This window comes from Chitinophaga caseinilytica (assembly GCF_038396765.1).
GTDB classification, from domain to species: domain Bacteria; phylum Bacteroidota; class Bacteroidia; order Chitinophagales; family Chitinophagaceae; genus Chitinophaga; species Chitinophaga caseinilytica.
Window position 1 is genome coordinate 5,009,163 of the sequence record NZ_CP150096.1, and the last position, 57,671, is coordinate 5,066,833.

43 protein-coding genes and 2 pseudogenes (2 of these 45 cut by a window edge) are annotated in these 57,671 nt (G+C 55.5%); 20 read left to right on the forward strand and 25 right to left on the reverse strand.

Annotated elements, in window-relative coordinates; translation table 11 throughout:
• Both dapF and WJU22_RS20650 read left to right on the forward strand, forming a co-directional pair.
• On the forward strand, positions 1-212 hold the 3' portion of the coding sequence (gene dapF / locus WJU22_RS20645; protein WP_341840064.1) for a diaminopimelate epimerase. It extends 568 nt beyond the left edge of the window; 212 of the gene's 780 nt are visible here — the last part of the coding sequence; its start codon lies beyond the left edge, outside the window; it ends in the stop codon at positions 210-212.
• A gap of 80 nt (positions 213-292) precedes the next feature.
• On the forward strand, positions 293-1,195 hold the full coding sequence (locus WJU22_RS20650) for a magnesium transporter CorA family protein (RefSeq protein WP_341840065.1): 903 nt from the start codon (positions 293-295) through the stop codon (positions 1,193-1,195).
• On the opposite strand, the gene WJU22_RS20655 is transcribed toward WJU22_RS20650, so the two are convergent.
• The 3 genes from WJU22_RS20655 to WJU22_RS20665 are packed head-to-tail and all read right to left on the reverse strand — an operon-like array spanning position 1,192 to position 2,697.
• Positions 1,192-1,641 (reverse strand): NUDIX domain-containing protein, encoded by a 450-nt coding sequence (locus WJU22_RS20655; protein ID WP_341840066.1) that lies wholly within the window; start codon positions 1,639-1,641, stop codon positions 1,192-1,194. The genes WJU22_RS20650 and WJU22_RS20655 overlap by 4 nt on opposite strands.
• 10 nt (positions 1,642-1,651) lie before the next feature.
• A complete protein-coding gene (locus tag WJU22_RS20660) occupies positions 1,652-2,446 on the reverse strand; it encodes a queuosine precursor transporter (protein ID WP_341840067.1) in 795 nt (264 codons plus the stop codon).
• Positions 2,443-2,697 (reverse strand): hypothetical protein, encoded by a 255-nt coding sequence (locus tag WJU22_RS20665; RefSeq protein ID WP_341840068.1) that lies wholly within the window; start codon positions 2,695-2,697, stop codon positions 2,443-2,445. The genes WJU22_RS20660 and WJU22_RS20665 overlap by 4 nt, the downstream gene beginning before the upstream one ends.
• Positions 2,698-2,787: 90 nt before the next feature.
• Here WJU22_RS20665 and WJU22_RS20670 point away from each other — a divergent pair, with 90 nt between their 5' ends.
• On the forward strand, positions 2,788-5,298 hold the full coding sequence (locus WJU22_RS20670) for a YfhO family protein (RefSeq protein WP_341840069.1): 2,511 nt from the start codon (positions 2,788-2,790) through the stop codon (positions 5,296-5,298).
• A 72-nt stretch (positions 5,299-5,370) separates the two neighbouring features.
• On the opposite strand, the gene WJU22_RS20675 is transcribed toward WJU22_RS20670, so the two are convergent.
• The 6 genes and pseudogenes from WJU22_RS20675 to WJU22_RS20695 all read right to left on the reverse strand — a co-directional run bounded on the left by WJU22_RS20675 (position 5,371) and on the right by WJU22_RS20695 (position 11,826).
• Entirely contained in the window at positions 5,371-6,024 is a 654-nt protein-coding gene (locus WJU22_RS20675) for a glycosyltransferase family 2 protein (RefSeq protein WP_425165373.1), read from the reverse strand.
• A 92-nt stretch (positions 6,025-6,116) separates the two neighbouring features.
• Positions 6,117-6,383: pseudogene (locus WJU22_RS27305) on the reverse strand (glycosyltransferase family 2 protein); the annotation flags it as partial.
• The gene (locus WJU22_RS20680) at positions 6,283-7,443 is read right to left on the reverse strand and encodes a glycosyltransferase family 4 protein (protein ID WP_341840070.1); all 1,161 of its coding nucleotides are present in this window, start codon (positions 7,441-7,443) and stop codon (positions 6,283-6,285) included. The pseudogene WJU22_RS27305 and the gene WJU22_RS20680, both read right to left, overlap by 101 nt.
• Positions 7,436-8,257: a glycosyltransferase gene (locus WJU22_RS20685; RefSeq protein WP_341840071.1), complete on the reverse strand. Its 822-nt coding sequence runs from the start codon at positions 8,255-8,257 to the stop codon at positions 7,436-7,438. Before WJU22_RS20685 ends, WJU22_RS20680 begins: the two co-directional genes overlap by 8 nt.
• A gap of 5 nt (positions 8,258-8,262) precedes the next feature.
• On the reverse strand, positions 8,263-9,099 hold the full coding sequence (locus WJU22_RS20690) for an alpha-1,2-fucosyltransferase (protein WP_341840072.1): 837 nt from the start codon (positions 9,097-9,099) through the stop codon (positions 8,263-8,265).
• Positions 9,100-9,147: 48 nt separating this feature from the next.
• Positions 9,148-11,826, reverse strand: a complete 2,679-nt coding sequence (locus WJU22_RS20695; protein WP_341840073.1) for a CshA/CshB family fibrillar adhesin-related protein — start codon at positions 11,824-11,826, stop codon at positions 9,148-9,150.
• Between the two features lie 118 nt (positions 11,827-11,944).
• Here WJU22_RS20695 and WJU22_RS20700 point away from each other — a divergent pair, with 118 nt between their 5' ends.
• The gene (locus tag WJU22_RS20700; protein WP_341840074.1) at positions 11,945-13,429 is read left to right on the forward strand and encodes a lipopolysaccharide biosynthesis protein; all 1,485 of its coding nucleotides are present in this window, start codon (positions 11,945-11,947) and stop codon (positions 13,427-13,429) included.
• Here WJU22_RS20700 and WJU22_RS20705 read toward each other — a convergent pair.
• Together WJU22_RS20705 and WJU22_RS20710 are read right to left on the reverse strand one after the other, a co-directional pair.
• Positions 13,418-14,095: a hypothetical protein gene (locus WJU22_RS20705; protein WP_341840075.1), complete on the reverse strand. Its 678-nt coding sequence runs from the start codon at positions 14,093-14,095 to the stop codon at positions 13,418-13,420. The genes WJU22_RS20700 and WJU22_RS20705 overlap by 12 nt on opposite strands.
• A complete protein-coding gene (locus WJU22_RS20710) occupies positions 14,092-14,301 on the reverse strand; it encodes a glycosyltransferase family A protein (RefSeq protein WP_341840076.1) in 210 nt (69 codons plus the stop codon). The genes WJU22_RS20705 and WJU22_RS20710 overlap by 4 nt, the downstream gene beginning before the upstream one ends.
• A gap of 65 nt (positions 14,302-14,366) precedes the next feature.
• On the opposite strand from WJU22_RS20710, the gene WJU22_RS20715 reads away from it, so the two are divergent.
• Positions 14,367-15,239 carry an FkbM family methyltransferase gene (locus WJU22_RS20715; RefSeq protein WP_341840077.1) on the forward strand — a complete coding sequence of 291 codons (873 nt, stop codon included), beginning with the start codon at positions 14,367-14,369 and terminating at the stop codon, positions 15,237-15,239.
• On the opposite strand, the gene WJU22_RS20720 is transcribed toward WJU22_RS20715, so the two are convergent.
• Positions 15,232-15,906, reverse strand: coding sequence for a C40 family peptidase (locus WJU22_RS20720; RefSeq protein ID WP_341840078.1), 675 nt, complete (start codon positions 15,904-15,906; stop codon positions 15,232-15,234). The two genes, WJU22_RS20715 and WJU22_RS20720, sit on opposite strands and share 8 nt — an antisense overlap.
• 96 nt (positions 15,907-16,002) lie before the next feature.
• Here WJU22_RS20720 and dnaE point away from each other — a divergent pair, with 96 nt between their 5' ends.
• Entirely contained in the window at positions 16,003-19,641 is a 3,639-nt protein-coding gene (gene dnaE / locus WJU22_RS20725; protein WP_341840079.1) for a DNA polymerase III subunit alpha, read from the forward strand.
• Between the two features lie 114 nt (positions 19,642-19,755).
• The gene (gene trxA / locus WJU22_RS20730) at positions 19,756-20,073 is read left to right on the forward strand and encodes a thioredoxin (protein ID WP_126246403.1); all 318 of its coding nucleotides are present in this window, start codon (positions 19,756-19,758) and stop codon (positions 20,071-20,073) included.
• A 100-nt stretch (positions 20,074-20,173) separates the two neighbouring features.
• Here the strand turns inward: trxA and WJU22_RS20735 are convergent, their stop codons facing one another.
• Positions 20,174-22,801: a gliding motility-associated C-terminal domain-containing protein gene (locus WJU22_RS20735; RefSeq protein ID WP_341840080.1), complete on the reverse strand. Its 2,628-nt coding sequence runs from the start codon at positions 22,799-22,801 to the stop codon at positions 20,174-20,176.
• A 210-nt stretch (positions 22,802-23,011) separates the two neighbouring features.
• On the opposite strand from WJU22_RS20735, the gene WJU22_RS20740 reads away from it, so the two are divergent.
• The 4 genes from WJU22_RS20740 (at position 23,012) to WJU22_RS20755 (ending at position 28,720) form a co-directional block, all read left to right on the forward strand.
• Positions 23,012-24,646 (forward strand): NupC/NupG family nucleoside CNT transporter, encoded by a 1,635-nt coding sequence (locus tag WJU22_RS20740; RefSeq protein WP_341840081.1) that lies wholly within the window; start codon positions 23,012-23,014, stop codon positions 24,644-24,646.
• A gap of 144 nt (positions 24,647-24,790) precedes the next feature.
• Entirely contained in the window at positions 24,791-26,908 is a 2,118-nt protein-coding gene (locus WJU22_RS20745) for a M43 family zinc metalloprotease (protein ID WP_341840082.1), read from the forward strand.
• Entirely contained in the window at positions 26,905-28,086 is a 1,182-nt protein-coding gene (gene mqnE, locus WJU22_RS20750; RefSeq protein WP_341840083.1) for an aminofutalosine synthase MqnE, read from the forward strand. The genes WJU22_RS20745 and mqnE overlap by 4 nt, the downstream gene beginning before the upstream one ends.
• Before the next feature lie 88 nt (positions 28,087-28,174).
• A complete protein-coding gene (locus WJU22_RS20755) occupies positions 28,175-28,720 on the forward strand; it encodes a DUF192 domain-containing protein (RefSeq protein ID WP_341840084.1) in 546 nt (181 codons plus the stop codon).
• Between the two features lie 2 nt (positions 28,721-28,722).
• Here WJU22_RS20755 and WJU22_RS20760 read toward each other — a convergent pair whose 3' ends face one another.
• Complete coding sequence (locus WJU22_RS20760) at positions 28,723-29,358, reverse strand: response regulator transcription factor (protein ID WP_341840085.1); 636 nt, start codon at positions 29,356-29,358, stop codon at positions 28,723-28,725.
• A 188-nt stretch (positions 29,359-29,546) separates the two neighbouring features.
• On the opposite strand from WJU22_RS20760, the gene WJU22_RS20765 reads away from it, so the two are divergent.
• Entirely contained in the window at positions 29,547-30,218 is a 672-nt protein-coding gene (locus WJU22_RS20765; RefSeq protein WP_341840086.1) for an SDR family NAD(P)-dependent oxidoreductase, read from the forward strand.
• A 6-nt stretch (positions 30,219-30,224) separates the two neighbouring features.
• On the opposite strand, the gene WJU22_RS20770 is transcribed toward WJU22_RS20765, so the two are convergent.
• From WJU22_RS20770 to smc, 4 genes are all read right to left on the reverse strand, one after another.
• Positions 30,225-32,516, reverse strand: coding sequence for a DUF7133 domain-containing protein (locus WJU22_RS20770; RefSeq protein WP_341840087.1), 2,292 nt, complete (start codon positions 32,514-32,516; stop codon positions 30,225-30,227).
• A 125-nt stretch (positions 32,517-32,641) separates the two neighbouring features.
• Positions 32,642-33,067 (reverse strand): hypothetical protein, encoded by a 426-nt coding sequence (locus WJU22_RS20775; protein WP_341840088.1) that lies wholly within the window; start codon positions 33,065-33,067, stop codon positions 32,642-32,644.
• A 40-nt stretch (positions 33,068-33,107) separates the two neighbouring features.
• Positions 33,108-34,571: an MFS transporter gene (locus WJU22_RS20780; protein ID WP_341840089.1), complete on the reverse strand. Its 1,464-nt coding sequence runs from the start codon at positions 34,569-34,571 to the stop codon at positions 33,108-33,110.
• Between the two features lie 130 nt (positions 34,572-34,701).
• Positions 34,702-38,232: a chromosome segregation protein SMC gene (gene smc, locus WJU22_RS20785; protein ID WP_341840090.1), complete on the reverse strand. Its 3,531-nt coding sequence runs from the start codon at positions 38,230-38,232 to the stop codon at positions 34,702-34,704.
• Here smc and WJU22_RS20790 point away from each other — a divergent pair.
• Positions 38,207-38,449, forward strand: a complete 243-nt coding sequence (locus tag WJU22_RS20790) for a hypothetical protein (RefSeq protein WP_341840091.1) — start codon at positions 38,207-38,209, stop codon at positions 38,447-38,449. The two genes, smc and WJU22_RS20790, sit on opposite strands and share 26 nt — an antisense overlap.
• A 158-nt stretch (positions 38,450-38,607) precedes the next feature.
• The gene (locus tag WJU22_RS20795; protein ID WP_341840092.1) at positions 38,608-40,839 is read left to right on the forward strand and encodes an FUSC family protein; all 2,232 of its coding nucleotides are present in this window, start codon (positions 38,608-38,610) and stop codon (positions 40,837-40,839) included.
• 11 nt (positions 40,840-40,850) lie between these two features.
• On the opposite strand, the gene bshC is transcribed toward WJU22_RS20795, so the two are convergent.
• Complete coding sequence (gene bshC, locus WJU22_RS20800; RefSeq protein ID WP_341840093.1) at positions 40,851-42,464, reverse strand: bacillithiol biosynthesis cysteine-adding enzyme BshC; 1,614 nt, start codon at positions 42,462-42,464, stop codon at positions 40,851-40,853.
• A gap of 277 nt (positions 42,465-42,741) precedes the next feature.
• Here bshC and WJU22_RS20805 point away from each other — a divergent pair, with 277 nt between their 5' ends.
• The gene (locus WJU22_RS20805; RefSeq protein WP_341840094.1) at positions 42,742-44,937 is read left to right on the forward strand and encodes a glycosyltransferase family 4 protein; all 2,196 of its coding nucleotides are present in this window, start codon (positions 42,742-42,744) and stop codon (positions 44,935-44,937) included.
• Positions 44,938-44,943: 6 nt separating this feature from the next.
• The gene (locus WJU22_RS20810; protein WP_341840095.1) at positions 44,944-46,002 is read left to right on the forward strand and encodes a glycosyltransferase family 4 protein; all 1,059 of its coding nucleotides are present in this window, start codon (positions 44,944-44,946) and stop codon (positions 46,000-46,002) included.
• On the opposite strand, the gene WJU22_RS20815 is transcribed toward WJU22_RS20810, so the two are convergent.
• From WJU22_RS20815 to WJU22_RS20825, 3 genes are read right to left on the reverse strand one after another with little or no spacing between them, the layout of a single operon-like run.
• Complete coding sequence (locus tag WJU22_RS20815; RefSeq protein ID WP_341840096.1) at positions 45,999-47,462, reverse strand: glycoside hydrolase family 130 protein; 1,464 nt, start codon at positions 47,460-47,462, stop codon at positions 45,999-46,001. The genes WJU22_RS20810 and WJU22_RS20815 overlap by 4 nt on opposite strands.
• A 35-nt stretch (positions 47,463-47,497) precedes the next feature.
• Entirely contained in the window at positions 47,498-48,769 is a 1,272-nt protein-coding gene (locus WJU22_RS20820; RefSeq protein WP_341840097.1) for a glucose-1-phosphate adenylyltransferase, read from the reverse strand.
• A 15-nt stretch (positions 48,770-48,784) separates the two neighbouring features.
• Positions 48,785-50,206 (reverse strand): glycogen synthase, encoded by a 1,422-nt coding sequence (locus WJU22_RS20825; RefSeq protein ID WP_341840098.1) that lies wholly within the window; start codon positions 50,204-50,206, stop codon positions 48,785-48,787.
• A 351-nt stretch (positions 50,207-50,557) separates the two neighbouring features.
• Between WJU22_RS20825 and WJU22_RS20830 the strand changes: the two genes are divergently transcribed.
• Positions 50,558-51,070 carry a DinB family protein gene (locus WJU22_RS20830; protein ID WP_341840099.1) on the forward strand — a complete coding sequence of 171 codons (513 nt, stop codon included), beginning with the start codon at positions 50,558-50,560 and terminating at the stop codon, positions 51,068-51,070.
• Between the two features lie 50 nt (positions 51,071-51,120).
• Here the strand turns inward: WJU22_RS20830 and WJU22_RS20835 are convergent, their stop codons facing one another.
• Entirely contained in the window at positions 51,121-51,669 is a 549-nt protein-coding gene (locus WJU22_RS20835) for an HAD domain-containing protein (RefSeq protein ID WP_341840100.1), read from the reverse strand.
• Between the two features lie 161 nt (positions 51,670-51,830).
• Between WJU22_RS20835 and WJU22_RS20840 the strand changes: the two genes are divergently transcribed.
• Positions 51,831-52,736 (forward strand): DUF72 domain-containing protein, encoded by a 906-nt coding sequence (locus tag WJU22_RS20840; protein ID WP_341840101.1) that lies wholly within the window; start codon positions 51,831-51,833, stop codon positions 52,734-52,736.
• Between the two features lie 253 nt (positions 52,737-52,989).
• Entirely contained in the window at positions 52,990-55,911 is a 2,922-nt protein-coding gene (locus WJU22_RS20845) for an FAD-binding and (Fe-S)-binding domain-containing protein (protein ID WP_341840102.1), read from the forward strand.
• 144 nt (positions 55,912-56,055) lie between these two features.
• On the opposite strand, the pseudogene WJU22_RS20850 reads toward WJU22_RS20845, so the two are convergent.
• Positions 56,056-56,907 (reverse strand): annotated as a pseudogene (locus WJU22_RS20850) (KilA-N domain-containing protein).
• 167 nt (positions 56,908-57,074) lie between these two features.
• Positions 57,075-57,494 (reverse strand): hypothetical protein, encoded by a 420-nt coding sequence (locus WJU22_RS20855; RefSeq protein ID WP_341840103.1) that lies wholly within the window; start codon positions 57,492-57,494, stop codon positions 57,075-57,077.
• 111 nt (positions 57,495-57,605) lie between these two features.
• On the opposite strand from WJU22_RS20855, the gene WJU22_RS20860 reads away from it, so the two are divergent.
• Positions 57,606-57,671, forward strand: the start of a protein-coding gene (locus WJU22_RS20860; RefSeq protein WP_341840104.1) for a TolC family protein. The gene runs 1,392 nt beyond the window's last position; only the first 66 of its 1,458 coding nucleotides appear in the window; its start codon is at positions 57,606-57,608; the stop codon falls past the right edge of the window.

Below are 57,671 nucleotides of genomic sequence, written 5' to 3' on the forward strand. Positions count from 1 at the left end.
GCGTGGAAGACGAGACCTTCTCCTGCGGCACCGGCGTTACCGCCGCCGCCCTCACCGCTGCGCCCGGCGAAGCCGGACAATACGCCATCCCCGTGGAAACCCTCGGCGGCCACCTGGAAGTCAGGTACCTGCGGACGGGCGAGCGCAGCTTCGAGGACATCTGGCTCTGCGGCCCCGCCACGCCTGTATTTGAAGGAAATATTAAAATTTAGGCGGCCCGCTTTTGGTAAATTAATTCCGTTACCTTTGCGCCCGGATGATCCAGTACTTCATAAATATCGATGCCCGAACAGTGGAAATCAAGGAACCGGACAACGGCGCCTGGGTGAATATTACCCCGCCGTTGAAACAATCCGAGTTCGAACAACTGTCGGAAGAGCTGGACATCCCGCTGGACTTTTTGACCGACTCGCTGGATATCGACGAAAAAAGCCGTTTCGAGCTGGAAGACAATGTGAAGCTCATCGTTCTCAAGACCCCCACGGAAAATAACTCCATCAACGAAAGCGACAGCTACTACATCACGATCCCCATCGTGATCATCCTCACCCACAACCAGATCGTCACCGTCAATTCATTCGACAACGCCGCCATCAAGAAATTCCTCAACACCTTCCACAACCGCCATCCCGAGAAGCGGAACATGATGGTGCTGAAGATTTTCGAGAAAGTGGTCATGAACTTCCTCGATTACCTCAAGGAAATCAACCAGCGCCGCAATCTGCTCGAACAGAAACTCTACGACTCCAACCGGAACGAGGAACTGCTGTACCTGATGCGCATCCAGAAATCCCTCGTATACTTCGTCACCGCCCTGCGCAGCAACGAACTGCTGCTCATGAAGCTGGAACGCACCAACTTCCTCGGCCTCAACGAAGATGAAAAGGAATTCCTGCACGATCTGATCGTAGACACTTCCCAGGCATTGGAAATGGCCAATATCTACACCAACATCCTTTCCTCTACCATGGACGCGTTCGCGAGCATCATCTCCAACAACCTCAACTTCGTGATGAAACGCCTCACGTCCATCACGATCGTGCTCACGCTGCCCGTACTCGTAGCCAGCATTTACGGAATGAACGTGGAAATCCCCTACGCCCATTCCAAATACAGCTTCTACATCCCCGTAACGATCGCCATTATCACGGCCATCGTCATGAGCTGGTACTTCATGAAGAAAAAGTGGTTCTAGTATTTTGATTTGACGATATCGGCCAGCACCTTGTCGATCGGCAGGGTTACTGCCTGTGCCGAAAAATCGGCCCAATCCACCCATCTCACGCCCTCCACCTGGTCTGCACCCTCCGGTATCTCAAACCCGAAAGGCTCCTCCAGCAAAGGCGCCACGAACGGCGACACCGGCTTCACGAGATAGTAAATGGAAATGATCTGGTTGGTATTGTCGAACGCGGAAATCTGGAAAAAATCGGTGGTATAGATATGTTCCACCACTTCCACATCCTGGCTCAGCTCTTCCTGCCATTCCCGCACCATGCATTCCAGCGTTCCTTCGCCGAACTCGAGCCCGCCGCCGGGGAATTTGGTATAATAACCGCCGCGGATGTACTCGTCGCTCACGAGCACCTGTTTCTTTTCATTGATCATGATGCCGTATACACGGACCGTAAACTGAGGCATGTTGAAATATTTATCGGTTCATGGCCGCACGTTTCATCTCCCCCGCCAGCTCGTGGCCCAGGTATCTTTCGATGATGCCGTGGACCCAATAGATGACCGGTGTGAGCACGATGGCGACCGTGAATTTATAGATGTAATTGATGATGCAGACGCTGATCACCAGCCCCAGCGGCCACACCTGTCCTTTTTGACCGGCGATGAGCGGGAAGAGGTAGAACGCGCAAAACAGCACTACGAACGAGTCGATGAGTTGCGAAACAAGCGTGGACCCGGTAGAACGGAGCCAGATTTTGCCCTCCCCGGTCACTTTCTTGATCTTGTGGAACGTGAACACGTCTACCAGCTGCCCCAGCAAAAAAGCCGTGAGCGACGCGATGATGATCATGGAGCCCTGGCCGAGTATCTGACCATACGCCTTGTCCATATCCGGAACGCCGGCCTCCACCTTGCTGGTCACGAAGAAAGCGGCGGGATCGAGGCGGATGGCGATGTAAAAGACGATGAACGCGAAGGCGATGAGCGCGGCGGTGAGGTACGACAGGAAACGGACGCCCTTCACACCGTAATATTCATTGATGATATCGGTCATGATAAAAACGACGGGCCAGAGCAGTACGCCGGCGGTCATATTGAAACTGTACGCGTCCCCGAAGATCATGATGTTCACGGGGCTCATGCCGAAGGTGGCTTCCAGCGAAAAGATCTTGACGCCGATGATCTCGGCGATGAGGGCGTTGGCCACGAAAATGCCGGCGAGGATGATGAAGACCCGGGTGGGCTTGTCTTTCAATATATTGGTAATCATATGGGGGATACGAGTTGGAAAAGCAAAGTAATGACATTCAGCACAAAAACGTATGGATGAATGGCGGCAAAACGTACCTTTTTCAACAGCAGCATAACGATGGTGAGGAGAATGGTGACGATATTGAGGGGCGCGGCCACGAGCCAGCCGAGGATGGTGACGTGCTTGACGAGGAAGTCCCACGCTTCGGGATCTCCCATCATCCGGATGACAAAACCTAGCCAGTAGCAGATATTACAGATAAAGCTCAATTTTATAAGAAAGCGGACGAGCCTCATATTGAAATTTCGGATAAAATACAGTTATTTTGGATTCTTTTACAACTAAACCGGAAATACCCGATGCAACAAACTTGGCAAAAAGGCCTCCTGAAACATGTGTATGCCGTCCTGATCTTCCTGGGGCTCGCGTTCCTGTTCTGCTCGCCCGTGTTGAACGACATGGAATTGCGGCAGACCGATAACGTGTCGTGGAAGGGCATGTCCCAGGAAGCGCGTGCATATCACGACAGCACAGGCATCAATCCTGTGTGGACCAACGCCATGTTTGGCGGGATGCCTACGTACCAGATCTATATGGCGCAGGACAACTTTACGTATTACCTGCACGAGATCTTTACGCTGGGTTTGCCGAAGCCGGTGAACTTTTATTTCCTGGCGATGATCGGTTTTTATTTCCTGCTGTCTGTCATGAATTTCAGGTGGTGGATCGCGGTGATGGGGGCCATCGCCTTCGGGTTCGGTTCGTACAACGCGATGATCATCGCGGCGGGGCACGATACGAAGATGTTTACCATCGCGTACATGGCGCCCCTGCTCGCAGGCATCCTCCTCGCCTATCGCGGCAAATATTTCATCGGCGGGATCATTACCTGTATCACGCTGTGCCTCATGATCACTTCCGGCCACTATCAGATGGTTTATTATATGCTGCTGGTGTGCCTTTGCATAGGGATCGGCTATCTCGTTCATGCCGTTAAAACCAAACAGGTGCCCCAATTCCTGAAAGCCACGGGAACACTGGTGGTTTTCGGCGCATTGTCGGTCCTCCCCAGCACGGTTACCATCTGGACGACCACCGAATTCGGCAAATACACTATGCGCGGCGGCCATAGCGAACTGACGCCCGCCGCCGGAACGGAAAGCGACAAAACGAAAGGCGGCCTCGACAAAAGCTACGCTTTCAACTGGAGCGAAGGTATTTTCGAAACCCTCACCGTAGTGGCGCCCAACCTCTACGGCGGCCCCTCCTCCGGCCCGCTGCCCGACAACGGTGAAATGCACAAGCAACTGACCACCATGGGCGTTCCCGAAGCGCAGGCCAACGAATTCGTGAAGAACATGCCACGCTACTGGGGCTCGCAGCCGATGACCGACGGCGGCGTGTACTGGGGCGCCATCATCCTGTTCTTCTTCGTGCTGGCGCTGTTCATCGTGAAAGACTTCAACAAATGGTGGATCGTGGCGGCCTGCATCGTGGGCGTGGTGCTCGCCTGGGGCAGCAATCTTTCCTTTATCAACTATTTCCTGTTCGACCATCTCCCGCTGTACAATAAATTCCGCGCGCCGGCGCAGGCTTTGGTGATTCCGCAGGTGCTGGTGCCCTTTTTCGCATGCTGGGGCCTGAACCAGCTGATGACCGACGCGCAGGATAAAACGCTGGCGTTGAAAGACCTGAAGAAAGCGCTGTACGTGACCGGCGGCCTCGCGCTGCTGCTCGTGGTTTGCTCTTTCGGGGTGCTGTCTTTCACCCACAGCCAGGATTTTGCGCTGCAATATTTCAGCCAGTTCGTGGGTGGCGATCAGAATATGCTCGGCCAGATCATCACCGCGTTGAAGGCAGACCGTGCCTCCCTGCTGCGGATCGACGCGCTGAGGAGCCTCTTCTTCATCGTAGCCGCATTCGCCCTTTGCTGGGCCTGGCTGAAAGGCAAGCTGGCCGCAACGCCCGCGCTCGCCATCCTCGCCGGCCTCGTAGCCGTAGACCAGATGTGGATTTCCAACCGCTACCTCGGGAAAGAGAATTACGTAACCCCGTCTGACTACAGCGCCATTTTTGCGCCGTCTCCCGTAGATATCGAGATCAAGAAAGATCCTGATCCGTATTACCGCGTTTTCAATACGGCCCGTTTCGAAGACGCCATCAGTTCGTACCACCACAAGAGCGTGGGCGGTTATAGCCCCGTGAAGCTCGCCCGTTACCAGGACCTGATCGAGCATCAGCTGTCTAAAGGCACACCGGGCGTGGTGAACATGCTCAACACCAAATACATCATCTTCCAGACCCCGCAGGGCCAGCTTTCCTACCAGCGCAACCCCGAAGCACTCGGCAACGCCTGGTTCGTAGACAGCCTCGTATGGGCGAAGAACGCCGATGCAGAAATGAAAACGCTCGACAGCCTGCCCACCGCGCATGCCGCCGTGGTCGACGAGCGGTTCCGCCCTTCGTTGAACGGCCTCGTTCCCGCAAAAGATTCCGCCAGCCACATCCGCCTCACCAAATACGGCCTCAACGAGCTGCATTACCGCAGCTCCAACAGCAAGGCCGGCCTCGCGGTGTTCTCGGAGATTTATTATCCCGCAGGATGGAAACTGTTCATCGACGGTAAGGAAGAAGAAATCCTCCGCGCGAACTACCTGCTGCGCGCCGCCAAAATCCCCGCGGGCGATCACGATATCGTCATGAAATTCGAGCCGCGCAGCTATTACCTGGGCAACAAGATCACGGCGTTTTCGTCTATCGCCATGCTGATCCTGCTCGCCCTGGCCATCGCTTTCGAGATTATCCGGCAGCGGAAAGCCAATGCCGGCAAGGAAGTAGCGCCCGAAGGCAGCAAGTCCGTCAAAAAGTAATGGAACGATAAAGGCAACGGCCCGGTGATCCTATAATCGCCGGGCCGTTGTGCTTTTATTAATTTCTTGGGATCAATACCACAAACGCGCCTCCGTTCCCCGGAGATACGCGCGGGCAGCGGCTCCCAACGGCGTCCGCTTCTCGTTTCCCGGGATGCTGAAGACCGATTTCCAGCCTTCCCCCCATCCTTTCCAGTCCCACTTCGTTTTCTTCAAATATTCAAGCGACCACATGATGGCGGTGGTATAGAAACACGATTTCGGGAGATAGCGGAACGCCACTTTCGCCTTATTCACCCACAACATCCGCATTTTATCGGCATGCGGTGTGCGGCCCAGGGGCGATTCGTTGTGCATCACCACGATATCCGACAGGTAAGCGATCGTAAATCCTTTCTCGATGACGCGGTAAGCGAGGTCGTATTCCTCCATGCCGTAGAAGAAATCTTCGGGGTACAGGCCTGCCTTGTCGTACGCTTCCTTCAGAATGGCGTGCCCCGCGCCGATGAAGTAAGGCGCCAGGAACCGGGGCTTGTTTTTATACTTTTCGAATTGTTTCTGCGGAAAGGCGTTCACCTGCATCTGTCCCGTGCTGGCATACAGCACTTTGAAGCAGAGGATCCCCGCATGGTTCTCCCGCAGGTACGGCCCTTCGAAGGCGTCGGCGATGAGCTGCAGCGCGGTATCGTCGCGGAACCAGGCGTCATCGTCGATCGTAACGAGCACGGGCGATTTGGCGAGCGAAATACCGAGATTGCGCCCCTGGCCACGCCCAGGTTTTCGGAGGACTCGATGTAGCGGAAAAAGGGAAGCCCGGCCATGAAGGCTTTTACTTCGCTGTAATCGGCGGTAGACGCGTTATTGACGATGATCACTTCTTCCAGCAACGCATCCGCATTTTTTTGGGCAGCAAGGTTGCGGACCAGCATCAGGAGATCGTCTGGCCGGTTATAAGTGATGATGATGACAGTTAATGGCTTCATATCAATTCGACAAAAGGCTGCGATAAGCGGCAGCGAACGCTTCGAGACTGAAATGTTCCTTTGCGTAGGCGATGTTCCTTTCCCGCATGGCGGCCAGCGCATCCGGCCCCGCTTCGCGCAGCAGCCGCGCCCCTTCCGCCACGATCTCCGCTTCCGGCTGCCGGTGCGAAATCAGCCAACCGTTCGCGCCATGCTGCACATGATACGGAATATCGCCCACGTCGGTCGATAAAACGGCCAGCCCGCGCGCCATCGCTTCCATGATCACCATGGGAAAACCTTCGGTGGATGATGTGATGGCGATGATCCGGTGCTCCCGGTAAATGCGGTCTATCACCTCTGCGCCCGACTGCTCCCCATAAAACACGCAACTTCCCTGCAAATCGGCCGGGATGGCGGTTTCCAGCGGCCCCAGCATACCGGCCTTCTCCCCCGCCGCCTGCGCGATGGCCGCTACCAGCCAGGGGCGTTTCTCCGAAGTTCCGCGACCGGCATACAGCAACCGCGCCGCTTCGGGAAGCGGCGCTACGTCCGCCGGAATGGGAATCCCGTTCATGATGAGGCGGATGCGCTCGCCGAACGCCGCAGGGACGTTGAACTTGCGGTACAGCTCCAGGTGCTTGCGGATACTGTCTCTGCTGATCATGACCGACGTTTCGTAAAACGGGATAAACGGGATGCGGATATACGAAAAACTGCAGAACGAATGGATCAGTTCCACCTGGCGGACGCCCTTCGGCACATGCGGCGATAATTTATACGCGAAATTGCATTGCCCGTTGAACACGAGGGGCTGCACCCGCTGCCGGCGGATGTATTCCGCCGCAATGCCGCGCCAGATAAGGTTATTCCAGTACATGAACTTATTGTCCGTATACCGGGAAACATCGCGCACGGTGATATTCGGGGCTTTGAACTGGCTAAGCAGCGCATCTCCCTGCGATTTTTTCGTGAAGAAAATGATGATCTTTTTATCGGGAAACAACTGTGCGATCTGCGCATGCACCTTTTCCGCGCCGCCAACGTGGTAAAACGGGAAGAACAGGAAAAGATCAAACTCCCCTTCCAGCGGCCGCAAACGGGCGATCAGTCTGCCCAGCAGGGCAAACGGGAAGATCGCCAGGGCTTCGAGGCGCCGTTTGAGAAGGAACAGTTTATACATGGGCATTGCGTTGTTTGAAGGATTTCACCATGGCAACGACCGCATCGCGGCACATACCGGCCAGCACCCGGCAATCGAACCCGTTCCACTTCCCCTGCGCCAGGCGTAGCGCCAGGTACCGGCGCTTGCAATGGAAATGCCGCAGGAAAATATTGTTTTTCTTGATGACCGAAACCGTCACCGAGCCAGAATGCACACGATACAGCAACAGCGGCTCCGGCACCTTTTCCATCACTTTACCGTCGCCCTGCAGGCGAAGCCAGAGGTCGTAATCTTCGATGTGTTTTTGTTCCTTCCGGTAAGGATATTCGCGGAACACTTCCGCCCTGGCCATCACGCCGGGATGGGCGATGCAGTTGAATTTGGGAAGCGCCCTGCGGATCTGCCCGTTCGTGACGCAGGCCCTGTCTTCCGGCCAGATGCCCGTTTCCCGGCCGTTTTCGTCGATGAAAGTGATAAAACACCCTACCACCGCCGTTTCCGGGTGAGCAGCCAGCCAGGCCGCCTGCCGTTCGAAGCGTTCGGGCAAACAAACATCGTCTGCATCGATCCGCGCGATGTATTGCCCCCGTGCCGCCGCGATGCCGCGGTTCAGGCTGAAAATGAAGCCCTGGTTCGGCTGCGGGAAATAATGGATGCGGGGATCGTTAAAAGAGAGGATGGTAGCCTCGCTGTCGTCGGTAGACCCATCATTGATGACGATCAGTTCAAAATCTTCCAAAGTCTGCGCCAGCAATGCTTCCAGCGTTTGCCGCAGGAATGGGCCGCCGTTGTAAACGGGTAATATGACGGATATGAGCGGTGCTTTTTCCATGTGTGCTAAATTCTGTCCCATGCCGCCGGGACCAGGTCGTGATCATGCAATCCCTCCGCCAGAAACCACCGCTTCGGCGCAGTGATCCTTTTGCCGGGAAACCGGTTCAGCCAGGCCGCCCACCAGCTGTAACTGCTGTTGGCGATGATCTGGTGCCTGCATTGGCTCATAAGGAAAAGGTCTTCGTATTGCGTGCTGCTCAACGATCCGCTGAGGATTTCGTAGGGAATGCCCGCGGGAAGATTGTCTTTCACCCATGCCGGATCGTTGGTAAATATATAAAATGTAGCGCCGGGATACCGTGCCGCCGCCCGCTCGTAATATTCGGGTTCGCAAATGCCGTGGTACACCGCCGCCGATGTGCTCGTATAATCGCCCCGGCGGAAGTGCATGGCCACGCTGTCGCTGTTGCGCAATATTTCCGCTTTGGCCAGTATTTCCGGTGAAAAATCGATGTTGAACGCGAAATCTTCCCGGATGACATCGGCTACGGGCGCGAAGTATTTCCAGCTTTGCCAGTAGCCTTTCAGGTACACGGGCGGTTTAACGGCTTCGAACGCGGGGTCGTAGTGGAAATGCGCTTCGCGGAGGATGCTCCGCATGGATGCGGGGGCCAGGCGGTTGAACACCTTTCCCAGCGGCCCGGGGTGCGGGATCATGTTTTCGGAGGCCGCGGCGGCGTGGATCTTCAGTCCGTCGAGCCCGTACATCGCGGCCTGGCGGGGCTCGTAACTCCCCTTGTCGAGGTACAGCGGAACATCATAACGCAAAGCCAGCGCGCGGCCGGCAGCGTATTGGAACATCTGGTTGCCCAGCCCGCCTTTTAATTGAACAAGGATCAAATGGGTTCGTTTTGGCGCAAAATTATCCTTTTTCGGCCATTAATCCGATCAGCGCAGCAGCGTAACCGTTCCTTTCCGTTCCACCGGCCCGCATTCGGAAGCGATCCGCAACACATACACAAAGGTGCCGACGTCCAGTGGAACGTTTTTGTAAGTGCCGTCCCAGCAATCGTTGGCCTTGCTCGTCCTGAAAACGATCTTCCCCCACCGGTCGAACACCGACAGCTCGAAGCGGGTCACCGGCCCGGTGGATCTGATCCCGAAGCAATCGTTGACCCCATCACGGTTGGGCGTAAACGCGTTGGGCAGCTGGAAGTGCGGCCGCTGGCCGGTGTAGGAAACGGCGACCGTCACCGAATCGAGGGCGGAACAGCCGTAAATATCTTTGGACGACAGGTAATATTTGTGCGATGTTACCGGTGAAACGGACTGGACGTGCATCGCGGGATCGGAAATCCCCGGCCCCGCGCTCCACCGGTATTCCAGCGCGCCCGCAGCCGTCAGCGTTGCAGCGCCATGCATACAGTCGATATCGTTGCTTTTGAAAATGGTCACATCCGGCGGCTGGCGCATGCTAACCGGCAGCGTCACCCGTTGTTCCTGTCCGCACACCCGGTCGCGGAGCGTAACGTGGTACACGGTGCTCGAAGTGACGGGGGCCGTCGTCAACCGGTCGCCCGTTCCGATCACGGTAAAATCTTCCCTTTCCCAAACCGCTTCATCCGCTCCGCGCGCCGTGAACTGCACCTGCTCCCCTTTACAGGCGAAGCCTTGCAGTGGCGAAACGCCCATATCCGTAGGTTTCCGCACCGTAACCGGCAATACGAAAGTTTCGTCTATCCCGCAAACGGCATGCTGGACCCGCACCGCGTAATTGGCGCTGTTCGCTGGTTGCACCTGTAGCTGCCCTGCAGTGCCGATGATGTTTTGCTGCGCGTCTGTCCAGGTAAAGGAGCCACCGGTTGCGGTAAACGTGACCGCGCTGCCCTCGCAGATGGTGGCGTTCAGGGGCGTTACGCTGACTACGGGGCGGGGCGTTACCATCACGGGGAGCGTGATCGTAGCCCGCTGTCCGCAAAGGTTTTCAGACAGTACCGCAGTATAAGGCCCGGAAATCTGCGGCGCCACGGTGAGCGTATTACCCGTTCCCACGCCGGCGCCCGTGTAATCGCTCCAGGTTACGTTATCCGCCCCTGTGGCCGTAAACGTGATACTTGTGCCCTGGCAAACGGCGTAGTTCCCCGGCGTCACGTTCAGCACCGGAAGCGGATGTACCCGCACTGTCACCGTATCGCGGCTATGGCAGCCGTTGGCGTGTTCGCCGTATAAAAAGTAAGCGGTGGTAGCAGGAGGATTGGCCGATGGATTGGGGATGTTGACCGCTGTGAGCGAAGGATCGGGCTGCCATTGGTAACGGTCTGCCCCTGAAGCCTGGAGCCGCGCGTTCCGGCCTTCGCAGATGGCCACGTCCCTGCCTGCATCCACTTTCGTGATGTTGCAGGTTTGCGGTATGGATTCCATGTAGTCCTCCACTTCCCCGTCCGCAGCGAAGCCTTCCGGCGATTCGACGGCCGCGCGGGTAGACGCGATGCGGAACCGGAAGGCGCACCGGGCCGAGGGGCCGTCTGCCAGCGAATAAGGGAGGCCCGTCCAGCTAAAAACCGCGCTGGTAGCGCCGGGCGGTATGGTCAGCACGATGGTTTCGTTGGCACTGAAGACCCCGTCGCGGTCCCAGTCCATCCACCCGCCGGCGTAAGCCGTTGCCCCCGTCTGGTTCGTGACGGCAACGTTGAGCGCGTACGTACCGGTGCTGCCGTTGTATGCAGGAAAAACGGATACCGCTTCTTCGTCGGCCCCCAGCAGGTTATCGTCTGCGCCCTGTACATCGTCCGGATCGGCCATAACGTTGCCCAGGAACAGGCGCGACTCCGGGATCAGCGAGGGCCCCGGCGGCGCGAAGGAGCAGCCGTTGACGGCGCGCCAGTTGATGGCATGCTGCGCGGAGGGGTACGGACCGGGAAGGTCTCCCCAGTCTATGGGCGCCAGAATCCCGAAAGTAACCGCCATCCCGCCGATAGCGCCGCTCTGGCGTTCCAGGGTGGTTTTGACGACCAGGGGCGCCACCCCGTCAGACCAGGTGGCCATCATCATGTTCTCGCCCGTTCCGGAACTGCCGCCGTAGGTATTGGCGATCTGGATGGTTTGCGTATTGCATCCCGTGAGGGGATTGAGCATCGTGAGCACGTTCTTGAAATAATCGACCGCCTGCCAGGCGCCGCCGGAAGTGGTAAAATGCGTCACTTCGGTGGAAACGGAAGCTTCCGCATCGGCGGCCACGAGCGTAAACGGGATGGAGACGCCGTTCCGCCGGGCAGTGATTTCCATATCGAACATGACCGTTGCCGCGGTTTGCCGGCTGTGGAGCGAGGGGCGCATGCGCGTGTCGGAAAACTCGTACAGGTTATGCAACACCGCGCCGTACCAGGTGTTCATGACATCCGGCTCCAGGGTACCCGATACGTTGCTGAACCGGATGGTGACCCGGATTCCGTCGGCCGTCGTAAACATGCGCGTGGCGCCGTCGGCGACGGTAAAACCGTTCCAGTCGAAAAACCAGATGTAAGGCTTCAGCTTTCCGGTGCCGCGGTCTGCATATTGGGCCCGTACGGTGGTACCCGCGATGAGGAAGAAGATGAAAAGGAGTGTTTTGACGGCAAGCCTCGGCATAAGGAAAACGGAATGAGCGTAACACGGGATGGATCAGCACGGGGACCAGTCGTTAAAGTTAATAATTCCCGGAGCAAACCAAAATCATTATATATTCGCCGTTAAGTTTGAAAGTATAATGGGCATCATCCGCAGTCAAAGTATTCGTACCTCCATCATCACGTTCGTAGGATTCGGCATCGGCGGCATCACTACCATCCTGGCGGCTAAGTTCGTGGACCCGGAAGTGGTGGGTTTGACGCGGTTTTTCATCAGCATCGCCCTCATCGTGGCGGCCCTGTCTAACCTGGGCTCCATTTCCATGCTGAACAAATTCTATCCCTGGTACCGCGATCTGCTGCCGGCCAACCGGCGCGATATTTTCGGGATCGTGCTGATCCTCTGCGGGATCGGGTTCCTCCTTTGCACGGCGGGTTTCTTCGTATTCGAAGACCTCATCATCCGGAAGTTCGGCACCAAAAGCGCCTATGTGGTGGATTATTACTTCTACCTCATCCCCTTTTCCCTGTTTTACCTGCTGTTCTTCATCTTCGAAAACTTTTCCTACAACCAGTATAAAAGCGTTTACCCTATCCTGCTGAAAGAAGTAGGCCTGCGGGTGGAACAGCTTGTGCTGTACGTTTTGTTCTTCTTCGGGGCGCTGGCCCTGCCGCATTTCGTGCTATCGTATTCCCTCGTGTACCTGGTGATTTTCGGGTTCCTGTTCGTTTATCTGTACCGCCAGGGCGACCTTGTTTTTTCCTTTTCTATCAGTAATGTGACGCGCCGGCTCGCCAGGCGCATGATCACTTTCAATGCCACGCTGTACATCGGCGCGGTGATCGCCGTGGTGTCCCAAAACATCGACAACCTGTCCATTTCCAGCAGAGACGGCCTGAGCCTGGGCTTCGTCTTCGAATTCGCGACCTATATCAGCACGCTCATCCTGCTGCCGCAGCGCAATATCGTGGCCATCGCCATCCCCGTGCTGTCTGCCAACTGGAAAAACCGCGATGTATCGGCCATCGGCAACATCTACCGCCGCTCCAGCAACTCCATGCTTACTTATGCCGTACTGCTTTTCGGGCTGATCTGGCTGAATGTGGACAATGCATTTGATATCCTGCAACTCGACGATATCTTCGACGCCGGCAAGCCGGTGATCTTTTTCATGGGCCTGAAATCTGTGATGGACATGAGTTTTGGCGTATCCAGCCAGATCACGGGCACCTCCAACCACTGGCGTTTCGAGTTCTATTCGAACCTCCTGGCGGGCGCCATCGCCATTCCGTTCAACATCTGGTTCAACAAGCTTTTCGGCATCCAGGGCAACGCCATCGCGAATTTGCTGTCTGCCTTCATCTTCGGACTGGTGCGATTCTCCTTCCTGTATTTCCGTTTCAAGCTGCAACCGTTTTCCCTTCGCACGTTATACATCGTGCTGCTCGGCCTCGCCTGTTACTGGGTGGCGCAACTGATCGGGATCGCCAATCCCTGGCTGAGCCTCATTTTGCGCACAGCGGTGTTCGGCGGCCTTTTCGGCGGCGCGGTGATCGCTTTCCGGCTGTCTGACGACGTGTCGGAAGCGTTTGATAAATTCATTAAAAGCAGGTTAAAGCCATAGGCTGCGGACCCACGCGGCCGACATGAGCGCCTTGGAAGCGGGGCCTGCGCGCAACAAAGCGGCGGGCACCCGGCACTGCGCCCGTACGATCTGCCGGAACACCGCGGGAACGGGGTTTCCGGCGCAATACCTTACCAGCTCGTCCTGACTGCGGATCCCGAAATTCCGGAACATGCGCCAGAGCAAATCATACATCTTCCAACCCTGTTTCACGTATCGCGGATTTTTGCCCAGCACATGCGCCCATTCGGGCAGTACCACGGCGGGATCGTGCTGCACGGCATTGGTGACCTGCATTTCGTGGAGGCCGATGTTGACGAGCGGCTCGGGGATATACACGGCGGGGCCATGCTTGAGCGCTTCCAGGTAAAAATCGATGTCTACCAGCCATTTCAGTTGCGGATCGAAACGGAGGCCGGGAAACTTCCGGAAAGTGACACCGCTCGGCGCACCCACGAAATTCCCCAGCAGCAGGGATTCCGGGCGGCGATTGAGCTGATCGAGCTGTGCGGGCGTGGTTTGATGAACGACTTCCGCGTTATTTGGATATACGTCTACCGTAGCGGAATACGCCATCGACGCGCTGGGGTTGCGGTCGAGCTGATCTGCGATAGTGGCCAGAGCGTTGGGCGAGCGGAGCCAGTCGTCGTGATGGAGGATTTTCACATATTCGCCTTTCGCGAGGGCGAGGGCGGCGTTCCAATTTTCGGGGGAACCGAGGGCGGAGGGATTTTTTCATACCGTATGGGAAACCCGGCCCGGAAATCGCGCACGAGATCGGCCACGGAATCGTCCGGCGAATCGTCGGTCACGATCACCTCGAAATCGGCATGTTCCTGCAAACGCAGGCTGTGCAAGCATCTTTCGAGCAATATCGGCTGTTTGTAAGCCGGTATACAAACGGAAATCCGTGGATTATTCATGTAAATGGTATATTTTGCAAAGATATATTTATCGATCATATTACATGGCCAACTCCTCGAACAGCGCGCAGTCCCGTTCCATGCTGGGGCAAATCCTCGGCGGCGTCCGTAAAAAGCTCATGCCGAAGCGAACCGACGGCGACCGTCTTTCCTTCTGGATGGTCAAGTACCTCAAGCACTTGCCCCAGGGCCCCTTACAGCATATCAACTGGAAAGGCGGGAAGATTTGGTTCACCAAATCCTGGGAGCTCATGCATTCGTTCGACGAGATCATCACCCAGGAAATATATCGGTTCAAATCTTCGACAGACGCGCCTTTGATCCTCGATTGCGGCGCCAACATCGGCCTCAGCGCGCTCTATTTCCAGCGCCTCTATCCCAAAGCACGCATCATGGCCTTTGAGCCGGATACACATAACTTCGAACTCCTGACAAAAAACGTGCAGGACAATCAGCTGACCGGCACCGAGCCCATCCGGGAAGCGGTATGGACCCACACCGGCAGCATCACCTTTACCTCCACCGGCGGCCAGGGCAGCCACATCCAGGAGGGCGGGACCAACACCATCAGCGTTCCCTGCCGCAGGCTGGCCGATCTGTTGCAGCAACCCGTCGATTTTCTGAAGATCGATATCGAAGGCGCGGAATACCCGGTGATCCTCGATTGTGCGCCATATCTCCACAATGTGCGCTGCCTTTTCCTCGAATACCACGGCCAGATCGGCAAAAGCCATGAACTGACGCATATGCTCGACATCCTGAAACAAAGCGGTTTCGAGTATTACATCAAGGAAGCGGCAGACAATGTGGCCCATCCCTTCGTTCCCGGCGAATGCGGCAGCGAATACGAACAGCAGTTGAATATTTTTGCGAGAAGGATCAGTTGATCCTGCCGGCGCCGGCGTAATACCTTACCCAGTAAGGCTCGCGGAGGTCACTGATCATGACGCCGTTGCTGGAAGAGGCATGCACGAAACGGTCGTTATCGAGATACACGCCCACGTGGGAAATCCGCTTTTTGCGGTTGATGGCGAAGAATACGAGATCACCGTATTGAAGGTCTGCCCGTTTGGCCAGGCGGTTCACCTGGTGGAACAACTGGCCGGAATTGCCGCTCAGGCTGATCTGGAAAACGGCTGACATAAAGGTATTCACGAAATTGGAGCAGTCGATCCCGTCTTTCGAGCTGCCGCCCATGCGGTAAGGCACGCCATACCATTCTTCGATGAAATTGAACAATTTCTCGTTCACCACATTTTCTACGGGCAGATCGAGCAGCTGGGCGTATTTGAACTGCCACCAGCGGGCTTCTTCTATGCCGGCTACCCGGCCGGGCGATTCCCGGAGGGAGGTGCCGCGGTTTTTATGGCTATGGTCGCTGGTTTTGGGATCGCGAGAGATGGCGATGCCATCGATGAATTCCATCTGGCGCGGCTCCGCGGGCTTTTCTGCGGCGGTTTGCTGCGGCTGTTTCTTCAACATGGCGCAGCTTCCCAGCAATAAGGCCCCCAATGGCAACAACCTGTAAATTCGCATTCCCGATCTTCTCTTCATTCCGGCGTTTTTTTAAAAATTGGTTGCAATATAATAAATTCCGATTTTTGCCCTTTGGCAATCGCTGAAAAAAATCACCTCAACCCAGATCCGACGATGAAGTTTTCACACCTGCACGTGCATACGCAGTTTTCGCTGCTGGACGGGGCCGCCGACATCAAGGGGCTCTATAAAAAAGCGATGGGAGATGGCCAGCCCGCGCTCGCCATCACCGACCACGGTAACATGTTCGGGGCATTCCAGTTCGTGGCGGAAGCCTATAATCACCGGCTTAACCCCGACGACCCTAAAGATAAACGCCTGAAAGTGAAGCCTATTGTGGGTTGTGAATTTTATCTCGTGGAAAACCGGCACAAGCGCCAGTTCACCCGCGAAGAAAAAGACATCCGCTACCACCAGGTTTTACTCGCGAAAGACGACCAGGGATACCGCAATCTCATCAAATTATGCTCCCTCGGGTATATCGAAGGCCTGTACGGCAAATATCCCCGTATCGATAAGGAACTCATCCTCCAATACCACCAGGGCCTCATCGCCACCACCTGCTGCCTCGGCGCCTCCGTTCCCAAGACCATCCTCAAAAAAGGCGAAGAAGAAGGCGAAAAGGAATTTAAATGGTGGCTGGACATTTTCGGCGAGGATTTCTACGTCGAAATGCAACGCCACGGCATCCCCGAACAGGAAAAAGTGAATGAAGTGCTCGTGCGCTTCGCGAAGAAATACAACGTCAAGATCATCGCCTCCAACGACTCGCATTACGTTGACCAGGCCGATGCCAACGCCCACGACATCCTCCTTTGTATCAACACCGGCGAAAAGAAAAGCACGCCGTCGATGAAGGAGTTTTCCGACGACGACGTCATGGTAAAAAACAGGCGTTTCGCTTTCTATAACGATCAATTCTATTTCAAGTCGACCGAAGAAATGACCAAGCTCTTCGCCGATCTGCCCGCGTCCATCGACAATACCAACGAGATCGTGGACAAGGTGCAGCTGCTCGACCTGAAGCGCGATATCCTCCTCCCCAACTTCCCCATTCCGAAGGAATTTTTCACGCAAGACCAATACCTGCGGCACATCACTTACGAAGGCGCCCGCGGCCGGTACGCGGAAATCACGGCGGAAGTGGAGGAAAGGCTCAATTTCGAGCTGGATGTGATCGAAAAAATGGGATTCGCGGGTTACTTCCTCATCGTGTCCGACTTCATCAAGGCGGGGCGCGACCTCGGCGTGTTCATCGGCCCGGGACGCGGTTCCGCCGCGGGCTCCGCCGTGGCATACTGCATCGGGATCACCAATATCGACCCCATTAAATACGACCTCCTGTTCGAAAGGTTCCTCAACCCGGAACGTAAGTCCATGCCCGATATCGATACGGACTTCGACGACGAGGGCCGGCAACGCGTGATCGATTATGTGGTGGAAAAATATGGCAAGCAGCAGGTGGCCCAGATCATCACTTACGGTACCATGGCGGCGAAAATGTCGATCAAGGACGTGGCCCGCGTGATGGACCTGCCCCTGCAGGATTCCAACGCCCTGGCGAAGCTGGTGCCCGATAAGCCGGGAATTCAGTTGAGCAGGATCTTCAACGCCCCGCTGGACGGGGATAAGAGCCTGCAGGACAAGGAAGGCCTGGGCCCTGAGGACATGGAGAACGTGAAAAAGCTGCGGGAACTGATCAAGGGCGAGGATTTGCAGGGCGAAGTGCTCCGCGAAGCCTGCGTACTGGAAGGTTCCGTGCGGAATACGGGCATCCACGCGGCGGGGATCATCATCGCGCCGAAAGACCTTTCCGAGCTCATCCCGGTGACCACGGCGAAGGATTCCGACCTGCTCGTGACCCAGTTCGAGGGCAACGTGATCGAGAGCGCCGGCGTAATCAAGATGGACTTCCTGGGGCTGAAAACCCTCACCATCATCAAGGGCGCGCTGGAGATGATCAAGAAGAACCACGGCATCGACATTATTATCGACAATATCCCGCTGGACGATTTGAAGACGTTCGAGCTGTATCAACGAGCTGAAACCAACGCCACGTTCCAGTTTGAAAGTCCGGGCATGCAGAAATACCTCCGCGAGCTGAAGCCCGACAAATTCGCCGACCTCATCGCCATGAACGCCCTGTACCGGCCGGGCCCGCTCGAGTACATCCCCCTGTTCATCCGCCGTAAACACGGCCTGGAACCGGTGACGTACGACGTGCCCGTGATGGAGGAATACCTGGCGGAAACCTACGGGATCAACGTATACCAGGAACAGGTAATGCTCCTCAGCCAGAAAATGGCCAACTTCTCCAAAGGCGACGCCGATATCCTGCGCAAGGCCATGGGTAAGAAGCAGAAAGCCGTGCTGGACAAAATGAAGGCCCAGTTCATGGAAGGCTGCAAGCAGAACGGGCATGATCTGAAGATGTGCGACAAGGTATGGACCGACTGGGAGGCGTTCGCGTCCTACGCGTTCAACAAATCGCACTCCACCTGTTACGCTTTCGTGGCGTACCAGACGGCTTATTTGAAGGCGCATTACCCGGCGGAATACATGGCATCGGTGCTGAACAACGCCTCCAACCTGGAAAAGATTACTTTCTTCATGGAGGAATGTAAGCGCATGGGGCTCGACGTATTGCCGCCCGACGTGAATGAATCGTTCAAGGGCTTTGCGGTGAACCGGAAAGGCCAGGTGCGTTTCGGGCTGGCAGGCCTCAAGGGCGTAGGCGAAGCAGCGATCGAGAATATCATCGAAGAACGGGAAAAGAACGGTGCGTATACGACGATGTTCGATATGATCAAGCGGGTGAACCAGCGCGCGGTGAACCGGAAATCGCTGGAGGCGCTCGCCATGTCGGGCGCGCTCGACTGCTTCACGGAATTGCACCGGGCGCAGTATTTCCACAAACCGGATGGCGATACCACTACCGGGCTCGAGAAGATCGTGAAATTCGGGCAGCAGGTTTCCGCGGAGAACGCTACTTCCGGCGGGCTTTTCGGGGATTCGCTCATGGCGGAGATCGTTCCGCCGAAAATCCCGCCCTGCGATCACTGGCCGCTGACCATCAAGCTGAACAATGAACGCGAGGTAACGGGGATTTACATCTCCGGCCACCCGCTCGACGATTACAAGTTCGAGCTGAAGCATTACCATATGAGCCCACTGTCAGACATCACCGAATACCAGAACCAGATCAGCGGTGCGTCTGACAATAACAAAGGCAAGGCGAAGGATTTCCGCATGGCCGTATATGTGAGCGGCGCGGTGGAGCGCATTTCCCGCAACAACAAACAGTTCGGCATCATGACGCTGGAAGATTATTCCGGCAAGTTCGAATTCGCGCTCTGGAGCGAAGACTTCCTCAAGTTCACGAACTATTTCAAACAGGGCCTTTGCCTGTACGTGAACGGCGGCTTCAAGCCGAGGCGATTCAACGAAAACGAGTACGAATTCAAGATCAACAGCATGCAGCTGCTGCAGGAAGTGAAACGGAACCAGACCAGGAAAGTCGGTATCGTGACGATGCCGCAATTCATCACGCCGGAGATCGTGGATTTCCTGGCAGACAATGTGTCACGCAACCCCGGCAAGAGCGAGATCTACTTCCAGTTGGTGGACCGTGACGAGAATTTGTCTGTCCGGATGCATACCTTCAATAAACATGTGGAAATGAATGACGAATTGGCACATTGGCTGGACCAGCAGCCCGACCTGGATGTCTGGATAGATATTGCCAATAAGTAAGTAGAGAAATCCTATAACTCCGGATGTCAAAAAAGCAGTAGTTTTACATCGGATTGATTTTTGAGTATACATCAACACCAATCATTAAATTATAAACTTTAAAATCTATACAAAATGGCTTTAGAATTCACAGATGCGAACTTCAAATCTAACGTGCTCGATTCGGACAAACTCACCGTGGTTGACTTCTGGGCAGAATGGTGCGGTCCCTGCCGCGCGATCGGTCCGGTTATCGAAGAGCTGGCGAAAGACTACGATGGTAAAGTGAACATCGGTAAAGTGAACGTGGACAACAACCCGCAGGTGTCCATGAACTACGGCATCACCAGCATTCCCGCTATCCTGTTCATCAAAAACGGCCAGGTGGTAGACAAACAAGTGGGCGCTGCTCCGAAAGCAGTTCTGGATAAAAAGATTCAGGCTAACCTCTAATCAGGTTTGAGCATATTGAAAAAGCCGTCTGGTTACACACCGGACGGCTTTTATTATTTTAATGAATTGATTGTCAATTGTTAAATACCCCTTACTTCCACTAACGAATGAGGTCGAAGGTGCCTTTCTTATCTTGTAGCTCCAGCTTTCCATCTGCCTGCCAGAACCCGAACCGGATGACGTAGACATAGGTGCCGATGGGTTGCGGTTCGCCGTTGTGGGTACCATCCCAGCCTTTGCGGTGGTCTGTGGTCGTGAAGAGAAGATTACCCGTCCGGTTATAGATCTGCATGCTGAATGCCATCACCGCTTTCGATTTGGGGCGGAAGACGTCGTTCACCCCGTCTTTGTTGGGGGAAAACGCGTTCGGCATCGCCAGCATGGAAGAATAATCGATCATGACGTTTACCGTATCCGCTGCGATGCAATTGGCGCCGGTGAGGGTGCGCACGATGTATTGCGTGGCTACTAACGGCCGGGCGGGCGTTTCCGGGCATACCGGGCAGGCGATGTTGCCCTGCGTCACGGGGCTCCAGATGTAATCCGCCGCGTTGCCGGCCCTGAGCGTAAACGCATCCCCGATGGAAACGATGGTATCGGGTGTCAGAATGCTCATCCTCCCCAGGTTCAGGTTCGGCACATAAATGCTCGCCGCCCGCTGGCACCCGTTGGCATCCATGAGCTGCGCGCTGTAAATCCCCACGCCCAGGCCTTTCACTTCCGTATTGTTCACTACATTCCCGTTCCAGGTAAGGCTGTATGGCGCCACGCCGCCCTGCGGACTGAAATCCACCCATCCTTTCAACCGGTTACAGGTATCCTGCCAGGCGGTGTAAGGCAGCATGAGGGCATCCGGCTGCACAAGTGTAACCTGCTGGCTGTCAAGGCAATAAGCATTCCTGATGTACACTTTATATGAACCGGCGCCCAGGTTCTGGAAATCGGGCGAGTTCCCGAAAGCGCCGTTATTCAGCGCGAATTGCAGCGGCGCAGTGCCCTGGCTTACCTGTGCCAGGATGGAGCCGTTGGCAGTCCCGAAACAGCTGGGATCGTTGCTGGTGGCGCTCGTGGTAAGCGTCCGCAACAGGTCGCGGGTTACGGCGAAATTGTAGAGGCCGGAGCAGCCGTTATCGTCCGTAACGTTGACGACGTGATTCCCTATCGCGAGATTTTTGAATTCGGGAACCGCACCGGAAGCTCCGCCGTTCAGCCGGAACGCGTAGGGCGCCGTTCCGCCGGAAACCTGCAGTTGCACTTCGCCGGTTGCGTGGTTGCAATCTACGTCCTGCACCGTGCCGGTAGCCACCACGGCGGAAGTAATGGAAATATCGATGGCATCGGTGACGGTGCATCCGCCGTTGAACACGCTCACGCCGAAAGTACCGGAACCGGTTACGGTAATGGCGCGATCGTCTTCCCCGTTCGTCCAGCTATACCTGAAATTAGGCCCGGGCCCTGCGTCGAGGGACACGGGCGAGCCGTTGCAGATCACGATATTATTCTGGCCCAGTTCTACGGTGGGAACGGGCAGTACTATGATATTCTTGCAGAAGGTGCGCTGATTGGGCGTGCCTTCGTCTGTCAACAGATTAATCTTGTACGTTCCCGGCTGATTATAGGTAAAACTGGGAGGCGTTTGGCCGGTAAAATTCGGGATGGAGGAATTGTTGCAGCTGGTCATTGAAATGCGGGTCAGCTTGGCGTTGGCGGGCGTAGTGCCCACATCGGTCAGGAACGCGTTGAGGTCCGTCCCCGTTCTGAATATCCCGGAAATGCCCGCAGGGAAATCGATCAGGCCGCCGGGGTTGCCCAGCGACGTGGCCGTGGGCGCAGAAGTGAGCCCTCCGGGGAAATCGGCGCGCACCAGCGTGTTGTTCCCGTTGTTGACGATCAGGAGGAAAGTTTCCCCGCAATCCTGGAACAGGGCCAGGTCGCGCGGTTCGCTGAGCATCCCGCCCAGGTCTCCCAGGTCGGCCGCAGTGGGCGTATTCAGCAGGGAGGTGCCGAAATCGAAACGCACGAGGTGGTGGTTTTGGTTCACGACGAACATATGCCAGTTGGGGCCTTCCTTGGTGAGCTGCAATCCATAAGGACTGTTCAACAATCCACCGAAATTGCCCATGTTGACCATATTGGGCGTACCCGAGAAGTTGGTCCCGAATTCGAAACGGGTGAGCGTACTGTTTTGCTGATTGGTCGCGAACCCGAAATACTGCGCACCGTCCTGGAAAATAACGAGCTCGTAGGGATAGGCGAGCGTTCCGCTGTTATTCCCCCAATCCGCGCCTGTCGTGGGCGTGTTGGCCCAGGAAGCCCCGAAATCGATGCGTACGATCTTGGGCACCGCGAAAGAGTTGCCGCCTACGATGATGAGGTGCTTCCCCGTTGCATCTTCCACGGCCTGCACACCTTCGGCATTGGCAGGTATTATGCTGGTCATGTTGGTGATGGAGGTGGCTGTGGGGGTGTTGAGGAGGCTGTTACCGAAATCGAGCCGGGTGAAATTCCGGTCGTAGTTGTTGGTAACGAACACGTAGTAATTCCCTCCTTCCTGCACGATCACGCTATGGGCGGGCCCGTTGAAGTTGCCTCCGCCGTTCCCCACGCTGGTGAGCGTTGGCGTCTGGTACAGGCTGCCGGAACAGAAATTCCAGAACCAGGTGCCCACACCGGCGGATTGGTCTGTGATGTTGACAGGGGTACCGACACAAACAGTGTCCGGCGCCATAAAGCTGGCTGTTTGGGCGTGAACGGTAAGGGACTGACAGAGGACCAAACAAATGAGGTATAGGTATAAGCGCATTACTTTGACGATTCAATATGATTCGGCGCGGGAAAGATATTATTTTTTTCGATATTTTATTCCAGTTTTATTTACTTTCCTTATTTTGCCGGGTGTATCACCGCTTGTCTTGACCTTATCTTACTTTCATACCACATGTTACATTGGGAGAATATCGCCCGTGGTGCACTGGGCATGACGTTTCTTGTGCTCGTATGTTACCTCCTGAGCAACAACCGGCGCGCTGTTAACTGGCGGCTTGTAGGAATGGGGATCTGTGCGCAGGTCATGTTCGCCATGGGCGTGCTGGACACGCGCGTGGGCGGACAGCCGGTATTCTGGCTGCTCTTCGGCATCCTGATCACCGTTTTCACCGTCCGGCGGGTGATGCGCAGGGCGCAAGAAGGGTTCGGGCCGATGGGAGACCCTGTTGCCTGGCTGTTATCGCTGGCGGCGCTGGCGGGGTTCTTTTTCGGGATCGTGCGCAGCCCGGATTACCAGCTGCCGGCCGTAGCCTTTGCGGCGGGGCTGATCCCCATCTTCGTCATGGCGAAATTCCTCCCCAAAAGGAACCTCGAACTGCTCAAATGGACCGTACTGGCCGCGTGCTTCCTCCTCACGATCTCCGTATACCTGCAATGGTGCCCGCCAGACGTGTTCCGCCGCGCCCTCAGCACCGTATCCTCCGCTTTCGTAGACCTGATCAACATCAGCCATAAAGGAACGGATTTCATGTTCGGCAAACTCGCCGACCCCTCGGGCTCCTGGGCTTATATTTTCGCCGTCCAGGTACTGCCCAACATTATTTTCTTCGCGGCACTGTCGTCTATCCTCTACTACCTCGGCATTCTCCAGAAAATCGTTTTCGTTTTCGCCTACCTGCTCAACAAGATGAAGATCTCCGGCGCGGAAAGCCTTTCTACCGCCGCCAATATCTTTCTCGGGCAAACCGAAGCGCCCCTCATGATCCGGCCGTATCTCGACAAAATGACGCGCTCCGAGATCATGCTCATCATGGTCGGCGGATTCGCCAACACCGCCGGCAGCGTCATGGCCGCCTACGTAGGCATGCTCGGTGGAACGGACGAACTGGCCAAGGAATACTTTTCGCTCCACATGCTCAGCCAGAGCATCATGAGCGCCCCCGCCGCCATCGTCTGCGCCAAGCTCATGTTCCCCGAAACGCAGGACCACCTCATCCAGAAAGACCTGCAAATCCCCAAAGAAAAACTGGGCGACAACTTCCTCGACGCCATCTCCCTCGGCACCACAGACGGCCTGAAACTCGCCGTGAACGTGGGCGCCATGCTCATCGTGTTCACCGCCATGATGTATGTCGTAAACGCCATGCTGGGCTGGATCGGCGATCAAACCAACCTGAACGCGTACATCACCAACATGAGCGGCGGGCAGTACACCTCCCTTTCGCTGGACATGATCCTCGGTTACCTCTTCTCCCCCGTTGCCTGGCTCATCGGCGTAGCCTCGGCGGATGTTCTGGCCGTAGGGCAGCTCCTGGGCATCAAAACCGTACTGAACGAATTCCTTGCCTATCAATCGCTGTCGCAGATGAAGGAAGCCAACGTGATCCGCGATCCCAAGTCGCTCCTCATCGCCACCTACGCACTGTGCGGCTTCGCCAACTTCGCGTCTATCGGCATCCAGATCGGCGGCATCAGCCAACTGGCGCCCAACCAGCGCAAAAACCTCACGGAACTGGGGCTCAAGGCGCTCATCGGCGGAACGATCGCCTGCCTGATGTGCGGCTGCATCGCCGGGGCGCTCAGCTAAAAAATTCTATCCGGACAGTAATACCTGGCATTCAGCGTCTTTGGCCGGGAAAATCCGCCTTTTTGCAGGATAGCCCTCCAAATAACGTTTTCCATGTTTACTTTTACAACCGATCATATCACTATCACCTATAACCAGATTCGCTTGCGTATTTTCATCCTGATCGCCCTTATGGCCACGTCTGCCGCCGCTTTCGCCCAACGGAAATGCGGTACCGATGTCGCGCTCCAGAAAAAACTTCGGTCACAGCCGCTCCTGCAGGATAAACTGCGCGTGATGGAACAACAGCTCCGTCGCCCCAAAACCCAACCCGGCCCTTTCCGGACCTTCAACCGCGTCACGATCCCCGTTGTAGTCCACATCGTACTGCCAGACCCGGCGCAGGTGACGGACGAACAGATCCTCGACCAACTGGCATCCCTCAATCTCGACTATATCGCCCAGAACACAGACGTAGCGCAGGTCCCGGCCGTATGGCAAGCCCTCACCGGCAATCCGGAAATACAGTTCTGCCTGGCCGCGCGTACGCCCGACGGCGACCCTACCAACGGTATCACGCGGACGGTCTCCAATCGCACCTTCCCTATCGACAATGCCGGCGCCGAAGTGAAATATGCAGGTACCGGCGGCGTAGACGCCTGGGATTCCGACCGTTACCTCAACGTCTGGGTCTGCGAACTGCGCGACAACTACCTCGGCGTAGCCACCTTCCCCCAATTATATGTGCCGGAAGAACAGGGCGTGGTCGTGCATTTCCGGGCATTCGGCAGCTCCGGCTCCGCCCGCCCGCCGTTCAACCTCGGCCGCACGCTCACGCACGAGATCGGGCACTTCTTCAACCTTTACCACATCTGGGGCAATACCGACAGCAATACCTGTACAGACGACGATAACGTGGCCGATACGCCGCCGCAGGGCGAGCAGAACTATGATTGCCCGAACGGCGTGCTGACAGACAATTGCAGCCCCGCGGCGCCGGGGCTCATGTACATGAACTACATGGATTACGTGAACGACGCCTGCATGCATTTTTTCACCTCCGGGCAAACCGACCGTATGCGGACCGCCCTGGAAACGCAGCGCGCTTCGCTGATGTTCTCCGACGGCTGCCAGCCGGTAGACCAGAAGGCCAACGATGCTTCCGTGAACGCGGTGGAACGGCCCGTTGGCTACCTCTGCGAACCGGGCCAAACGCCGCGCGTGGTGCTGAAGAACCGGGGATCGGCGGCTTTGACGAAAGTAACCATTCGCTACACCGTGAATAACGGCGCGCCGGTGGATTTCAGTTGGACGGGCAACCTGGGCTCCCTGGCGCAAGTGGTGGTGGACCTGCCGCCGTTTAGCGCACCGATCGGCGCGGCCACGCTTCAGGCCTATACCATGAACCCTAATGGGGTGGCCGACGAGCAGCCGGATAACGATTCCACTTCCGTCAACATGACGTTTGCGACGCCGTCGGCTTTTCCGCTGGCGGAAGGGTTCCAGAACGCGGGATTCCCGCCTGCCGGGTTTACCGTCCTTAACCCGGACCGTGGCCCCACCTGGCAGCGGACCGATTACGGCAGCAACAGCACCCATTCCGCCGTGATGCGCAATTTCTTTTACAGCACCAATCATGCGATAGACGACCTGCTGGGCCCCGGCATGACCAATACCGGCAGCGATTCCGTCCGCCTGATTTTCGATATCGCGGCGGCAACCACAACGCCTATCGGTACGGCCGGAACGATGTGGGATACGCTGGAAGTGATGGTCACCTTCGATTGCGGGCAAACGTTCATCCCGACGGGTTACAAGAAATGGGGGACTTCGCTGGTGACGCGCCGCATACCCACGGATACCGAATTCTACCCCACGGCCAGCGAATGGCGCCGCGATACGGTGGAATTGACGCATATCCTCAAGGGACGGGCCTTCCGTGTGGTGTTCCGCAATACCTGCAACTGGGAAAACAATGTGTATCTCGATAATATCCAGCTGGAAAGCCGCCCTGTGCACCCGGCGCTGCGGGAAAAAGGGATGCTTATCTGGCCGAATGCTTTCCGCGACCGGTTTTTCGTGGAGTTTTTGCAGTGGCCGGAAGACCTGAAAGGCGTGGCCGTTTATGATGCGCTGGGGCGCGAAGTGTACCGCCGGGAATCGCTGCAGCGGAGCGGGAACAGGCTGACAATTGATTTGGTAAATGCCCCAAATGGTGTTTACTTTGTAAAGTTATACTATAGCCAATCGGTAAGGACTTATAAAATAGTGAAAGCAAAATGACGACGAACTCAGGACCGAAACCGGCGCTTGCCGCCCTCCTTGCAGCTACTACGCTCGACAGCCAGCTGAAGACGATCGCAGACAAGGTATTGGCGCAGGAACGGATTTCGCAGGAAGACGGCATCGTGCTGTTTGAAAAGGGAGATGTAGGATTGCTCGGCGCCCTGGCCAATCACGTTCGCGAAAGGATGCACGGGAACAAGACGTATTTCAACCGCAACTTTCACATCGAACCGACCAACGTTTGCGTTTTTACCTGCAGATTCTGCTCCTATTCCAAATTATACAAAAACCGTGAAGAAGGCTGGGAACTGAGCGTTGATGAAATGCTCGACATCGTGAAGAAATACGATGGCCAGCCCGTGACCGAAGTCCACATCGTGGGCGGCGTTCACCCCAAGATGCAGATGGAGTTTTTCATGGACCTCATGCGCAAGATCAAAGCCCACCGGCCAGACCTTCACATCAAAGGCTTCACTGCCGTGGAACTGGATTACATGTTCCGCAAGGCGAAAGTGAGCACCGAAGAAGGGATGCGCCTCATGCACGAAGCCGGCCTGCAAAGCATGCCCGGCGGCGGCGCAGAGATCTTCCACCCCGACATCCGCGCGCAGATCTGCCACGATAAGGTTGACGGAGACGGTTGGCTCGCCATCCACCGCGCCGCCCACAACACCGGCATGGTCACCAACGCCACCATGCTGTACGGCCACGTGGAGCAATACTGGCACCGGGTAGACCATATGGAGCAACTCCGCCGGCTGCAGGACGAAACCCATGGCTTCAACACCTTCATCCCCCTCAAGTTCCGCAACAAAGACAACGAGATGGCGAACGTTCCGGAATCCTCCATCGTGGAAGACCTGAAAATGTACGCCATTGCCCGCCTTTATATGGACAACTTCCCCCACCTGAAGGCGTACTGGCCCATGCTCGGCCGCAGCACGGCGCAACTGACGCTTTCCTTCGGCGTGAACGACCTCGACGGCACCATCGACGATACCACCAAAATCTACTCCATGGCAGGCGCCGAAGAGCAGAAACCGTCTATGAGCACCGCCGAACTGGCCGTATTGATCCGTCAGGCCGGGAGGTCGCCCATCGAAAGGGACACGGTCTACAACGAAATCCGGGACTTTTCCAATGTGGAATTCACGGACGATGAATTCAAAAACTGACAGAACTGTTAATATTTCCAAAAGAGGAAAGGCATCGCTTTTCCTCTTTTGCTTTTTTACTAACTTCAAGCCTCTAAAAATCCGCAAAATGAAGCAACTCAACCTGGTACTGGCCCTCACGGGCGCTTTGTACCTGGCCGCCTGCCAGCCGAAAGGCGGGCAACCGGGCGATAACGCCTCCGCTACTACAGACACCGCCACCTCCCCCGCTACCACTACGCCTGCGGCAGACGATGGCCCGGTGTTCACCAAGGAAGGCGAACTGTCTTTCATCAGCAAAGCAAAAGGAGATACGATCAAAACCATCGATATCGAACTGGCGCAGACAGACGAAGAGCGCGCGCTCGGCCTCATGAACCGCAAATCCATGCAAGACACGCAAGGCATGCTGTTCATTTTCGAAGCCGCGGCCGAACAATCGTTCTGGATGAAGAACACCTACATTTCGCTGGATATCATGTACGTAGATGCCAATAAAGAGATCGTTTCCATCCGCAAATACACCACGCCGCTCAGCGAAGACGGCGTTCCGTCCCTCAAACCGGCGCAATACGTGGTAGAAACCAATGCCGGGTTCTCCGACAAATATCATGTGCAGGTGGGCGACAAGATCGCATTCACCAAACTTAAATAAACTTACACAAGCCCACGCTTGTAAGCTTCCTTGATCAGTCCTGCGGCGTTCTTTACCTGCAATTTCTGTATGATGTTGAAACGGTGGGTATCAACGGTCCGCAGGCTGACAAACAGCTTGTCCGCGATTTCGCGGCTGCTGAATTCCCGGGCGATCAGTTCCAGTATTTCCGTTTCGCGCCGCGTCAGCACATCTTTCTTCCGCAATCGCTTTTTGTGCTGGAACAGGTCTTCCAGCAACATCGCCTTTACTTTGGCATCGATATATTGTTTCCCGTCGAAAACCGCTTCCAGCGCGGCCAGCAACCCTTCTTCGTCCATACTTTTCAATAAGTAACCGGCCGCTCCGGCCCGCATGACCTGCTTTACCTCCACGGCTTCCTGCGAGGCAGACATGCCCACGATGCGGCATTCGGGGAAATCCCTCCGCAGCATTTTGCACAATCCTGCCACGTTCTGTTCGGGCATGTGGAGATCGAGCAGGAGAATGTCAACTGGCACACGGCTCAGTTCGGCGCCCAGATCGCGCCAGTCCGTCAACGAGAAAACTGTCTCGATATGCGGATGTGGAGCAAGCATGGCCGCGATCCCCTTGCCGATCACGGGGTGGGCATCGGCAATTCCCAGCCTGATCTTCATACTATATGGCATTTTGAGGTTAAAGGACGAAATTACTTATCAGGCGTTGGAAATGCATGGTTTAGCGGGGTACGTATCACATGCTTATGTGGTAGTAGTGGTACTTAGGCAGTGCTGTACTGAAAATTACGCGCTGCTGCGTAGCCCGCGGCGCCGGCTGCGGGATAATTTTGCGGCAAACCTCTCTCATGAAGCGACCAAACACTGCTCTCATCACCGGCGCCAACGCCGGCATCGGCCTCGCGCTTTCCGCCAGGCTCCTCGGCCAGGGATACCGCGTGATCGGCACTTCGCGCTCCGGATATATCGATGCGCTGAGCCATCCGCAATTCTTCTGTCTTCAACTCGACGTGCGCGACCCGGCCAGCATCGAAGCCTGCCGGCAATCCCTCGCCGGCATGTCTACCTCCATCGATCTGCTCATCAACAATGCCGGCGTGGCCGACGATGTATTCCAGACCGTTCCCGAAAGAACTTCCTTCGAAAACACCTTCTCCACCAACGTTACCGGGCTCGTGTTCTTTACCGAAGCCGTGATCGGGCTGGTGCCTCCGGGCGGACAGGTCATCAACATTTCGACAGACATGTCGCTGCTTACGGAAATCGCCATGAACGGTCCGGCTTACCGGATGTCGAAAGGTGCGGTGAATATTTACACGAAAATGCTCGCGCAGCGGTTAACGGAAAAGAAAATAACGGTGACGGCGGTGCACCCGGGCTGGGTGCGCACCAAACTGGGCGGCGATCAGGCGCCGTTGCTGCCGGAAGCCTCCGCAGCGGGGATCCTCGACATCATTTTCGCGCAGAAGGATAGCGGGGAATTCCGGAATGTAGCTACCGGAAAGCATTTCGCGCTGTAGAATAAATTACTTCAGCTCTTCCATCGTAAACGATTTCTGGCGGCCTTTGTATTTTTTGCGGACGGCCTGCACGTCGCTCTCCGAGACCTTTTCGGCCTTGTTGCTCCACGCGTTGCGGAGAAAACTCATCAGCTGCGCGATGTCTGCGTCGGAGAACTCGTCGTTGCTCGCGATGCCCGGCATATCGCCGTTGATCTCCGGGGATTTGTACACTTTGCCGTTGACCTGCACGGGCCCGGTGAGGCCGTAGAGCACGATGGCGATGAGGCGTTCCTTTTTCCCGGTCACGATCTCGGAATGATTGAGCGGTGGCGCGAGGGATTGGATGCCTTCGCCGTCTGCGCCATGGCAGGTTTGGCAGATGGTTTTGAAAAGCAGGTTGCCGCGGGGGAATTCGCGGACGAGGGCTTCATCCAGCCGGGCTTTGCGGTGGTTGGAAATATCGATCAGTACCTTTTCCAGCCGGCGGCGGATGACCAGGCTCGTGTCCGGGTTCCAGGATTTGATTTCGGCGAGGAGCACCTGTTCCTGGTCTTTCAGCACGCTGATGACAGCGTCTGCCACATACTTATCGTTGGGAAAATTATGCCAGATGGCGTTCAGAACGGCAATTGACTGATCCGGCGCAAATTTCGCTACTGCCGGGAGTACGAATACGGCAACCGGGGCAGTTTCTTTCGACGATCCGGCTTCCATGATTTTCGGGAACAGCTCTCCAACATTCGACTCGTTCAATACCGACGGCAAAACCGACAGTACCTGGCGGTGAAACGCCTTATCGTTCCCTTCCAGCAATGGCAGTACATCGGCCGCCGTGAGTGCATGCAGGCCTTCCAGGGCCCAGAGCGCATGCAGGCGCGAAAACCCTTTGCCAGACGCAAGCAATGCACGCAACTGCGGAACGATCGTTTTCACTTGTGCGTCTACGATCATTTGCTGCGCTTTGTCGCGCACCCAGCCGTTGCCGTGTTCCAGGGCTTTCACCCAATCTTCGGGTGTATCGCCGATTTTGAAGGTTTGCGGCTTCGAGTTTTGGGGAATGATGCGGTAAATACGGCCGCAATTCAGCGGATTGGTGAGCCCCCGCATACCGATCTCGTTTTTCAGGTAAGGCGTGAGGTAAGTTTTATGCTGGATGATGCCGCGATACATGTCTAACACGTACAGCGCGCCATCGGGGCCGAGGTAGAGGTTTACGGGGCGGAAGCGCTCGTCGGTGCTGGCGAGGAATTCACGGCTGGCATAAGCCTGTTTTCCATTGACGAAATAGCCGCTATCGCTGAGGATGTTTCGTTTGATGAGGTTCGCGGAAGGTTCGGCCACGAAGGCGTTGTTCAGAAATGCGGTACCGAAAAGCGGGTCGCGGTAGATCACGGGGCCGCAGGCGGCGGTGAAGTTGACGAGGCGGAGACTATCGTCCAGCACGCCTTTCATATATCCGCGGTTGACGCCGGGCGTAGGGCGGATGGGCCAGGTACGGTTATCGGGAACGATGTTTTCGTTAAACCCTTCCACGCGGCGCTGGTTAGGATTATTGCTGCCGAGGCCGGGGGAGAAATAATCGCCCAGGAGGTTTTCGGAGTTGTTGTTGTAGAAGAGGCGGCCTTCGTTGTCTTGCGTGATGCCCCACTGCCCGCGGAAATGGGTATCCTCTTTGCGCCATTTCCCGTTTTCGAGGCGATAGCGTTTGGAGGATTTGGCGGAGTAGATCCAGTTGTCCATAGCCCGGAGGAGGCCATTGGGCTGATGTTCCACGTTGCCGCCTTCGGTGTACAGGGAATCGACGAGGGTTTTGCGGCCGGGTTTGTCGTTGTTGATTTCGATGTACCACAGGCGCGGAGGTTCTGCCACCAGGAGGCCGTTGCCGACGATGGCGAGGGCGCGCGGGAGGATGAGGGAGTCGAGGAACACGGTGCGGGTATCTGCACGGCCGTCGCCGTTGGTATCTTCGAGGATAACGATCTTTCCGTTGGGAACGTCTTCGCCGGTGCCGGCGGTGTCTGGCATGTAGCCGGTCATTTCCGCGACCCACATGCGGCCGTTGCGGTCGAACGTCATGGCTACGGGCACTACTACCTGTGGCTCGGCGGCGACGGACTGGATGGTGAAGCCTTCTTCGAGCCGGAAGGAACGGAGGGCTTCTTCGGGAGAAAGCACGGGGCTTTCCGCGAAGTCCCTGCGCATGGCGAGCGAGTCTGCTTTCGCGCCTTTGCCTGCGGGCTGGCAGGCGGCAAGTGCCCACAGCGCGAGTAATCCCCCGAGATAAGTCAGTTTCCTGGTGCTAAGGCCTCCCTTCATGCTTTGAAATCGATTGTATTAAGTCGAAAATATACAAATCCTGCCCGGAAGTCAAAAATTTGCGGGGGCTAAAATAAGATTTGGAGGGGCAAAAACGATGTAAATCTTGATCAGTGGTAGGTGGGTTAAACTGAACTTCCCGAAATATAGGTTATCCGGTCGTCGATATCCGGAATCAGGCCGCGGAATATGTCTTTCAGGCGTTCGAAGCTTTCTTTACTGCCGGCGGCATAAACGTTTAGTATGTCCAAGGGTGTTTCTCCGGCATCGTTTAAACGGGAGAGTTCAGCCCCATTTCCAAGCAAAAGCTCAATCATTTTCAAGGTTTCAGGGCCCGGAGCAACCAAATCGTCCTGCATCATGCCATCTATCGTACTTTCAATTAGAATATGCAGCGGCGTCTGCCCCTCTTCGAAAGCAGTATTTACATCTCCACCAGCTTTGATAACGGATTCCAGCATATCCGGATCATCGCCTAATAAGGCAATGAGCAACGCCTCGGCTTCATAATACGCCGAGCTTTCTTCCCCGGGATCTGATGTTACGTTCATGCTAGCTTTATTTTACTGCCAAAGTACAAATTCATCCCTATCAAAAAAACTTCCTTCTGAAAACGTCCCGCAACTGCGAATACCCGTTCATCAAGCTGCCCACCACGAAATTCTCCTTCAGGTTGTTGCGCACGGTACTTCGCATGATCCGCACCACGACATCTTTCTCCACCTCTCCCTTCTCTTTCACCTTCGCCAGCAAATTGACCGCGATCAGCCCCAGCAGCGCGCCGAACAGGAAGAGGAAGTTCCAGTCCTGCAGCTCGATGATGTGCAGGGATTTCGTCCACCGGGGCCCTCCCCACTCCGCGTCCACTTTCAGGTGGCGGCCCGTGAAATAGTCGGCCAGGATACCGCCGGCCAGGGGCGCCAGCGCGGAAAAGATAGCAGTTATGATGTTCTTGGCGGAAAGATAAATGATCGCATCGGCCGTGGGCGCCAGTTTCAGGCCGATATTGGTGAGGCTGAGATTGATCCCCGCGTTCGAGAAACCCATCAAAATATGGATCATCCCCAACAGCAAAAGGTTAGGCCACATGAACGACCAAATCCCCACGAAACACCAGGCCAGCAAACAGATGATATACAACGGCGCCCCGATGGCGATGATGGTCTTGTTGCTATATCGGTCCGCAAACTGGCCCCAGAGGCGGATCGTGAGGATGCTGCTCACCTGGCTGAGGATCGTGAAACCGATGATGTAAGACAACGGCAGGTTCATGCTTTTCATCATGAACACGTTGAAGAAGGGCGAGGCGATGTTCACGGCAAACACCCAGGCGGAATTGAATACGAGCAGCCGACGGAAATTCGGGTCGCGCAGCGGACGGCGGAGCATGACGAACACGTTTTCCCGCGGCAGGATCTTCTTCGGTTCCGGCGTTCCCGCCAGCATCGACGACCCGATGAGGCCAGACGTCCCCGCCAGCACGAACATCAGGCCGTAACTCTGCATTTCCATTTCCGGAAAATTATCCTTCACATAATCGAGCCCCAGCGCCAGCAGCAGGCTCAGCACCACGTTAAGCGATTGCATAAAGGCGCTCCTTCGTCCGAAAAACGCACCCAGCCGGTTTTCGGGTATCAGGTCTTTCATCCAGGAATTCCAGCTGGCGCCGGCGATGGCGCCGGACAAATAGTAAAAGAAAAGTACGGGAATGAGCAGTTCCAGGGAAAGCACACCGGGGAAAATGAACGGCACCAGGCCAATGAGCACCAGCGGCAAACGCGCCAGCAGCGAACAGAATACCGTAATGGCCCGCCGGTTGTTGAACTGCCGCACCAGCCAGATCGCAATCAGCTGGAACATGTTCACCATGGTCGGCAACGCCGCAATCAGGCCCAGCTGAAGGTTGTTAGCCCCCAGCAGGATGGCCATCGCCACGATGAAAGCACCCCCGGTGAGCGTCGTCATCGCTTCCGAGAACAATCCGTCCCAAACTACCTTCCGCAGGCCCTTTTCCACTTCCTGTTCCGTCAATACGTCTTTCGGCTGTAAGTTCATGTACCCGGTTTGGTGCTTACGCACAATCTTTGTGCCGGATAAAGCCGTTTAACGGATTGCTTTACATGAAAACAGGCGCCCCGTTCCGGAGGCGCCTGCAATTATCGCATGTGATGTTTACTGTCTTGTTCTAATTGAGACTGCGGAAGTCTACCGGCACCAGCTTGCTCACGCCCGCCTCCTGCATGGTTACCCCATAGATCACGTCTACCGCCGCCATCGTCTGCTTGTTGTGGGTAACGATGATGAACTGCGAGTTGTCGGAGAACTTGCGGATCATGTTGGTGAACTTGCCTACGTTGGCATCGTCGAGCGGCGCGTCCACCTCATCGAGGATACAGAACGGCGCGGGCTTGATGAGGTAAATGGCGAACAGGAGCGCCGTGGCGGTGAGGGTTTTTTCTCCACCCGACAACTGTGTGATGGCGGCCGGGCGTTTCCCTTTCGGCTTGGCGATGATCTCGATGCCCGTATCCGCCAGGTTGGTGGGGTCGTTCAGGATCATATCGCACTGGTCTTCTTCGGTAAACAGCGCCTTGAACACGCGGATGAAGTTTTCCTTCACCTGGTTGAACGTATCGAGGAACTTCTGGTTGGCCGTGGATTCTACTTCCTGGATCGTTGCCAGCAGTGATTCCTTGGCGTTCACCAGGTCGTTTTTCTGTTCGAGGATGAACTCGTACCGCTTCTTCATTTCGGTATACGCTTCGATGGCCGTGGGGTTGATCTCGCCCATGTTCTCGAGGCGCTTCTTCAGCCGCTCGGCGTTGGCCTGCAGGTCTTCGACAGACTGCGTGCCTGTGCGGTCTTCGTCCAGGATCTCGTCGAGGTTTACTTTGAACTCCACGCTGAGGCGCTCTTTCATGGACGCCAGTTGCAGTTTCAGTTCGTTCACCTTGTCTTTGATCTGGTTGAGCTGCTGATCGAGCATATCGCGCGTTTTCTGCTTGGAGCGGAGCACGCTTTCCAGTTCCTGGAGGTGGTTACGGAAATTATAGTACTCCTGGTCTTTCTCGTTCACGGCTTTTTCCTCTTCCTCGCGGCGGCGGAACAGTTCCAGCAATCCGTCTTCGGAAGTATTGAGCCGGTCTTCGGCCGCGGCGATGTTGCCGGCGGTATCTTCCAGCTGCCTGCGGTTGCTTTCGATCTGGGCGTGGAGGTCGGTCAGTTGCTTGCGCTTGAATTCCAGTTCCTGTTTGAGGGCCTGCACCTTGCTTTGCTGGCGCGTGTGCTGGAGGTTCTGGTTGTTGTACTGGACGTTGGCCTGGTTGAACTGCTGCTCCGCTTCCTGGCTCGAGCGTTCGGCGGCCACGATGCTGTCGTGCAAGCTGTTCACCCGGTCGTTAAGGGTATCCAGTTCATCTCTCACGGTAGAAATCGACTGTTCGTTAGTAGCGAGGGAACCTTCCATTTCGGCGAGGCGTTTATTGCCTGTTTCGATCATGTGGTGGAAGTTCTCGATCCTGTTTTGCAGGCCGAACAGTTGGTTATTGAGTTGATTGACGCGCTCGCGGGCAGCGTTGATCTTGTTTTCGTTGAGTTGGCTGTTGTAGCCCAGCACTTCGTCGTGCTTGGCCTGGAGTTTCGTTTTGAGGGAGCTGACCACGCCTTCCAGCTCGCGGATTTCCGCGTCGAGCTTTTCGAGGTTCTTGGCACGGCCGAGCTTCTTCCCTTCGAACAAACCTACGGAACCGCCGTTCATGCTGTATTTCCCGCGGTGCATCTTGCCCGATTTCTCGGTGATGAGCACGTCTTGCTCGGGCAGCTCGCTGAAGTTGATGGAGGCGAGATCGTCGGCCACGAATACCTTTCCGAGAAGGTAATTGCCCAGGCCTTTGTATTTCTCGTCGATCTCTACCACATCGAGCGCCGGGATGGTGCCGGGCGGCGTGAAGAGGCCGCCGGCCTGGTGGTTGAACTGGTCGAGGATGAAGAAGTTGGCTTTGCCTTTCTTGTTGCCGTCGAGCAGGCGGATGGCCTGAACGGCTTCCTCGGCGTTGTTGACCACGTAATAGTTCAGGTACGGCTCCAGCAGGTTTTCGATGCAGGTGCGGTAATCTTCCTTACAAAAGAATATGTCTGACAGGATGGGCGCCTTGTTGTTCCATTCATTGTTCTTTTTGAGGAACTTGATGGATTCAGGATAGCCTTCCAGGCTGTCTACGAGTGATTTGAGGAGGTCGTACTCGTTCTTTTTGGAATCGAGTTTCCGGTTTTCGTCTACCAGCTTGTCGCGCAGCCCTTCGATCTCGCCTTGCGCGGTGAGGATCTTGCCTTTGGTTTCTTCCTGGAAGGCGATCATGTCTTCCAGTTCCTCTTTGGAGGTCTGGAGGTTGTCTTGCAGCGTTGTTTTTTCATCTTCCAGCTGCTGGATCTGGGCGAGGCGGGAGGTCTTTTCCTCCTGGAGCTGCTGGATGCCGCGCTGGAGGTTCTGGACGGAGGTATCGGCTACGGCCACTTTCTTTTCCGCTTCGAACTGCTGGCGTTGCCATTGTTGCTGATCGCGGCGGAGGTTTTCGAGGTGGAGTTTTTTCTCGGAGAAGTGTTGTTTTTTCTCGTCCACCATTTCCTGGAGGGTTTCCAGTTCGTCCTGCATGGATTCGAACACTTCGGCTTCGTCGGTCACCTGTGTTTCGGTGAACGCGATGGATTCGGTGAGGCCGTTGAGCTGTCCTTCCGCGCTGCCGAGGAAGTCGGTGATACCTTTTTCCCGTTCGCGGAGGTAGGTCAGCTGCTGGGAAGCGAGGTTTTTATCGTTTTCTTTCGTGCGGATGGTGGAAACGAGCTCATTGAAGGAGCGTTGCAGTACCTGGAGCTCGCGTTCCTTGGCCACGAAATGGAGCTTATCCTGTTCCACGGCGGCCTCGTCTGTGGAGATTTCGGCTTCCAGGGCAAATTTCCGGTCGGTTTCCTGCTGCTGTTGCTCGGTGAGGTCGCGGAAGGTGATGTTAAAACCTTCGAGGGCGGCTTTGGCGAGCTCTATGCTGGCTTCTTTATAGTCTTTTTTGATCTCGTAATAGCGCTCGGCTTTTTTGGCCTGGCTTTCGAGGGTTTTGAGGTTGTTATTGATTTCGAAGAGGAGGTCTTCGATACGGTTGAGGTCGCCTTCGGTGGCGTCCAGTTTGGATTTGGCTTCCTTTTTCCGGGTTTTGTAGATGGAGATCCCGGCGGCTTGCTCGAGCATGCGGCGGCGGGAGTTTTCCTTGTCCTTGATGATATCGTCTACCATCCCGAGCTCGATGATGGCGTAGGAATCCGTGCTGACGCCGGTGTCGAGGAAGAGGTTGTGGATATCTTTCAGGCGGCAGGCCACATCGTTGAGCCGGTATTCGGAGTCGCCGTTTTTGTAAAATTTGCGGGTGATCGTAACCGTGGTGAATTCCGTCGGGAGTACGTTCTTGTTGTTCTCGAAAGTGAGGCTCACTTCGGCCATACCGGAGGCGGAACGGGTGCGGGAGCCGTTGAAGACGAGGCCGGCCTGGTTTTCGGAGCGGAGGTTGGAGATCTTGTGCTCGCCGATTACCCAGCGGATAGAGTCGATGATATTACTCTTTCCGCAGCCGTTCGGGCCGATAACACCGGTCACGCCTTCGTCGAAATGCAGTACGGTCTTATCCGCAAAACTTTTGAAACCCTTGATCTCTAATGTTTTTAAACGCACATTTGTCGGATTACGAATTACGAAAGATGAAGCAGCAATCCCCGGAAACACCATTCCCGAAACATTCCTGCGCCATGATTTGGCCGCCAAAGATAATCGAATTCTGCTGATTACAGCACTGCGCGGGGTTGCCAGCCGTGGCGGCGGTTTTCAGATATGGCAACGGGGCATTCGATCTCACTTCAGTAAGTTATCGCAAACCGGTAAATGTGGATAAGGAATTTATACACACTTGGGGATAATTTATACACCACAATATTAAACAATATCCACTATCTTACTGATAACGAATCAAATACGCTCACCTGCGGATACATCCTCACCTGCCGCCGCCCGCCGGGGCCGATGCCGGGTTTATTCGTAATTTTGCCCGCAATGCAAGAACGTTGGACCAAAGAAGCGAAAGCCTTTATTTTCAGTTACCATTTCAGCAACGGACTGCGCACAACGCTGAGCGTGGTTGTCCCCTCCCTTATTTTCGGCCTCAGCGGCCATTTGTCTACCGGTATCGCCATCTCGATGGGCGCCCTCTGCACCGCGCTCGCCGATGTGCCGGGGACCATCATCCATAAGCGCAATGGACTGATTATCAGCACCATTCTTATTTTCCTGACGGCCCTGGGCACAGGGCTCCTCCTGCCCTATACGCCGGCGCTCGTGGTCTGGGTGGGGCTTTGCAGCTTCTTTTACAGTATGCTGCTCATCTACGGCAACCGTGGCGGGAACATCGGTGTGGGGGGCCTGTTGGTCATGGTATCCGTCATGGCCGAGCACCTGACCTGGCAAATGGCGATCGAAGTATCACTGCTGACACTCTCCGGCTCCATCTGGTACGCCCTGCTGGCGCTGCTGCTCTGGCAGATCCGGCCGTACCTGACCGTGCAGCAGACCCTGGGCGACTGTATCCAGCAAACCGCCCGGTACCTCCGCCTGCGGGCAGACTTCTATCGCCCCGAAAAAGACATTACCACTACTTATAAAGACGTACTCGCCCAGCAGGTGATCGTCAACGAAAAGATGGAAGCCGTGCGCGAACTGCTCCTGAAAATGCGCTCCGCGCAACAGGGCACCACCTCCATCTCCAAATCCATGGTGCTGATATTCCTTGATCTGGTAGACATGCACGAGCAGTTCATGGCCTCCCAGATCGACTATACCTCCCTCCAAAAGAAATTCGCCGGCACCCAGGTCATCGAACAGCTGCACCACACCATCGTCCAGTTCGCCGACGAGCTCGATCATATCGGTATCGCGGTTTCGGCAGGACTACGGTCCCTCCCGCACGTCAACCTCAAACTGGAACTGGAAAAATCGCGGCGGGCGTTCAAGGCCTATCAAGCCTCCCTCCCCACCCTGCGCGAACGGGCAGACCTCATTCCGTTCGACGGCGTTTTCGACAACCTGGAGCACATCGCGCAGCGCCTGTACAACCTCCACCGCCTCACCCGGCTGGAAAGGGCCAAGGAAGCCTCGTTCGACCATCAGCTGGAGCTTTCCGCCTTCACCACGCGGCAGCGGTACGACGTGGAAACCTTCCGCAACAACCTGACCTTCAATTCCCACATCTTCCGCCACGCCCTGCGCACAGCCCTGGCCATGGTCACGGGTTTCCTGCTGGGGCATGCCCTCGATCTGAGCAAGACCTACTGGATACTGCTGACGATCATGGTGATCATGAAACCCGGTTTCAGCCTCACCAAAACCCGTAGTTTCCAGCGGATCATCGGTACCATCATCGGCGCGATCTGCGCAGCGGGCATTCTATGGCTCACGAAAAACGACGTCGTCATATTTTCCGTCATGCTCGTCTGCATCCTGGGCGCGTACAGCTTCCAGACCTACCATTACGTGACGAGCGTGATCTTCATGACGCCGTTCATCGTTTTCCTCCTCCATTTCCTCCACCCGGCCGATTTCGAGAACGTGACCCAGCGCGTGCTGGACACCCTCATCGGCGGCGGTATCGCATTCCTCTTCAACTACATCTTCTGGCCGAGCTGGGAATACCGCTTCCTTCCCGAATACATGATCAAAACTATGGAAGCCAACCGCGCGTACCTCCAGGAAGTGACGAACCTCTATACCGGCAAGCCTTTCAGCCTCATCGCGTACAAACTGGCGCGTAAAGACGTGCACGTGACCACCGCCAACCTCACTTCCGCCTTCCAGCGGATGTTGTCGGAGCCCAAAAGCAAACAGAAACACGGTTCGCAACTCTACCATTTCGTGGTGCTGAGCCATTCCCTTTCCAGCCACATCGCCCAGTTATCCGGCTACGCCCTGCAACACCGGCTGCAATACCAGCACCCGGAGTACAAGGATATCATGCTGTTCCTCAACATGCTCATGGACCAGGTGGCGCAATACGTGAACACCGGCACCTGGGGCGAAGACCCTGCCGCACCGGCCGCCTTCCATTCCCTCGAAGAACGCCTCACGCACCTCATCTCCGTCCGGCAGGAACAGATCAACCAGGGCCAGGGGCAAACCGTTGAGCGCGAAGAAATGCTGGAGATCAAGCACGTCCGCGATCAGCTCCAGGCGCTCTATTCCGTTTTGAAAGACATGAAAAAGGCCGCGATCCACGCGGCCCAGATCAACGATTAATATTTTGATGTCTACAATTCCGTCACGATAATGAACTGATCGGTTACGGGAATGGAGAATTGCAGGATGTGGTCGAAGAACGCCGGCCCGTATTCCGCATAATACGGCAGCAGGTTCTCTTTCCGCTCCTGCAGCGAGTTACCGGGGAAAAGGCGGTCTTTCACCGTCTGTATCTGCTCCGTCTGCCAGGCGAATTTCTTCTTCTCCGCGCGCAGGAACTTATGCTCCATTTTGCCGATGGACTTGATCGCCCTGGAGCGTTCGGCGTTCACACTGGCCGCCAGCGTTACATCGATCTGCTTCGCTTTTTCTTCCAGTTCGTTGAAGAGTTTTTCCACGGCCGCATATTCATCGCGCAGCACGAGCGCCGCGTTGGTATGATCGTGCACGAATTTGCTGATGATGAGCCCCGTGTCTTCGAACAGCGCGTCGGGCGTGAGGCCCAGCTTGTGCAGGCGCGCATGTTCCTCCCGGCGCACCCACAAAAACGAATTGCGGAGGAGGATAACGGGATACGGCACCTTATGATATTGGAACAAATCCTTCAGTTCGAGCCAGTACGCCACTTCGCCGCCGCCGCCGATGAAAGCAATGTTGGGAAGAATGGTTTCCTGGAGGATGCCGCGCAAAATTACATTGGGGCTGAAACGCTCCGGATGGGCTTCCAGCTCGTTCAGCAATTCGTCGCGCGTGAAAGACAACGGTGTGTGTAGAACTTTCCACAGTTCCCCATCTTTCACGATGCGCTCACGTTTGTCATCGATGAGATAAAAAAGATTTATTTCCCGGGGCGTGGCTTGAACCTTGAAATGGGCTGACAGTTTGTCGATCGTTTTGGAGACGATCGGCTCGGAACTTTGGTGTAGCAGCTCGTCTTTCATGACGGGGATCAGCTGCCGTTTGAAGTTGGGATGATCAGGGATGAGCACCACCAGGCCATAACATCCGAACAGCTCGTTCACGAGGCTCAAGGTGGCCTGCTGGATATTGGGCTGTTCGAGATAGGCTTTGCGGAGGATGTCGGTCAATTGGGGACCGTGCGGCAGGAAGCCGATACTGTCACCAATTTGTTTGATCATCGGTTCGAGGTTTTCGGTGCGCATGCGCCCTACGGCGCCGGTCTGGTCTGTTTCCCAGGTGAGTTTGCGCCCATCCAGCCAGATGGAGCCCAGCTCGTCGAGGTCGGCGTCTTCGCTGCCCATATAGTAAACGGGCACGAAATGCTTGCCGGGGTGCTGGCGGGCGAGTTCCTGCGCCAGTTTGACGGTTTGCAGGATTTTATAGGCGAAATAGAGGAAACCGGTGAAGATATTGGGCTGATGGGCGGTACAGACCGTAAAGGTGTTGGCAGCCTGCAGCAGCCCGATATTGGCGCGAACTTCCTCCCTGATTTCCAGGTGTGCGTATTGCTGGTAGAGGGTTTCTGCCAGAATGTCCCGGCGGAGGGGCTGCCCTTCCTTGACCTTGATTGCCATGGAAAAGTCGGGAGCCGTAGGGCTGTAAGCGTAAAAATCCCGCAGCGGGGGCTGTCCGGACAGGAAGTTGGCGATGATAGGACTGAAGTAACCTGTATCTGCAATCGGTACCGTATGGAAAGTTATGCCCGGATTAATATGTTGGATCACTGAATCTTCATTTTGAGGACACGAATTTACGTCAATTACACATTACGAATCTACGTATTTCCTTACTGCCATTTCTGCCACTTATCACAAATGCGCCGATCGCCATGCATTGTCACACAACAAACTGGCGCCAGATTTGTAAAATCTACGTTGACCCGGACCGGAATTCTACACTTAGCTTAAAAAAACTTTTTATCTTATGAGAATTGCATATATAGCCTCGTATTACCCCCGTGAGTGCGGAATCGCGACTTTTACAGAGCATTTGATCAAGGCCATGCAGTGCCAGCTTGATGCGCCCGAAGTGAGCGTGATCGCGATGAATGATGAAGGACAGGAATATGAGTATCCCCCGGAAGTCGCGTTCACCATCCGGCAGCAGCAAATGCCGGATTACCTGGATGCGGCAGACTGGGTGAACGGCAACGGGATAGACCTGGTAGTTGTGCAACATGAGTTCGGCATCTTCGGCGGCGAAAGCGGGATTTTCCTCCTGCCTTTCCTTCACCGGTTGAAAGTTCCTTTTATCGCCACATTCCATACCGTGCTGAAGGAGCCTTCGTTCCTGCAGAAGAGCATCGTCCGCGAAATATCGCGGCAGGCGGAACGGGTGGTCGTGATGAGCCGGCTCGCCATCTCCTTTCTCGAAGATATTTATGAAGTACCCTCCGACAAGATTTCACATATTCCCCACGGCGTGCCCGATTTCGGGAATTTATCGATCCGCGCCGATGTGGTGCCCGATAACCTCCGCGCCCGGAAGCTCATTTTCACGTTCGGGCTGCTGAGCCGCAACAAGGGCATCGAAACCGTTATCAACGCATTGCCGCAGGTGATCGAAAGTCATCCCGACGTGATGTACGTGGTGGCCGGGAAAACGCATCCGGCCGTGTTGCGCAATTGCGGGGAAGAATACCGCCAGAGCCTCCAGCAGCTGGTGCACAACCTGGGGCTGGGAGACCATGTGCTTTTCCTCGATAAATTCCTCACGGAAAACGACCTTTTCGCCTGGCTCACGCACAGCCAGATTTACGTGACGCCCTACCTGAGCGAAGCGCAGATCACCAGCGGAACGCTCACTTATGCATTGGGCGCCGGTGCCGCGGTGCTATCCACTCCATATTGGTATGCAACGGAGCTGCTGGCCAACGGCCGCGGGAAGCTCTTCGGTTTCGCGCAACACGAAACCCTCGGACAACTGATCCTCTCGCTGCTCAACGAGCCCGCCAAACTGGAAGCCCTCCGCGAAAACGCCTACGAATACGGCCGCGAACTGCAATGGAGCCGGATGGGCGCCAGGTATCTTCAATTGGCGGTAAAAGTCCTCGGCATCCCCCGCCCCATCGCGTTGCCCGACCCGCTGCCCGATGCCTCAATGTTACCCGCGCTCAACCTCACCCACATCCGGCGGTTGACGGACGATACCGGCATCGTACAGCACGCCAAGTACGGCATTCCCAACCTGAAAGAAGGATATTGTGTAGACGATAATGCCCGCGCGCTCATGATGACGCTCATGGCCCAACAGTTCCGCAAAGGCAAGGAAGTGCCCGAGCTGCTGCCCGTGTACCTCAGTTTCATCCATTACATGCAGACGCCCGACGGCAACTTCAGGAATTTCCTCAGCTTCAGCCGGCAATACCTCGATGAAGTAGGCTCCGAAGACTCTTTCGGGCGCACCGTTTGGGCGCTGGGCTACCTCATCCGCTTCGCCCCCAACAATTCCTACCGCGAATTCGCTTATGAACTGTACCACCGCTCCATCCAGCACTTCGCGGCGCTGGAGCACCTGCGCGGACGGGCCAACAGTGTCATAGGCGTTTGTCACTATATTTTGCATCACCCGGCAGACGAAGGGATGGTCCATGTCCTCGAACAACTCATCCAGCCGATGATCGACGCCTGGGACCGCAATGCTACGGACGATTGGCGCTGGTTCGAGAAATCCATGACCTACGATAACGGCATCCTTCCCCTCGCTATGCTCCACGCCGCAGAAGCGACCGGCAACGAAAAGTGGCGCGATATCGCATTGTCAAGCCTATCCTTCCTGGAAAACCTCACCATGGCGCATGGTTATTTTTCGCCCGTGGGCAACAACGGATGGCACTGCGAAGGCGGCGCCTGTCCACTGTTCGACCAGCAGGCGATCGAAACCATGGCCATGGTTTTAATGTACCAGCAAGCGTATGCGGCCACAAACGAAACAGACTATCTCCGGAAAATGTATACGTGTTACCAATGGTTCCTCGGCGAAAACGTGCTCCGCATTCCGCTGTACGACCATGAAACACACGGCTGTTGCGACGGATTGTCGGCCGCGGGATTGAACCGGAACCAGGGTGCGGAATCCACTTTGGCATATTTTATTTCACATATTGCCGTATTACAAACTTGTGAGGCCATCCCAAAACCGGAAAAATCCGTACGTACTACCATCATTTCAACAAATGTTGTCAGTAAAATCAGTTAACAACCCATGAAAATCGCGATCCTTTCCCCAGTAGCGTGGCGCACACCGCCCGTTAGTTATGGCCCCTGGGAACAAATCGCGTCCAACGTGACGGAAGGCTTGGTCCGCCGCGGTCTGGACGTAACACTGTTTGCCACCCAAAATTCGATCACGGGCGCAAAGCTCAAAGCTGTTTGTCCCCAAGGTTATGAAGAAGACCATTCGCTAGACGCCAAGGTCCAGGAATGCATGCATATCAGCATGTTGATGGAAGAGGCGCGGTACTTCGACATCATCCACAATCACTTCGACTTCCATCCGCTCACGTTCAGCCGGCTCGTCCGCACGCCGATCGTGACCACGATCCATGGATTTTCGTCGGAGCACATCGTTCCCGTTTTCAAGCGGTACAACCGGAACACGCATTATGTTTCCATCAGCGAATCCGACCGCCATCCCGACCTGCGGTATGAAGCCACGGTGTACAACGGTATCGATCCCGCGCAGTTCGATTTCAGCGACACCCCAGGCGAGTATCTCCTGTTTTTCGGCAGGCTCCACCCGCACAAGGGCGCACACGATGCCATCAAAATCGCGCAGCTCAGCGGCAAACGCCTCCTCATCGCCGGCATCATCCAGCACAAGGAGTACTTCAAAGAACAGGTGGAGCCCTTCATCGACGGCGACCAGATCCAGTACGTGGGTACCGCCGATCCGCAACAGCGCCGCAAACTTATGAGTGGCGCACTGGCGCTGCTGCATCCCATTTACTTCGAAGAGCCGTTCGGGCTCAGCGTAGCGGAAGCCATGATGTGTGGAACACCCGTTATCGCCTACAACCGCGGGTCGATGCCCGAGCTGATCAAGGTCGGAGAAACGGGATTCATCGTGAGCAATGCCGCCGAAGCGGCGGAAGCGGTGAAAGACATACCATCGCTCGACCGCGGGCAATGCCGCGCCTGGTCGGAGTCGAGGTTTAGTGTAGACAGGATGGTGGATGATTACATCGAAGTGTACAAATCGGTGCTGGCCAAATCGCCGCCGAAAGGCCCGATAACGCCGGCGATCATGGGCAGGTTCAATTAACCTTCCTTCACTCTTTCGAGCAAATCTTTCAAATGTACGGTCGCGAAGGTAGACGCGTAATCCGACAGGCCATACGGTATGAGCAGCTCTTCGTTATGAATGAGCGCGCCGCAGCTGTAGAGCACGTTGGGTACGTATCCTTCGCGTTCGTCTTTATTGGGGATGATGAGCGGTTCGCGGAGCCGGCCGATCTCGATCTTGGGATCTTCGAGGTCGAGCAGCGTTGCGCCCAGGCAGTACGTCCGCATGGGGCCTACGCCGTGGGTGATGACGAGCCAGCCATCCGGGGTTTCTATGGGCGAGCCGCAGTTCCCGATCTGGACGAACTCCCAGGGGTATTTGGGGGTTTGCAGGATCTCGGGGTTTTCCCAGATATTGATCTTGTCGGAATACATGATGTAATTGTTGATCCCGTCGATGCGCGACATCATCGCGTACTTCCCTTTGATTTTCCTCGGGAACAGCGCCAGGTTCTTGTTCTGCGCACCTTCACCGTAAAGCGGCATGATCTTGAAATGATAGAAATCGCGCGTGGCGAGCAGTTTCGGCTGGATGGTGACGCCGTCGAACGCCGTGTAGGTGGCATAGTAAGTGACGCCGCTCGTATCTCCTGTATATTTCACGAACCGCGCATCTTCGATCCCCCGGCTTTCCGCGTCGGAATACGGGAAGATCACGCGATCGGAAATATCGGTATCCAGCGAAAAATTGATTTCATAATAGCTGTCTGCCAGCCATAGCAGCCGTTCCAGGTTCCGTTTGATGAGATGGTCTACCTGGTAGCGCTGCTGCATTTCGCGGATGACTTTCTTCAGTCCCACATAATCGAACGTATCGGGCAGGGAGCCGGCCACTTCGCGGAGCACGGAATCGGGCAGGCTGATGGAAACGGCATTCTGGAAAAAAATGTTTTTGTGGTAAATGGTGTTGCGGATTATATCCGGTTCGTCGACATAATTCCCCGCCGGGATGATAGTAACGTTGTTATCGCGGTCTACGATCGCCTGCCGGAAAACGATGGACGACACATGCCCTTCGCCCACGGCACGAAAGCTGAGGATCACCCGTTTTTCACCTTCTTCGAGATTGCTCTGGTCTGGGTCTTCGACGATGGAAGGATTGAAAAAGGCGGCGGATTCGATGGAAAACTCGTTGGTGAAATAGGAACCGATGAGGAGTTTCTTTTTCATGCCGAGCTGGTCGAAATCCAGGCCCAGCGCCTGAACGAGGGGTTTCACCTTTTCCGCGTGCCGTTCGAATATCCGGGTGATGTTCCGGTGCCGCCGCGAGAATTCGCGGAGCAGCGGGATGATCGCCCCTTCCACATCCGTGTCGGTCATTTCCGTTACTTTCAGGATGATGCCCTTTGCCCGGGCGTCTCCGTTGAAAAAGAACCGGGCCACCACACGTTTGAGGTCCGGAGTGATCTTGGCCTTCTGCCTTTCTATGGGTATGCGCATATGCCGGATTTTTTAAAGCCTTTGCGCCCGCCGGATCAACACTGGAAACCGTCGGGCAGCACCGCTCCTTTCTTCACAACAACAATGCCATCCTTTACCGTATACTTCTCGAAATCACCGTCTTCGAGATGCTTCCCGCCGTTGATCCGTACATCGTTGCCGATGCAGGCGTTCTTGTCGATAATGGCGTTGTTGATATAGCAGCGGTCGCCGATGCCCATGGGCGGACGGCCTTCCTGTTTCGCTTTGTTGATCTCGTCCAGCGTCTGGTAACTGTCGTTCCCCATGAGGTAGGCATTGCTGATGGTAGTCCCTTTCCCGATGCGTGTCCGGATGCCGACCACGCAACGTTCCAGGCGACTGGCATTGATAATGCAGCCGTCGGCGATCATGGTTTTTTCCAGCGTCGTCCCCGAAATCTTCGCGGGCGGCAGCATGCGCGCGCGGGAGAAGATGGTACGGGTATCGTCGAACAGGTTGAACTGGGGAATATCGTCCGTAAGGCCGAGGTTGGCTTCGAAGAACGAGGAGATGTTCCCGATGTCTGTCCAATAGCCTTCATATTGATAGCTCAGCACTTTATGCTCGCCGATGGAGTTGGGGATGATTTCCTTCCCGAAATCGGTAGCGTCCGGCTGGTTGTGCAACAGTTCGTAGAGCAGCCCTTTGTTGAAGATATAGATGCCCATGGAGGCGAGGTAGTTGCGGCCTTCGCGTTCCATGTCCGGGCCGGTGTCGGAGGTCCAGTCTGGCAGGAGCTCTTTTTTCGGCTTTTCGATGAACGACGAGATGAAGTTTTCGGGATCGGTTTTGAGGATGCCGAATTCCGTGGCTTCGCGGGCGTGAACGGGAATGGTGGCGATGGAGATATCGGCGCCCTTCTCGATGTGGTTGCGGATCATCTCCCGGAAATCCATCTGGTAGAGCTGGTCGCCGGAAAGGATGAGGATGTATTTGTAATCGAAGTTCTCCAGGTGCCGGATCGTTTGCCGGACGGCGTCTGCCGTGCCCTGGAACCAGGTGGGGTTATCGGGCGTTTGTTCGGCGGCAAGAATGTCCACGAAAGCTTTGCTGAAGCTGCTGAAGTGGTACGTGTTCTTGATATGCTTGTTCAGCGAGGCCGAGTTGAATTGCGTGAGCACGAAAATGCGGTGCAGATCGGCGTTCAGGCAGTTCGAAATGGGAATATCCACGAGCCGGTACTTTCCGGCTACGGGCACAGCGGGTTTGGAGCGGCTGCGGGTCAGGGGATAGAGACGCGTTCCGGCGCCTCCGCCAAGGATGATCGAGATCACTTCGTTAGACATAACGTACGGTATTATTTATGATAGGCTGGTATAAAGGTCCATGTACTGACGGGCGGCTTTGTTCCACGAATGGTCTTGCTGCATGCCCGTTTTCCTGATTTTATTGAATGTGGTTTTGGTGCTGTACAGTTCCAGCGCGCGGCCGATGGCGTGATTCAGGTCGCCCGCCGTTGGCTGGAAAAACCTGACGCCGGTGCCGCCCTCGTCCCCGAAATCCGTGACGGTATCGCGGAGGCCGCCGGTGGTGCGGACGATCGGGATGGTCCCGTATCGCATGGCGTACATCTGGTTCAGCCCGCAGGGCTCCACCCGCGAAGGCATCAGCAGGAAATCCGCGCCGGCATACAACCGGCGGCTGAGCGCCTCGTTATAACCGATGTACACGCCAAAGTGTTCACCGTTCAACAGGCGCGCCTGTTGCATGAGCCATTCGATATGCGCATCTCCGCTGCCGAGGATGAGGCAGTTGAACGCCCCGGGGTGCTCGTATAGCGCGCGGCTAACGGCCTCGGGGATGTAATCGGCGCCTTTGTCGCCCACGAGCCGGCCGATGAACACGAAGAGCGGCAGGCTGCTGTTGAAGCCATATTCTTCACAGATGTTTTCCTTATTGGCTTTCTTCCCTTTGGTAACATCTTTTATGCCGAAGTTCACCGGTACCATGGGGTCGGACTTCGGGTCCCACACGTCATCGTCGATCCCGTTGAGGATGCCCCGTGCCTTGGCCCTTTCGGTGTTCAGCAGGCCTTCCAGCCCGTTGGCGGCGTGGTAAAGCTCTTCCATGTAGCTGGGAGATACGGTATTGATGCGCCAGGCGCATTTGATGGCCGAAGCCAGCGGGTTGATGGCGCCGTTCCAGTCGAGCATACCGCTTTTCCAGAGGTCGAACGACGGGATGAGGTAGAGTTTGTCCCACCCGAATTGACCCTGGTATTGGGCATTGTGGATGGTGAGCACGGTGGGGATGTGCGCCAGTCCGGTGTATTTCCGTCCATATTTGAGCAGGAACGGGATGAGGCCGGTGTGGTGGTCGTGACAATGAACGACATCGGGCTGGTGTTGCCATTCGCTGAGCCAGTCGAGCACGGCCACCTGGAAAGCGAGGAACCGTTCGGTGTCGTTGGAATAACCGTAGACGTTGGGGGTGTCCAGCAAACCGGGGATGTCTACCTGGTAGAAATCGAATCCCAGGGCGTTGTTGCTTTCTTTCCAGACATTGAAATGGTACCAATCGTGCCCGAGCCAGAGGCCTCCCTGGTGTACGAGCTCGAAGCTGTGTTTCCCGCTTTCGCGGAAGGGGTTCCTGTAGGCAGGGATCACCACTTTGGCGATCGCGCCTTCCTGGACCTGGTATTTGGGGAGTGCGCCCACTACATCTGCCAGGCCGCCTACCTTGGCGGCCGGGTAACATTCCGCGCTGACGTGCAATATTTCCATACTTGATTATAATTTAATCCGGAAAGTCCAGATTACAAAGGAATCGTGCATAAAAATATGATCTTCAGCGCTGTGGAGGGTTCCAGGAGGTGAAATCCGGGCATTTCATCCATTATTTGGACAACGAGTGGCAGCTTTGAGGTAATCAGGCCTGATCAAACGCCTCCTTAGACCTTTATTTTGGTGGTAATTTTTCCCTTTGCGTTCGTTGAGGGAAGCGTTCATGCTATTCATATTCCCTTTGGCCGGCGTCGCCATAAGTGGCCGCACCATCGTCAAAAAACGGCTGTGATAGTCAACAATCTGGCATAAAATTTAGTTTTTAAAAGCGTTCATCAAATTAAACTGGTTATGATATTGGAAGCATTACGTGCGGAATTCGAGCAGGAAGTCAAAAGTACCCGGAAGCTGCTGGAAGCCGTCCCTGAAAAGGATATCAACTTTAAGCCTTCCCCGGTTTCCTGGACCATGGGGGAATTGGCGCAGCATATCGCGACCATTTATTATTGGTATACCGGTACGTTTACGAAGGCTGTGTACGACTTGTCGGCCGACCGCATCGAGCGTGGCGCGCCGTCAGACATTCAGGCTACGCGGGAGCTGTTCGAGAAACATGTGGAACTGGCCCGGAATGCATTGCAGGCGGCTACAGAAGATAGCCTGAAGGAAGACTGGACGATGCAGGCGGGTGGCCGGACGGTGCTCGGCCCGATGCCCAGGGGCGCAGTGGCCCGGGGGTTCCTGTTCAACCATTTGTACCACCATCGCGGGGAAATGATCGTCTATTTGCGGGCTTCGGGGAATAAGGTGCCGGGGCTGTATGGGCCTACTTATGAACAGAGTCAGCCGCAGAAAGGGGGATGATGATGGGTCATTTCATGGCTGCGCAAAGCGGTAAAATGGAGTGGGCTCAATTACACTTCTCCGGAAGTTAATATGCTAAGGGCGGTTGCGGCTGCAAAATCATTGAGGCCGATGCCTGGAGAGGTTTTCACCCAATGTTTCTTTACACTTGGTGGAAGCAGGTTGAGCGACGGATCATCATCTATTATTACGTAATCATCTTTTCCGAACTGTTCCGCCCATTTCACAACATCGTCAAGCCGGGAACTTGTAAAAACCGGATGCAGGTTGCGTTGGCTTTCAATCGTTCCTGTTCCGTTTACCGGTCCGGTCGGGTGATAGAAAGCCGAAGATGGGTTGAAAACATCCTCCAGCGTATACACATCCTTAACGGCGCTTATCCTTCGACGCAATAATTCCGTCCACTGCAGGCTGGAATATCTTGTCCGATGAGAAGTTGTTAAAATGATGGTCGCAGCGGTTTTTTCCAACAACCATCGAAGTTGCTCGCTGGCGACCGGACTAAACCGATAAAACCCGTCGGCCTCCAGTTCCGGCGGCTTCCAGCTATTTGCAGGCACCATCACACCATCGATATCCAATAAAATATATTTCTTCATAACTTCGTTAACAACAGCAATTTACATAATATTCACTGCCATATCCGGCATTCTTCAAATTCCCAGCCCGACTTACGGATATGGCAAATTGGGCTGTTGCCGGGTAAACTTCCCTGATCCGCGTGTAACGGCAATTTCCTTGAAAAGCCTATTTTGCATCTATGAAATTTGGCCAGATCGACGAGGCGCTCCTCAACGAGACCGACTTCAAACTACCTGCCGAGCCCGCTTTCAACCGGGACGTATTACCAGGTAAACCCGCGGCAAAACCGATCATCCGGCTGGGATGTACTACCTGGAACCGAAAAGACTGGATAGGCGACATCTACCCCAAAGGCACAAAGGAAAAAGATTTCCTCACCGAATACGCCCGCTCTTACGCCAGCGTGGAGCTGAACGCGACGCATTATAAGATTTACGGGCCGGATGCGATCGCGGGCTGGGCGGAAAAGGTGAAGAACCCCGATTTCCGGTTCTGCCCCAAAGTACCGCAATCCATCAGCCACTACAGCAATCTCGTGAACGCCCGGGAAGCCACCACGGCTTTCCTGGAAGGGGTTTCTGCCTTCGGGGACATGCTGGGGCCGATTTTCCTGCAGGTAGGCGAATCGTTCGCCCCCAACCGCCGGGATTCCCTGTTTTCGTATTTGGCCTCCCTGCCGACCGATCTCCGGTTTTTCGCAGAGCTGCGGCATCCGGACTGGTTCGCCGATCCCCACAACAGCCAGGAGCTGTATACCACCCTACGCAAACTCAACACAGGCCTCATCATTACCGATACGGCCGGCCGGCGGGACGTAATGCATATGCATTTGCCCGTTCCCCGGGCGATGGTGCGTTTTGTCGGCAATAGCCTCCACCCTACCGATTTCCAACGGGCCGACGACTGGATCAACCGCCTTCATTTCTGGCTGGAAAACGGGCTGGAAGAGGCGTATTTCTTTGTTCACCAGCACAACGACGACGGAGTGAACGAGCTGGCGAACTATTTCGCCGAGCGGCTGGAAGGGTTCCCCGGGCTGGAGATCCGCAAGCCCAGGAGCTTTAAGGAGAATACGCTGTTCTGATCCGTAGGTATGGTACTGTAAATGTGGGGCGAAAACAAAATTTAAAGGGATGGCGCCGGCCACATTTAGCCGACGATCCCACTACATCAGCGCCCAGGAAACTTTTACGCCCCGGCATGCCGCTCCCCGTTCCAGACCATATAGATCCGAATTGTACTAAAAACCCCACCCACGGCGATTTTCCCAAAAAAGTACGACACCCGGCCCTGCTCCCCTCTTTTAATGCTCCGGCCAATGTATTAATTTCGCCTTCATGATCAAGCGAGACGAGCTATTACAGCTGGGCCAGGAGCTGAAAGGCGAACTGTATACCGACGACACCATGCGGACACTCTATGCCACCGACGCATCCGCTTACCGGGAAATGCCATTGGCCGTGGCCATCCCCCAGGACGAATCCGATCTCAAAACACTGATCCGCTTCGCGCGGCAGCATAAAACCTCGCTCATCCCCCGGACCGCCGGTACTTCCCTCGCCGGACAGGTAGTCGGCAACGGCATCATCACCGACGTTTCCCGGAACTTTACCAAAATCCTCGAAATCAACACCGAAGAAAAATGGGTCCGCGTGCAGCCCGGCGTTATCCGCGACGAGCTGAACATGTTCCTCAAACCCTACGGGTTCTACTTCGGACCGGAAACCTCCACCGCCAACCGCGCCATGATCGGCGGGATGGTCGGCAACAACTCCTGCGGGTCCAACTCCGTCGTATACGGCAGCACCCGCGAGCACCTCCTCGAAGTAAAAGCCATCCTCAGCGATGGCAGCGACGCCACTTTCGGCACACTTTCTCCCGATGCGTTCCACGCCCGCTGCGAAGCGAACGACGGCCGGCTGGAAACCGCCGTATACAAGCAGATCCGCACCATTCTCGGAAATGCCGCCAACCAGTCCGAAATCCGGAAGGAATTCCCCAAGCCGGAAATCCTCCGCCGGAATACCGGGTACGCCATCGACCTGCTCCTCGAAACGGCCCCCTTCACCGCCGGCAAGGAAGACTTCAATTTCTGCAAGCTCATCGCCGGATCTGAAGGCACGCTCGCTTTCCTCACCGAGATCAAACTCAACATCGAACCGCTTCCACCCAAAGAAACCGGGTTGCTGTGCGTGCACTTCAATACTATCGACGAATCCCTCCGCGCCAATATCATCGCCATGCGCTTCAAACCCAGCGCCAGCGAGCTGATCGATCATTACATCCTGGAATGCACCAAGGATAATATCGAACAAAGCAAAAACCGATTCTTCGTTCAGGGAGACCCCGGCGCCATCCTCGTCGTGGAATTCTGCCGGAACACCCGCGAAGAGATCGTCGCCATCGCCGACCAGGTAAAAGCCGAGATGCGGTCCGCCGGCCTGGGATACCACTTCCCGCTCCTCTTCGGCGACGACACCAAGAAAATCTGGACCCTCCGCAAAGCGGGCCTCGGCCTGCTCGGCAACCTGCCGGGCGACGAAAAAGCCGTGCCCGTGATCGAAGACACCGCCGTTGCCGTGGAAGACCTCCCGGCATTCATCGCGGAGTTCAATGACATATTGCAGAAGTATAACCTCTACGCCGTTCACTACGCCCACGCAGGCAGCGGCGAGATCCACCTCCGGCCCATCATCAATCTCAAAACGGAAGAAGGCAACCAGCTCTTCCGCACCATCGCGGAAGAAATCGCCACGCTGGTGAAGAAATTCAACGGCTCCCTAAGCGGCGAGCATGGCGACGGCCGCCTCCGCGGAGAATTCATCGCGCAGATGATCGGGCCGCGCAACTATGAGCTCCTCCGCCAGGTGAAATACACCTGGGACCCGGAAAACATCTTCAATCCCCACAAAATCGTGGACACACCGTCCATGAACAGCATGCTGCGGTACGAGCCCGGCAAGAAAGCCCCCGATATCAAAACCGTTTTCCACTTCCCGGAGCAAACCATCCTCCAGCATGCGGAACAGTGCAATGGATCGGGCGACTGCCGCAAGACGCACCTAAGCGGCGGTACCATGTGCCCCAGCTACATGGCCACCCGCAACGAAAAAGATACCACCCGCGCCAGGGCCAACATCCTCCGCGAATTCCTCACCAACAGCACCAAGGAAAACAAATTCGACCACGAAGAAATTTACGACGTGCTCGACCTCTGCCTCGCCTGCAAGGGCTGCAAAGGCGAATGCCCTTCCAACGTAGACGTGGCGAAGCTGAAGATGGAATTCCTTCAGCATTATTACGATGCCAACGGCGTTCCCCTCCGCGCACGCCTCATCGGCAACTTCTCGCGCCTCACCGGCCTGGCCGCCATTGCGCCCGGGGTCTACAACTTCCTCGTGAAGAATAAAACCACCTCGAAGCTCATCAAAAAGTTCAGTGGCTTCGCACCAGACCGCTCCATGCCCACCCTCCAAAGCACCACGCTCCGGAAATGGCTCCGCCGCAACCCGGCACCGGCCAAAGGCGGGAAGAAAGTCTACCTCTTCTGTGACGAGTTCACCAACTACAACGATACCCACATCGGCATCAAAACCGTGCAACTGCTGCGTAAACTCGGATACGACGTTACGCCCGTAGACCATCCGGAAAGCGCCCGCGCCCTCCTTTCCAAAGGATTCCTGCGGCAAGCCAAAGTGTTCGCCGAGAAAAACGTAGCCCTTTTTGCAGATATCGTAACGGCAGATGCTCCCCTCATCGGCATCGAGCCGAGCGCCATCCTCACGTTCCGCGACGAATACCCCGACCTCGTGGGCGACGCGCTGCGCGACAAAGCCAAAGCCCTCGCCAAAAACGTATTCCTGGTAGACGAGTTCCTCGCCATGGAAGCCGACAAAGGCGCCATCCACAGCGGGATGTTCCGCGCCGGCGAGCAAAACATCAAACTGCATGGCCATTGCCAGCAAAAAGCCCTCTCGTCCGTGGTCCACAGCAAAAAAATCCTCAGTCTGCCCAAAGGCTATACGGTAGACGTCATCCCCTCCGGATGCTGCGGCATGGCAGGATCTTTCGGATACGAAAAAGAACATTTCGAAGTGTCCATGAACATCGGCGAGCTCGTCCTCTTCCCGGCCGTGCGCAAAGCCGGCAACGAAGCCCTCATCGCCGCACCGGGCACCAGCTGCCGCCATCAGATAAAAGACGGCACCGGCGCACACGCCATGCACCCCGTCGAAATCCTGTACGACGCGTTGATATAAATTAATGTAACTGAATGGATATCGTCCCCCGGCCAGGGTTATTTGGCCGGGGGATTCTTGTTTCGGGTGTAAAAAACGATCGTTCGTTCGGAAGCACAGGATATGAACAATGTTTCCCAATCCCTTCATCAGGCGTCTCTAGGTTTAACTTCTCTTCCTTCTCGGGCTTTCGATCGCCGAAGGATCGGGCAGGCATTTTTGCAATGAAGCCAACTGACTGGTGGCAGCTTCTCTCATCATTTCATACCGCTCCTTCTTCCCGATCCCCTGCCTGATCCAGACCGCATTCAGGTTTTCCAGGTTGGAAAGGACGATCAGCCGGTGCGTGTCAGCACATTCCCGGATCGTCCTGCATCCCGACACGTCTTCGGAATGTTGCTCGCGCCATTGTTTGGCCGTCAGCCCAAACAGCGCCAGGTTGATCAGGTCGGCCTCTTCTGCATAAATGAAAACGTCACTTTTCTGTGGTGTATCCGCCCAGGGAATGAGCTTTTCCTTAATGGCATCCGTATGGATCCGGTAGTTGGTAGCTGCGAGACTACGCCTGAAATTCCATTCCAGTTGATGGGTATCGCTCTCGATTTCCTTCAAACGCTGGAATTCCTTGATCAGATAAAGTTTGAACGATGGGCTGATCCACGCACCGAATTCGAAAGCAATATCTCTATGCGCGTACGTTCCACCATACCTGCCCGGTTTCGCCAACAAGCCGACGGCATTCGTTTTCTCAACCCATTCCTTTACACTTAACTTCTAATTGTTCAGCCCCGCCTGACTTTTAATTATGGCACATTCGCCATAATTAAAACCTGGATTATTGATCGATTCCCATATACTCAAAAACTCTATGGTATTCCTGTTCCTGAGCCAGTCCGATATAAAAAAATCCCCTTCTTTGGCTTTCAGCATATCGGTAATGGATATGTAATCAATGTTATTATGGTGCACAACACTGATGATCGTTCGATCTACGGTTATTACCTTTTTCTTGGCCATCGGTTACTTTTTTTGCACTTTTTGATAATGCAATGAAGGTCGATAACCGGAACAACGCGGCAATGAAAAAAGGGCGAGAATATCCCCGAAAAACCGAGGATATCTCCGAAAAACGGAGGGATCGGTAAGTTGTACCCACCGATCCCTGTTCCGTTGATTGAATATCGTTATTTACTGACGAAAAACTCCCCGCCCGTTGGCCCGTCGTACCCGATCATCCATTTCCCCGCCAGACTGTCTGGCCGCTCCAGGCGCGCTTTGAAGGAGAAAATATTATCCGTTCCAATGTCATATTTATACCGGGCATACAAATCTTTCCCATTGCGCACATACGTTCCCCGCGCCGTCATCGTCTGCGATCCAACATCATGAACGATCAACGTCCCGTTCTGATAAAATTCCATCCTGAAATGGCCGAAATAGCCGGAAAAGGTAGTATCGCCTTCATCGTTGCCATAGGAATATCCATACCGCCCTGCCCAGGTACCTTCCATATCCTGATTGTTGGGTTGCGGTTGCGGCTGGCGGGATTTTTTACATGCAAAAAAAGCCATGGCGATGCATAGCATGGTTACGTTACGAAGCATATTCATTGGGGTTTGGAAGTCAAAATTAGGCACGTTTCATAGGGGAAACAACCACATAAATATGTGATGGGCACGAACAAATGAAGGCGGCTTCCTGTTAAAATGGAGAATATGAATCCATCAGCCCGACTCATCACCACCGTCCTATGCCTGCTATCCGGCCCTGCCGCGGTTTTC

What these genes read in the sequence shown, in the direction of transcription:
- WJU22_RS20720 (WP_341840078.1), bottom strand. Translation starts at nt 15,906, where the DNA reads ATGAAGAGAAGATCGGGAATGCGAATTTACAGGTTGTTGCCATTGGGG.
- WJU22_RS20780 (WP_341840089.1), bottom strand. Translation starts at nt 34,571, where the DNA reads ATGAACTTACAGCCGAAAGACGTATTGACGGAACAGGAAGTGGAAAAG.
- WJU22_RS20825 (WP_341840098.1), bottom strand. Translation starts at nt 50,206, where the DNA reads ATGGAAATATTGCACGTCAGCGCGGAATGTTACCCGGCCGCCAAGGTA.
- WJU22_RS20815 (WP_341840096.1), bottom strand. Translation starts at nt 47,462, where the DNA reads ATGCGCATACCCATAGAAAGGCAGAAGGCCAAGATCACTCCGGACCTC.
- WJU22_RS20840 (WP_341840101.1), top strand. Translation starts at nt 51,831, where the DNA reads ATGAAATTTGGCCAGATCGACGAGGCGCTCCTCAACGAGACCGACTTC.
- WJU22_RS20670 (WP_341840069.1), top strand. Translation starts at nt 2,788, where the DNA reads ATGCAACAAACTTGGCAAAAAGGCCTCCTGAAACATGTGTATGCCGTC.
- WJU22_RS20655 (WP_341840066.1), bottom strand. Translation starts at nt 1,641, where the DNA reads ATGCCTCAGTTTACGGTCCGTGTATACGGCATCATGATCAATGAAAAG.
- WJU22_RS20700 (WP_341840074.1), top strand. Translation starts at nt 11,945, where the DNA reads ATGGGCATCATCCGCAGTCAAAGTATTCGTACCTCCATCATCACGTTC.
- WJU22_RS20760 (WP_341840085.1), bottom strand. Translation starts at nt 29,358, where the DNA reads ATGAAGATCAGGCTGGGAATTGCCGATGCCCACCCCGTGATCGGCAAG.
- WJU22_RS20770 (WP_341840087.1), bottom strand. Translation starts at nt 32,516, where the DNA reads ATGAAGGGAGGCCTTAGCACCAGGAAACTGACTTATCTCGGGGGATTA.
- WJU22_RS20685 (WP_341840071.1), bottom strand. Translation starts at nt 8,257, where the DNA reads ATGGAAAAAGCACCGCTCATATCCGTCATATTACCCGTTTACAACGGC.
- WJU22_RS20740 (WP_341840081.1), top strand. Translation starts at nt 23,012, where the DNA reads ATGTTACATTGGGAGAATATCGCCCGTGGTGCACTGGGCATGACGTTT.
- WJU22_RS20855 (WP_341840103.1), bottom strand. Translation starts at nt 57,494, where the DNA reads ATGCTTCGTAACGTAACCATGCTATGCATCGCCATGGCTTTTTTTGCA.
- WJU22_RS20795 (WP_341840092.1), top strand. Translation starts at nt 38,608, where the DNA reads ATGCAAGAACGTTGGACCAAAGAAGCGAAAGCCTTTATTTTCAGTTAC.
- WJU22_RS20830 (WP_341840099.1), top strand. Translation starts at nt 50,558, where the DNA reads ATGATATTGGAAGCATTACGTGCGGAATTCGAGCAGGAAGTCAAAAGT.
- WJU22_RS20845 (WP_341840102.1), top strand. Translation starts at nt 52,990, where the DNA reads ATGATCAAGCGAGACGAGCTATTACAGCTGGGCCAGGAGCTGAAAGGC.
- dnaE (WP_341840079.1), top strand. Translation starts at nt 16,003, where the DNA reads ATGAAGTTTTCACACCTGCACGTGCATACGCAGTTTTCGCTGCTGGAC.
- WJU22_RS20735 (WP_341840080.1), bottom strand. Translation starts at nt 22,801, where the DNA reads ATGGCGCCGGACACTGTTTGTGTCGGTACCCCTGTCAACATCACAGAC.
- WJU22_RS20695 (WP_341840073.1), bottom strand. Translation starts at nt 11,826, where the DNA reads ATGCCGAGGCTTGCCGTCAAAACACTCCTTTTCATCTTCTTCCTCATC.
- WJU22_RS20775 (WP_341840088.1), bottom strand. Translation starts at nt 33,067, where the DNA reads ATGAACGTAACATCAGATCCCGGGGAAGAAAGCTCGGCGTATTATGAA.
- mqnE (WP_341840083.1), top strand. Translation starts at nt 26,905, where the DNA reads ATGACGACGAACTCAGGACCGAAACCGGCGCTTGCCGCCCTCCTTGCA.
- WJU22_RS20835 (WP_341840100.1), bottom strand. Translation starts at nt 51,669, where the DNA reads ATGAAGAAATATATTTTATTGGATATCGATGGTGTGATGGTGCCTGCA.
- WJU22_RS20805 (WP_341840094.1), top strand. Translation starts at nt 42,742, where the DNA reads ATGCAGTGCCAGCTTGATGCGCCCGAAGTGAGCGTGATCGCGATGAAT.
- WJU22_RS20755 (WP_341840084.1), top strand. Translation starts at nt 28,175, where the DNA reads ATGAAGCAACTCAACCTGGTACTGGCCCTCACGGGCGCTTTGTACCTG.
- trxA (WP_126246403.1), top strand. Translation starts at nt 19,756, where the DNA reads ATGGCTTTAGAATTCACAGATGCGAACTTCAAATCTAACGTGCTCGAT.
- WJU22_RS20810 (WP_341840095.1), top strand. Translation starts at nt 44,944, where the DNA reads ATGAAAATCGCGATCCTTTCCCCAGTAGCGTGGCGCACACCGCCCGTT.
- WJU22_RS20820 (WP_341840097.1), bottom strand. Translation starts at nt 48,769, where the DNA reads ATGTCTAACGAAGTGATCTCGATCATCCTTGGCGGAGGCGCCGGAACG.
- WJU22_RS20660 (WP_341840067.1), bottom strand. Translation starts at nt 2,446, where the DNA reads ATGATTACCAATATATTGAAAGACAAGCCCACCCGGGTCTTCATCATC.
- WJU22_RS20680 (WP_341840070.1), bottom strand. Translation starts at nt 7,443, where the DNA reads ATGTATAAACTGTTCCTTCTCAAACGGCGCCTCGAAGCCCTGGCGATC.
- WJU22_RS20765 (WP_341840086.1), top strand. Translation starts at nt 29,547, where the DNA reads ATGAAGCGACCAAACACTGCTCTCATCACCGGCGCCAACGCCGGCATC.